Genomic DNA, 51,419 nt, shown 5'->3' with positions numbered 1-51,419 from the left:
TGAAGCCGGTGATGACGCTCACCGCTCCCAGTCCGATCGTGAGGGCCGCGACGGCGGCCACCAGGATGCGCTGCAGAGTCGGCGGCTGGCCCGGCATTCGCGCCTACCTCAACGTCCTGGCGATCACGAGGCGCTGGATCTCGTTGGTGCCTTCATAGATCTGGGTGATCTTGGCGTCGCGCATCATCCGCTCCACCGGGTAGTCGCGGGTGTAGCCGTAGCCACCCAGCACCTGCACGGCGTTGGTGGTGACCTCCATGGCGACGTCGGAGGCGAAGCACTTGGCGGCGGCGCCGAAGAAGGCCAGGTCGGCCTCGCCCCGCTCGGAGCGGCCGGCCGCGGCGTAGGTCAGCTGCCGGGCCGCCTCGATCCTCATCCCCATGTCCGCGAGCAGGAACTGCATGCCCTGGAAGTCGCCGATCGCCCGGCCGAACTGCTGGCGCTCCCGGGCATAGCCCAACGCCTGGTCCAACGCACCCTGGGCCACCCCGACCGCTTGGGCGGCGATGGTGACCCTGGTGTGGTCGAGCGTCCTCATCGCGGTCTCGAACCCCGTCCCCTCCTCACCGATCATCCGACCGGCCGGGATCCGCACGTCGTCGAGGTAGACCTCGCGGGTGGGGCTGCCCTTGATCCCGAGCTTCTTCTCCGCGGCACCGAACGTCACGCCGTCGTCCGTGCGCTCGACGACGAAGGCCGAGATCCCCCGGGCCCGCTCGCGCGGCTCGAGGTCGGGATCGGTCGCGGCCATCACGGTGTAGAACTCGCTCTCGAACTCGCCCGGCCCGGCGTTGGTGATCCAGCGCTTCACGCCGTTGAGCACGTAGCTGTCGCCGTCGCGCACGGCCCGGGTCCTCATGGCCACGGCGTCGGAGCCGGCGTCCGGCTCGGACAGGCAGTAGGAGAAGCCTCCCTCGCCCGACGCGAGCCTGCCCAGGTAGTGCCTCTTGAGGTCCTCCGACCCCGCGATCAGCACCGGCATCGAGCCGAGCTTGTTCACCGCGGGGATCAGGCTGCTGGCCATGCAGACGCGCGCGATCTCCTCGATCACCAGCACCGTCGCCAGCGCGTCGGCCCCGGCACCGCCGTACTCCTCGGGGACGTGGGGGGCATGGAAGTCGGCCTGCTGGAGGGCCCTGGCGGCCTCCTCGGGATAGCGGCTCTCCTCGTCGACGGCCGCGGCGTACGGCGCCACCTTCGCCTCGCACAGCTCGCGCACCGCCGAGCGGATCGCGCGGTGCTCCTCCGAGAGCGCGAACAGTGGGAGGTCGTTGCTCATGGGTGGAACTCTAGGCGGGGCCTAGGCTGGCTCCGTGAGCGAGTGGCAGCGCCGGGAGTGGGTCGACCTGATGCTCGACGATCTCCGGACCTGGGCCGTGGTCGGCCTGTCGGGCGACCCCGCCCGCACGGCGTACTCCATCGCCGAGCTCCTCCAGCGTCGCGGCAAGCGCATCGTGCCGATCCACCCGAGGTTCGCCGACCAGCCCGGTGAGGTCCTCGGCGAGCGCGGCTACCCCTCGCTGGCCGACGTGCCGTTCGCGATCGACGTGGTCGACGTCTTCCGTCGCTCGGAGGCGGCCGGGGAGTTCGCGGACCAGGCCGTGGCCGTGGGCGCGAGAGCCGTGTGGCTCCAGCTCGGCGTCGTCGACCCCGACGCCTTCGAGCGCACGACGCGAGCCGGAGTGCCGATGGTGATGGACACCTGCCCGGCCATCCAGTGGCGGCGACGCGCGGGCAGCGCCTCGGCCTGACTCCGCACCTGCCGGGCCAGGGCCGGGCCAGAGCCGGGACCGGGCCCTCCGGGACGTCCCGGGGACCTAAGACCTAGGCAAGGTCCTCGTCGACGGTGTGCATGGCCGCCTCCTCGGCGGCGGCCGCCGTGCCGTCGACACCCCCCTCGACGTCTGCGCCGGCCTCGGGCTCCTCCTGCTCGATCCGCTCCGCCAGCGTCTCCCCCGCGGCGTCCTCGGCCGCGGTCGTCCCCCGGGTCATGGCTCGCGACGGGCGCTCCGGAGGTGACAGCCCCTCGTCCAGCACGTCGTCCACCCCGCGGTCGTCCAGGGTGTCGCCGGGCTGGAGCTGGTCGCGGTCGAAGCTGCTGCTCATGCAGGACCCGTACCCACATCGGGCCCGAAGGCACTCCAGGACGGGCGTCCGGTACCCGCGGACCACCTCCCTGCCCGCCTCTGTGACCACGTCCGAGTGGCGGCCCGACACCCTTGCCGGGCCGCCGTGCTCACCACCGGTCTCACGCTGGCCGCCGGCGGCCTCTCCCGCGACCGCGGGTGCGGGACCTGGGCATGCTCGCGGCCGGGATCGCCGTACTCTCGACGGTCTGGCTCGTCGGCCGCTCTCTGCGCGTCGAGGACGCCACCCCCGGAGGCCCTCGACGCTAGAAGCCGAGCCTGCGGCTGCCGGCCGAGGCGCGGACCTTCTTGCCCTTCTCGTGAGCCGTACGCCGCAGGTCGGCCTGGAAGTCCAGCATCCGCTGGCGCAGGTCGGCGTCGGAGACGGCGAGGATGCGCACGGCGAGCAGCCCGGCGTTGCGGGCGTTGCCGACCGCCACGGTGGCCACCGGGACACCCGCGGGCATCTGGACGATGGAGAGCAGGGAGTCCATGCCGTCGAGATGCTCGAGCGGCACGGGCACCCCGACCACCGGCAACGGCGTGACAGCGGCCAGCATGCCCGGGAGGTGGGCGGCACCGCCCGCACCGGCGACCAGCACCGACAGCCCGCGGTCAGCCGCCTCGCGGCCGTAGGCCAGCATCTCGTCGGGCATCCGGTGGGCCGAGACGACGTCGGCCTCGTAGCGGATCTCGAACTCCTTGAGCGCCTCCGCCGCCGCCTCCATCACCGGCCAGTCGGAGTCGGAGCCCATCACGATGCCGACCTGCGGGGTCTCAGCCATGGTGCCTCACTCGCTCTCGTCGCCCAGCTCGCCGGCGAACCACGCGGCGGCGTGGCGTGCCCGGTCCCGACACTCTTCCAGGTCGTCTCCGTAGGCGTTGACGTGTCCGACCTTGCGGCCCGGGCGAGGCTCCTTGCCGTACAGGTGCACCCGCAGCGCGGGGTCGCGCGCGAGCGCGTGCGGGTAGCCGTCGTACAGCCGCCCCGGCTCCGCGCCCGGACCGCCCAGGATGTTGACCATCACGGTCCAGCGCGACCTGGCCCGCGGGGACCCGAGCGGCAGGTCGAGCACGGCTCGCAGGTGGTTCTCGAACTGGGAGGTGACCGCGCCGTCCTGGGTCCAGTGCCCGGTGTTGTGGGGACGCATCGCCAGCTCGTTGACCAGGAGGCCGCCCTCGGCGGTCTCGAAGAGCTCGACGGCCAAGATCCCGGTCACGTCGAGCTCGCGGGCGATCCGCAGCGCCAGCTCCTGGGCGCGGGCCGCGAGCGCGTCGGAGAGCCCCGGCGCCGGCGCCACCACCTCATGGCAGATCCCGTCGCGCTGCACGGACTCGACCACGGGGTACGCCGCGGCCTGGCCGCTCGGGCTCCGCGCAACCAGCGCCGACAGCTCACGACGGAAGTCGACCAGCTCCTCGGCCAGCACCGGCACCCCGCTGACCGCCGCGGCGCGCATCGCCGCCTCCGCCTCCTCGGCGGTCCGGACGAACCACACGCCCCGGCCGTCGTAGCCACCGCGGCTGGCCTTCAGGACGCACGGCAGGCCGAACGCCGTGACCTCGTCGAGGTCCGCGACGACCGCGAACCGCGGCACCGGGAGCCCGAGCGCGGACAGCGCCCGCCGCATCGCGACCTTGTCCTGGGCGTGCACCAGGGCCGCCGGCCCCGGCCGCACCGACGTGCCTTCGCTCTCCAGCGTGCGCAGATGCTCACTCGGTACGTGCTCGTGGTCGAAGGTCACCACCGAGCAGCCCTCGACCAGCCGGCGCAGCGCGGCCAGGTCGGTGTGGTCGCCGACCAGATGGTCACCGATGACCTGGGCCGCGGAGACCCCCGGCGTCTCGGCGAGGAGCCGCAGCGGGATCGCCAGGGCGGCGGCCGCCTCGGCCATCATCCGGGCCAGCTGACCTCCACCGACCACGGCGACGACCGGTGCGGTCTGCGAGGCCGGGCTGGAGTCTGCGGGGCTCACCCACGCAAGCGTAGGGGCCGAGCGCGAGCGGTGCTCAGGCGGTGCGGACGGTCCGCTCGTCGGTGGCCTCGACGGCGCACGGGTCCTCGACCTCGAAGCGCAGTCCGTGGCCACGGACGGTGGTGATCAGGCTCGGCCGCATCGGGTCGTCACCGAGCTTGCGTCGGACCCAGCCCAGGTGGACGTCGATGGTCTTGGAGGACGTCCAGAACGTCGTGTTCCAGACCGACAGCATCAGGTCGTCGCGCGAGACGACAGAACCCGCCCTCTGCATGAGGTAATGCAGCAGGTCGAACTCCTTGCGCGAGAAGACGATCTCGCGGTCATCTCGCCAGACCCGGCGAGTGACCGGGTCGACGGCAACGTCTTGAACCTTCAGCACGTGATGAAAATAGGTAAGAGACACCCGTTCGCGCCGGGGAATGGGTCAACTGACCCGTGAGCGAAGGTAAAATTCAGCGTGTCAGGCGGGGATCTAGGCCTTCTGGACCAGTCCCTGTGGTGCCGCTCGACCCCCCTCAGGGGCCATCCGGCGGGTGTCCCTAGTGCCGGCGTACGGCGACGGGCTCGACCAGGCCGAATCCCCGCACCGGCCGCGCGGGGAGCGGCCGCACCTCGAACTGGTCCTCTGGCAGGAGCCCGGCCGTGGTGCCGTCGACGATGATCCGGTTGCGCCGGGCGACCCCGGTGAGGCGCGCGGCCATGTTCACCGCGGGCCCGAAGACGTCGCCGAGGCGCGTCACGACGGCCCCGGTGGAGAGCCCGACGCGCACGTCCGGCATCCGCGGGTCACGCCCGATCACCGAGATGATCCCCTCGGCGGTGTCGTAGGCCCGGATCGGGTCCTCGTTCACGAACAGCACCGCGTCGCCCAGGCTCTTGATCACGCGGCCTCGCTGGCCGGCCACGACGTCGGCGCAGCGGGACTCGAAGATCTCCACCAGGTCGCCGATCCGGTCGTGGTCGAGGCGGTTGGTCAGGGCGGTGAACGCCACGATGTCGGCGAAGCCGACCGTCACCTGGGTGGTGTGCAGGTCGGCATCGTCGGCGCCGAGCGCCTCGACCCGGGCCACCGCCGCGGCGAGGTGGCGGCGCCAGACGTAGACCAGCAGCTCCTCGAAGGGACCGTTCAGGGCGTCCAGCAGCTGGAGGGCCGCGGTGGCTCGCGAGCCGGTGGCGTCGTCCCCGGACTCCAGCTCCTGGACCCGGTGGACCAGGGTGCCGACCTCCCAGTCGGCGAGTCGCGCCATCGTCTGACCGACCGCACGGGTCAGGTCGACGGCCGTGTCGAAGTCGATCGAGCCGTCGCCCACGAGCGAGAGGAGCGTGGAGACGGCGTCCGCGTCGGCCCGGGTGAACGCGCGCTCGCTCCCGCGGTCGGGGAACCCGAGCGCGCGCCACAGTCGCTGTGCCTGGTCCAGGCTCGCCCCGGTCTCGGTGGCGACGTCTTGGGCGTTGAAGACGGCGTCCTCGCCCAAGATCGCCTGCTCGAGCTGCTGGGCCGGGGTGGGGTCAGGTTCCGTCATCGTCCTGTCTGTCGGACGACGTGCCGGCCGCTCCGCTCGAGGTCGACCCGCCCGAGCTGCCGCTGAGGAGGTCGGTCAGCTTCCGCTGGACCTCCTCGACGTGCGGGATGTCGTGGAGGCGGACCGAGCCGTGGGTGCTGGCGTCGCTGATCACCAAGGTGCCGCAGCCCAGCATCCGGTCGACGATGCCCTGGTCGAAGGCGACGTCGCTGATCCGCATCAGGGGGATGTCGTGGCCCTTGCGGGAGATCAGGCCCTCCCGGGTGATCAGCCGCTTGGTCGTCACCGTGTACGTCGCGGTGAGCCAGTCCAGGAACGGCCGGAGCACCCACCACACGACCACGACCAGCGCCAGGACCCACACCACGAGGCTGACGACCCCGTTGCCGATCTTCCGGTCCAGGAAGATCGCCAGCGCCAGCGCGACCACGAGCACGAGCCCGGGCAGGATCAGCGCCTTGGGATGGGTCCGGGTGTCCACGACGACCGACTCTCCGTCGGTCAGCAGCTTCTCAGAGATGCCCACGGCGGGAGTCTCTCACCCAGCGGGTCTGACGTGCACCACGTCACCCGCACTGAGGGCCAGGAGTCCCTCGGCGGTCTGCAGGAGCAGCCGTCCGTGCTCGTCGAAGTCGCACACCCGTCCGGTCACGGCCCGGTCGCCGGGCAGCTCCACGCGCACGTCCCGGCCCAGGGTGGCGCTGTGGGCGCGGTACTGGTCGACGAACGTCCTCGGGGAGCGGGCCAGCTCGCCCAGGCAGGCGGCCAACCGGCGCACGACCCGCCCGAACAGCTCGGTGCGGTCCACGGCCCTGCCCTCCAGCGCCAGCGAGGTGGCGGTCGGCACGGGGAGCTCCTCGGTGGTCTGGTCGACGTTGATCCCGATGCCGATCACGAGCAGGGGCGGCTTGGTGCCCACCCTCTCCACGAGGATGCCGGCGACCTTCTGCTCGCCGATCAGGACGTCGTTGGGCCACTTCAGCGTCGCGTCCCCGACGGCGCTCGCCACGGCGTACCCGGCGACGAGCGGGACCAGGGTCCACCACGCGGTGTCGACGGCGGGGTCCACGACGGCCGAGAAGGTCAGCGCGGCGCCCCGAGGGGTCACCCAGACCCGGTCGAGTCGCCCTCGTCCAGCCTGCTGATGCTCCGCGACGACGATCCGGTCGCGCACCGGGTCGGCCGCCGCGACCTGGTTGGTCGAGCCCGCCTCGGCGAGGAGCCGGACCTCCCAGGGGGGGCCGGCAGCCTCTCGGAGGGCACGCTCGTCGAGGGCTGCCCGTGGAGAGCCTGCGTTCATGAGCACTAGTGTCGGGCACGTGACCGCACAGCCGACCGCGCAGCCCGGCGAGGGTACCGAGATCCCCCCGGAGGACTCCGGCATCGACATCCACACCACGGCGGGGAAGCTGGCCGATCTGCACCGACGGCTGGACGAGGCGGTGCACGCCGCGTCGCGGAAGGCTGTCGAGAAGCAGCACGCGAAGGGCCGCGGGACCGCCCGCGAGCGGATCGAGATGCTCTTCGACGAGGGCTCGTTCGTGGAGCTGGACGAGCTGGCCCGACACCGGTCGACGGCGTTCGGCCAGGCGAAGCGCCGTCCCTACGGCGACGGCGTGGTCACCGGGTACGGCACGGTGGACGGCCGGCAGGTGTGCGTCTTCAGCCAGGACTTCACGATCTTCGGCGGCTCCCTCGGCGAGGTGTACGGCGAGAAGATCACCAAGGTCATGGACCTCGCGATGAAGACCGGCTGCCCCATCATCGGCATCAACGAGGGCGCCGGGGCCCGGATCCAGGAGGGCGTGGTCTCGCTCGGGCTGTACGGCGAGATCTTCCGGCGCAACGTGCACGCCTCCGGCGTGATCCCGCAGATCAGCCTGATCATGGGCTCCTGCGCCGGCGGCCACGTCTACTCCCCCGCGGTCACCGACTTCACCGTGATGGTCGACGGCACCTCGAACATGTTCATCACCGGGCCCGACGTCATCAAGACGGTCACCGGCGAGGACGTGACCATGGAGGAGCTGGGCGGCGCTCGCACGCACAACACCAAGTCGGGCAACGCCCACTACCTGGGCTCCGACGAGGAGGACGCGATCGAGTACGTCAAGGCGCTGCTCTCCTACCTCCCGCAGAACAACCTCGACCCCGTCCCGTCGTACGACGCGCCGGCCGACGCCGAGGTGACCGACCTCGACCGCGGGCTCGACACGCTGATCCCGGACGGGGCCAACCAGCCCTACGACATGCACCAGGCGATCACCGCCGTCCTCGACGACGAGGAGTTCTTGGAGGTCCAGCCGCTGTTCGCGCCCAACATCCTGGTCGGCTTCGGCCGGGTCGAGGGACGCTCGGTCGGCATCGTCGCCAACCAGCCGATGCAGCTGGCCGGCACGCTCGACATCGACGCCTCCGAGAAGGCCGCGCGCTTCGTGCGCACCTGCGACGCGTTCAACGTCCCGGTGCTGACCTTCGTCGACGTCCCCGGCTTCCTGCCGGGCACCGACCAGGAGTGGAACGGCATCATCCGCCGCGGCGCCAAGCTGATCTACGCCTACGCCGAGGCGACCGTCCCGCTGGTCACCATCATCACCCGCAAGGCCTACGGCGGCGCCTACGACGTGATGGGCTCCAAGCACCTGGGCGCCGACCTCAACCTCGCCTGGCCCACCGCGCAGATCGCGGTGATGGGTGCCCAGGGCGCGGTCAACATCCTCTACCGCCACGAGCTGCGGGCGGCCGCCGACCCCGAGACCCTGCGGGCCGAGCTGGTCACCGAGTACGACGACACCCTGGCCAACCCCTACGTCGCCGCCGAGCGTGGCTACGTCGACGGGGTGATCGCGCCCCACGAGACCCGGCTCGAGGTCGTGAAGGCCCTGCGTCTCCTCGCCTCGAAGCGCGAGCTCCTGCCCAGCAAGAAGCACGGGAACATCCCCCTCTGATGGCCGCTGTGAGCGGCGACGAGCCCCTCCTGCGCGTGGTCCGGGGCGACCCCACCCCGGAGGAGCTGGCCGCCCTGGTGGCGGTGCTCGCCGCGCTCTCCGGCCCGGCCGCGCCGCCGACCCGCCCGGTCGCGGTCTGGAGCGCCCCACGCCGGCTGCAGCGCGTCGTACACCCGCACGGCCCCGCCGGATGGCGCGCCTCCGGCCTGCCCCGCTGACCCTCAGCCCGCCGCCCGCGCGGGGGCGGCGCGGCCGCGACCGTCGCGGCCGCGGCGGCCGCGGCGGACCGTGGCCGTGAGCGACCACGCGGCCCCGCCGAGCAGGGCCGCGGCCAGGGCCGCGAGCTCGGCCAGCCAGCCGGGCGGGTGGAAGCCGACGTCGACAGTCTCGCCCGCGGCCGACGCGGGCAGGCGCAGCGTCACGAGGTAGCCGTCGACCGGGTCGGCCAGGGAGCCGACCGAGGTGGCGTAGCCGGGCCAGTCGAGCAGGCGCAGCACGACGGTGCCGCCGTGCGGCCCGATCCGGTCGACCCGGAACGTCGTGGCCGTCGCGTCCGCACGCACGTGCGAGAGCGTCGTCCCTCCCGAGGTCCATGCCACCGAGCCCGCGCCGGCCACCGGGGTACGCCGCGTCCACAGCACGGCGTAGCGGTTGCTCGCGGCGACCCGCCACCCGGGCGGCGGGCTCGCGATCGACCCTGAGGGCACCTGGCCGCGCACGAGGAGCAGCGAGCCGACCCCGAGCAGGTCGACCCGCTCGCGGCCGGTGGTCGGTTCGATGCCGAAGAGCCGGTGCAGCAGGCCGGGGCAGCTGCTGCCCTGGTAGTAGACGCAGTAGCGGTCCTTGTAGGCGGCCTCGCTGATCGCCGTGTAGGTGCTCTGCGAGGCGAGGCCGGTCAGGTACCACGCGGAGCCGACCGGCAGCTCGCGGGCCGCCGCAGGGCCGGACTGCACCGCCGACTCGCTGTCACCGACCTGGAGGACGTCGCCGACCGCGTGGGGGTACATGCCGCGGTACGCCGCGAGCTCGGTCGGCGCGTTGCGCTGGGGCGACGGAGGCGTGGGGAAGAACGCGTGCTGCACACCCAGCCCGGCCAGGGTCACCGCGCCCGCGACCGGGGCCAGCAACCCGCGCCGGCCGGTGCGCAGCAGCCACCACAGCAGCCCCAGCGAGGCACCCACGAGCAGCACGGAGCACACCGGGGCGACCACCTCGGAGGAGGCCCGGGTCACCGACTCGACCCCCGCCAGCACGACCCACGCCCACGACAGCGCCAGGCGCCGTGCGGACGGCCGAGCCAGGCCGAACCGGCTCCACGCGGCCATGGCCAGGACCGCCAGGCCGAGCACCAGGAACGGCGCCAGGCGCAAGGGGTAGCGCAGCGGGCCGAGCTGGTCCGGTCCGTCGACCATGACGGCCGTCACCACGACGAAGACCAGCAGCCCGCTCAGCGGCCGCCAGCCGCGGCGTACCCGCCCCCAGTCCAGCCAGAGCAGCGCCGGCAGCAGCCAGGACAGGTAGACGTAGGGCAGGAGGGGCAGTCCCGACCCCGGAACGACGCCGGCCGGCAGCACCGCGCCGAGCAGGGCCAGCGGGTCGGTCGTGAACTTGTCCGGGGCGATCGTGTAGGCGGGCTGGAGCCGATCGGTCACCGAGGCGGTCAGCACCGCCGGCAGGTAGACCGTGAGCGAGACCAGGCCCAGCAGGGCCCCCGCGCCGAGCACGCGCAGGGCGGCGGCCCGGTCACGGACGACGGCGCAGTCGACCAGGCAGGCGACCAGCGCCACCACCAGCATCATCGTGCCGAAGACGTAGCCGACGGTGACCAGGAGGTAGCCCGCCACCAGGGCCGGCAGCGGGTTGGCACCGCGCAGCATGGTCCGCCGCAGGGCCCACCAGGCCCACGGCAGCAGCGCCCAGATCATCTCCCCGGCCGCCCACGAGGGGAGGTCGAGGTACTGCGTCATCCCACCCATCGGGGCCAGCACCCCGGCGACGTACGCCGCAGCCGGGGGCGCGTCGTAGGACCTGGCGAGGAGGAAGACGCCGACCACGCCGGCCGCGAGGAGCCCGAGCTTGACCAGGACGGTCGTCAGCAGGAGGTCGGGAACCGCGGTGGCCAGCAGGCCGATCCCGATGGTCAACGGCGACCAGAGTCCCCACTGGCCCTCGGCCGCGAGGTTGCCCGCACGCCAGGCCGACGGGTCGAGGGTCGTCCAGTGACCGTGCCGGACCAGCTCGCCGAGGTGGTACCACCAGCCGTAGTACGCGGCCGGCGTGTCGCCGTACCAGAGGTAGTGGTGGTCTCCGACCAGCAGCGCGGCCATCCCCGCCCAGACCGTCAGGACCGCGGCGGCCGCCCAGGCCGCACCGGTCCGGCGGGACGGGGCGGGCTCGGGCTCGGGCACCGTGGCCGTCACCGTCGCGCCGCCGCGAGGAACACCGACGAGCCGAAGGGCAGGTCGCGGCTGGCCAGCGCACGGTCGTCCAGGCGGCTCAGGCCGACCAGGACCCGCTCGACCCCGCGGCTGACCCTCGGCAGGTCCACCACGTCGGCGGGCTCCCTCGGGCCGGCCCCGACCCGGTGCCGCACCGCCTGCCAGGCGCGCTCCGCGGCGAACGCCGGGAAGACCGCGCTGAAGGCGTAGGTGGCGCGCAGCACCTCGAATCCCGCCTCCGTGAGCGAGCGCGTCGCGCGCTCGCGCGTGTAGCGGCGGTGGTGACCGTTGGCCACGTCGTGCCCCGACCACGCCCACTGGTAGGCCGGCACCGAGAGCAGCAGGCGGCCGCCGGGCTGGAGCACCCGGCGCAGCTCGGCGAGCGCCAGGGCCTCGGGCTCGCAGTGCTCCAGGACGTCGAACGCACCCACCACCTCGAAGCTCGCGTCGGCGAAGGGCAGGGCCAGCAGGGAGCCGCAGATGCCGTGCGGTGGCCGCAGCCCGCGCGGGTCGAGGTCCAGCGACACCTTCTCGGCGGCGGTCAGCCAGCGCACGCTGGGTCCGTCGGCACTGCCGACGTCGAGCAGCCGCACCGGATCGCCGACGTAGGGCCCCATGACCGTGCGCAGCATCTCGGAGCGAACGCGGTACCACCAGTAGTCGGGCCGGTGGATCGACGGGGATCCCCCACGCGGGGTCGGGGGGAGTGAGCCGGGCACCCCACCGAGGCTACCGAGCAGGGGGAGCGTCGCCGATCCCGCCGGTGCTGGGTCGCCAGCGCCAGACTCGCCAGTGCCAGTATCGCCGGGTGACCCCTCTCGTGCTCGCCTCCGCCTCGCCCGCCCGCCTCGCGACCCTCCGGGCCGCCGGGGTCGAGCCGTCGGTCGTCGTCTCCGGCGTCGACGAGTCACAGGTGACCGGCCTGTCGCCCGCGGAGCTGGCCCAGAGCCTGGCCCAGCTCAAGTGCGCGGCGGTGGCCGCCGAGGTGTCGCCGGGGCCGCTCGTGCTCGGCTGCGACTCGGTCCTGGAGCTGGACGGCGAGGCGCACGGCAAGCCCGCCGACCCGGAGGAGGCCGTGCGCCGCTGGCGGGCCATGCGCGGTCGCACCGGCGTTCTCCACACCGGGCACTGCCTGCGCGACACCGCTACCGCCCAGGAGGCCTCCGGGACCGGGTCGACCGTCGTGCACTTCGCCGAGGTCAGCGACGACGAGATCGCGGCGTACGTCGCCACCGGGGAGCCGCTGGAGGTCGCGGGGGCCTTCACGATCGACGGGCTGGGCGGCGCCTTCGTGAGCGGGATCGAAGGAGACCACCACAACGTCGTGGGGCTCAGCCTTCCGCTGCTGCGCGAGCTCCTGACCGAGCTCGGGCACTCGTGGACCGACCTGTGGAGCCGTCCCCGCTAGGGCGTCGGAAGACGTAGCGGCGGAAGAGGTAGAACCGCACGGCCTGACCCAGGAGCTGGCCGACGACCGTGCCTGCGAGGTTGTCCGAGACCGGGTCGCTCAGGTGCAGCACGTGCCGGCTCAGCCACAGGCAGGTGATCGCCACCGGCATCGTGACGACGTTGATCACGAAGAACGCCGTGCGGCCGCCGTCCGCGTGGTGGGGCGGGCGGTGGCGGAAGGCCCAGTGCCGGCTGAGGCGGTAGCTGACGAGCATCCCGCAGACGGTCGCGACCAGGAACGCCAGGATCGGCTGCCGGAGGAGCCACGGATGCCCGGTGAGGTAGAGCCCGTGGGCGAGGAAGTTGAAGACCAGGAAGGAGACCAGCGTCGCGAGGCCGCCGGTGACCATGAAGCGCCCGATCTCGGCCGCCGGATGCGGCAGGTCGGCAGGACGCTTCACCCCGCCAGTCTAAGGAGTCCGGGGCCGGGCGGCCCTCAGCGCGCGCGTACGGGGTGCCAGGTGCGGCCACCGTCGGTCGACGACAGCACGCCGTCCTCGGCCGGGGCCCGGGCGTAGAGCGTCACCGCGTCGGTCGTCGCCGTCACGTCGAGAAGGTCCAGATAGAAGCTGTCCGGGTCCTCGACGGCGAACGGCCCGGTCAGCGGCACCGGGGTCAGCCGGTCCCAGCGGGGACCGGAGTAGAGGTTGATCGGCCGGGGGGCGGGTCGCCCGGCGCGCTGGTCGCTCCAGGCGTCCACGTCCATCAGCAGCCGACCGTCGGGAAGCACGGCGGTCATCGACCCGTAGGCGTGCGGCGTCCCGGGCCCGGCGTACGACGTCCAGCTGCTGCCGTCGGTGCTGCGCAGGACGTAGTCCCACGGGAGGAGCGTCGCGCCGTCGCCCCCCAGCTGGACGGCCTGGAGGCTCGCCGACGTCGTGGGGACCAAGCCGATCATCAGACCGCGACCGGGAGCGGGCATCGGGATCTGCTGCCAGGTCGCGCCTCCGTCGCCCGACCAGGCGTAGCGCCAGTGCACCGTCGCGACGCGGAGCTGCCCACCCGGTGCCGCGAGCAGCTCGACGGTGCCGGCGGGCGTCGACAGGGGATGAGCCACGCCCGTGGCGGGGTCCACCGCCTCGTAGCCGGTCCGCGCCGATCTCAGCGGCACCTCCCGGCCGCTGAGAGGGCCGGCCCGACCTGACACGTCCACGGGCCTCACGTGACCACTCAGGCCGACCAGCCGACGGCGCCCGCAGTTCGCCGAGATCGCGAAGTGGTCGGGGCCCGCAGGCTCCAGGCACCAGCCGTTCGCGACCCGCGAGGTCCCGACCCCGACCAGGTGCGAGGTCGCGAACCCGTCGCCGGTCACGACCAGCGCGTAGGTCGGCCGGTGGCAGGCCTGGTCCGGGCAGACGGCCCACTCCGCGATCCGGCGCTCGGGGTGGCCCGGGACGGCCACGAAGCCCTCGAGCCTTGCTCTCGGGTCACGCACGACCCGCCTGACGCCGGCGAGGTCGACCGCGTGGGCGACCGCCGGCCGGGCGGAGGTGCTGGGAGTGATGCCGGGCGTGGTGTGGTGGGCGGGAGGCGGCCCCGAGACAGGCTCCGACGTGTCGGATCCGCAGCCCGCCAGCCCCCCGGCCATGACGAGCGCGCCGACCCAGCGCAGTGATCTTCGCCGCCTCGCCGCCACCACGGACGGTGGGACGTGTCCGGGGGTCGGAAGGTTGCGCCCGAGGGTCGCGATCGGCTCAGGTCGCGTCCGTCGCGGCGTCCCGCGCCGCGCCTTCGGCGACGGCCGGGGCGCGCGGTACGTGCGCTCGCAGCGTCTCCGGCGCGGCCAGGACCGCGAAGATCGGCACGGCACACACCACGGCGCAGACGACGAAGGCCGGGGAGTACCCCGCGGCGTCGGCGATCCAGCCGGTCACGATCGGGCCGAGGACGGCGCCCAGGTCACCGGCCATCTGGAACACCGCGACCACCGTGCCCCCGCGCCCCGCGACGACGTCGCCCATGACGGCACCGGGCGCCACGGAGTCCGAGGCCGCGGCCACGCCGATCAGCACCGTCGCGATCAGCAGGCCCGCGGCACCCGGGGCAGCGGGGAGCACCAGGAAGGCCGCGGCGCCCACCGCGAGCCCGACGACGATGACCGGTCGCCGGCCGATGGTGTCGGCGACCTTCCCCGTCGGCAGGAGCAGCACACCGCTGACGACGCTGACGATGAGGAACGCGGCGTACACCCAGCCGGAGGACAGGTGCAGCGAGTCGCGCACGTAGAGCGGCAGCATCGCCGAGCGGGCGCCGACCAGTGCGAAGTCACCGGCGAAGCCGGCACCCAGGGCGGCCAGGTAGGCCCGCTGCCGCAGCGCGGCGCGCAGCGCCATCGGCTCGGACCTGACGGACTGGCGGGCTGCCAGCTCGCTGTGGCGCAGGGCGCCCAGGCCGACCAGCCCGGCGACGACCAGGGTTCCGGCGTACAGGAAGAACGGCAGGCGCAGCGAGAACGTCGCCACGGTGCCCACCGCGGGGCCCGCGACGAGACCGATCAGGAACGACCCGGCCCAGACGCCCTGGGCACGTCCGCGCAGATGGCTCGGCGTGACCCGGACCAGCAGGCTGGCGGCGCTGACGCTGAACATGATCGAGCCGATCCCGCCGGCGCCGCGCAGCACCAGCAGCTGCCAGTAGGACTGCGCGAGGCCGGCCAGGAGACTGCTCACCGCCACGACGCCGATGCCGACGGCGAGCAGGACGCGCTCCCCGGCGAGGTTCACCAGGCGTCCGACGAACGGGGCCATCACCAGCCGCATCAGGGCGAAGACGCTCACCACCGCACCGGCCGCCGCCCGGCCCACGCCGAACTCCTGGGCGAACAGCGGGAGCGCCGGTGCCACGAGGCCGAAGCCGAGGGCGACCATGAAGGCGACCCCGGTCAGCGCGCGGACCTCGGCAGGGAGGTCGCGCAGGAGGGGCACCGCTCGACGCTACTGCACCGGTCAGGGCCGGGCCGGCGCGCCTGCTACTCGACCGGCAGGCCGAGGCCGCGCGCGATCAGCATCCGCTGCACCTCGGAGGTGCCCTCACCGATCTCCAGCACCTTGGCGTCGCGGTAGAGCCGCGCGACGGGGTACTCCTCCATGAAGCCGTAGCCGCCGAAGACCTGGGTCGCGATCCGGGTCGCGCTGACCGCCGACTCGGTGGCGTAGAGCTTCGCCACGGCCGCGGTCTGCTTGAGCTCCCGGGCCGTCGGCCCGCCGGACTCGCGCATCGCGTCCTTGGTCGCGGCGGCGCTGTAGACCAGCAGGCGGCTCGCCCGCAGCATCACCTCGAGGTCGGCGATCTGGAACGCCACGCCCTGCTTGCGCCCGATCGGCACCCCGAAGGTCTGCCGCTCCCCGGCGTACTGGAGGCAGGCGTCGAGACAGGCCCGGATGCAGCCGACGGCCAGTGCGCCGATGGCGATCCGGCCGTCGTCCAGGGTCGCGAGGAACTGCGCGTAGCCGCGACCGCGCTCCCCGAGCATGCTGTCCTCGGGCACGTGGACGTCAGCGAGGGTGAGCGGGTGGGTGTCCGAGGCGTGCCAGCCGAGCTTGTCGTAGGCCGGCTCCGCGGTGAAGCCCGGGGTGTCGGTCGGGACGACGAACGCCGAGATCTCGGCTCGCTCCGCACCGGTCCTGTCGGTGGTGACTCCGGTGCGCGCCGTGACGGTGACGCACGAGGTGAGGTCGGAGCCGGAGTTGGTGATGAACTGCTTGGCGCCGTTGATCACCCACGCTCCGTCGACGAGCTCGGCGCGGGTCAGGGTGGCACCGGCGTCGGACCCGGCACCGGGCTCGGTCAGACCGAAGCCGGCGAGCGCCTGACCGGAGACGAGGTCGGGCAGCCAGCGCTCCTTCTGAGCCTGGTCGCCGTAGCTGAGGATGGGGTTGATGCCGAGCCCGACCGCGGCCTCCAGGGTGATCCCCATCGACTGGTCGACCCGGCCGATCTCCTCGATCGCCACGCACAGGCTGGTGAAGTCGCCGTCGGCGCCCGCGCCGCCGTACTCCTCCGGGGCGGTGAGGCCCATCAGCCCGAGCTTGCCCATCTGCTGGACCACGTCGGTCGGGAAGTGGTGGTCGCGGTCCCACCGGGATGCGTGCGGCGCGATCTGGCTCTCCGCGAACTCGCGGACGACCCGCCGGAACTCCTCGTGCTCGCGCGACAGCTCGAACGTCATGGCGGCATCGTAGCGGTCGAGGTTAACGATCCCTAACCATCGATTCGCCGCGGATCGACCGCTGACCGGACTGCAAACGGTATGGCCATCCTCTCCTGCGGCCCCCGCCGGCGTCGCCGGGCCCGGGCGAGCTCCTGGCCGGGCTGGCCGCCGGGTCGACGGCTGCGTCCGACTGACCGGCTCCACCGACGACCCGACGGCGAATGGACCTGCCACCGACGCAGATGACCGGTGTCGCTAGGTTCGAGGGGTGTTCAAGCTCCTCCTCTTCCTGCACCTGCTCGCGGCGATCTTCGCCGTGGGGCCCCTGGTGGGCGCCGCGACGACGGCGTCTCGCGCGCTCCGCACCCCGGACGCCGGCGCGGCCACCGCTGCCGCGCGGACGATCCGCCTCTACAGCTACGTCTCGATCGTGGTCGTGGTCCTCGGGATGGGCCTGATGTCCCAGAAGGCGCCCTGGGACAAGTCGCAGACGGTCGCCGACCTCGGCGACACCTGGATCTGGCTGTCGGTGCTGCTGTGGCTCGCGGCGATGGCGGTCTCTCTCGGGGTGCTCGTGCCGTCGCTGACCAAGGCCGCAGCCGAGATCGCCTCGGGCAACAAGGTCGCGACCCTCACGGGCCGGGTCGCCGCGTCCGGAGGCACGATCGGCCTGATCTTCGCCGTGATCGTCGTCCTGATGGTCTACCAGCCCGGCGGCTAGGCAGATGCGTGCCGAAGCACGTGCACGGCGTAGGTGCTCCGGTCGGTGAACGGGCGCAGGTCGTAGGTCGCGAAGCGCGACGCCACCTCGAGGCCGGCGCTCGCCGCGTCCTGGACGAACTCCTCGGCGGGATACCGACGCGAGGTGGCGGCCGGAGCACCGGTCAGCGAGAAGCCGACCAGCAGGCGGCCCTCGGGCGCCACCACGGCGGCCAGGTTGGCCAGCACGAGGCGCTCGGTCTCCGGCGCGAGCAGGATCATCACGTTGCCGACGCAGACCACCAGGTCGTACGCCGCCGGGAACCCCGCGCCGGACAGCAGCTCCGGGGTGAGGTGGTCGAGCCGGGAGTCGACCAGGGGCAGCTCGGGGAAGGTACGTCGCGACTGCTCGAGAACCTCGGGGTCGAAGTCGACGCCGACCACGGCGTGGCCGCGCCGGCGCAGGGCGCCGCCGACCCGGCCCATGCCCGACCCCGCATCGAGGATCCGGGCGCCCCGCGGCGCGAGCGCGTCGGCGAGGCGCGCCTCGCCCTCGATGTCGGCTCCTTGGTCGATCAGCCGTGCGAAGTGCGCGCCGTACCCGCCCTGCCCGGCCGCTCGCTCCTGGCCGCGGGCCTGCTCCCACCGCGTCTGCCGGGCCCGGGTCATGACCTCAGCCGCCGAGGACGGCGCCCGGGTTGAGGATGCCGTCGGGATCGAGGGCGTCCTTGATCCGGCGGGTCAGCGCCATCACGTCGGGCCCGAGCTGGTCGGGAAGCGCCGCGGCCTTGGCCCGGCCCACGCCGTGCTCGCCGGTGATCGTGCCGCCGAGGGCGATCGCGGCGGCCATCACCTGGGCGAACGCCGTGCGCGCGCGGCGCTCGGCATCGACGTCGTGGGAGTCGTAGACGATCACCGGGTGGGTGTTCCCGTCACCGGCGTGGGCCACGGTCGGGATCTCGACGTCGTGCTCTGCGGAGATCGCGACGATCTCGCCGAGGAGGTCGGGCAGCAGGGGGATCGGGACCCCGACGTCCTCCAGGAGCAGGGAGCCGCGGACCTCGAGGGCGTTGAAGGCGACCCGTCGCGCCTGGACGAACAGCTCGCCGTCCTCGGCGTCGTCGGTGACGAAGCACTCCGCGGCTCCCGCGGCCTCACAGGCGGCCCGGATGGCGGCGATCTCGCCGGAGCGCACCTCGCCCGGCGCGTCGGACTGGCCGATCAGCAGCGCACCGGCCGTCCGGTCCAGACCGCTCGGGCGGAAGTCCTCGACCGCGTTGACCGTCGCCTGGTCCATCAGCTCCAGCAGGCACGGACGCATCGTCGTGCGGATGGCCACGACGGCCTCGGCGGCCGCGCGCACCGTGGGGAAGGTCGCCACCATCGTCGAGCGCGCCCCCTGGGCCGGGACCAGGCGCAGGATGGCCCGGGTCACGATCCCGAGGGTGCCCTCGCTGCCGACGAAGAGCTTGGTCAGCGACAGCCCGGCGACGTCCTTGATCCGCTTCCCCCCCAGGCTCACCAGGGTGCCGTCGGCGAGGACCACGTCGAGCCCCAGCACGTAGTCGGTGGTCACGCCGTACTTCACGCAGCACAGCCCACCGGCGTTGGTCGCGACGTTGCCCCCGATCGAGCAGATCTCGAACGACGACGGGTCCGGCGGGTACCAGAGGCCCTCGGCCGCGGCGGCGACCTTCACGTCCTTGTTGAAGGCACCGGGCTCCACCACCGCCACCTGGCACAGCGAGTCGATCTCGACCGCGCGCATCCGCTCCAGGCTGACCACGATGCCGCCGTCGACCGCACTCGAGCCACCCGACAGCCCGCTGCCGGCACCTCGCGGCACCACCGGCACCCGATGGGCCGCGGCCCAGCGCACCGCTGCCTGCACCTGCTCGGCGTTCTCCGCCCGGACCACCGCGGCCGGCGTCCCGGCGGAGGAGTCGCGAGACCAGTCGTGCCGGTACTTCTCGACGGCCTCGGCGCCGGTGACGACCACGCCGTCGGGCAGCGCCGCCAGCAGCTCGTCCAGCACGCCTGCGGTGGTCTCGCTCACGACCTGCATGAGCCCATGCAACCACGGGGAGCCGGACGATAGTGTGCTCGGCGGAGTCTCGACACCCAGGAGCGCGCCTTGCCCGACGTCACCCCCTTGAAGAAGGTGCTGGTCGCCAACCGCGGCGAGATCGCCGTGCGCGTGATCCGTGCCTGTAGGGACGCCGGCATCGGCAGCGTGGCGGTCTACGCCGATCCTGACCGCGACGCCCTGTTCGTCCGCCTGGCCGACGAGGCGCACAGCCTCGGTGGCGCGACCCCGGCGGACTCCTACCTCGACATCGCCAAGCTCATCGCCGTCGCCGAGCTGTCCGGTGCCGACTCGGTGCATCCGGGCTACGGGTTCCTCGCCGAGAACGCGACGTTCGCCCAGGCCGTCCTCGACGCCGGCCTGGTCTGGATCGGCCCGCCACCGGCCGCGATCGACGCGCTGGGCGACAAGGCGAAGGCCAAGCAGATCGCGGCGAAGGCCGACGCCCCGCTCGCACCGGGGACCAAGGACCCGGTCGCGGACGCCGACGAGGTCGTCGCGTTCGCGAAGGCCAACGGGCTGCCGGTGGCGATCAAGGCGGTCTTCGGCGGAGGCGGCCGCGGGCTCAAGGTCGCACGAACGCTCGAGGAGATCCCGGAGGCCTACGAGTCGGCCGTGCGCGAGGCGGTGACGGCGTTCGGACGGGGTGAGTGCCTGGTCGAGAAGTTCCTGGACCGGCCGCGCCACGTCGAGACCCAGTGCCTGGCCGACCAGCACGGCAACGTCGTGGTCGTCTCGACCCGCGACTGCTCACTCCAGCGCCGCCACCAGAAGCTCGTGGAGGAGGCGCCCGCGCCGTTCCTGACCGACGAGCAGCTGAGGCGGCTCTACGAGTCGTCCAAGGCGATCCTGCGCGAGGCCGACTACGTCGGGGCCGGCACCTGCGAGTTCCTCGTCGGCCAGGACGGCACGATCTCCTTCCTGGAGGTCAACACCCGGCTCCAGGTCGAGCACTGCGTGTCGGAGGAGGTCACCGGCATCGACCTGGTCCGCGAGATGTTCCGGATCGCGGCCGGTGAGCCGCTGGGGTACGACGACCCCGAGGTGCGCGGCCACTCCATCGAGTTCCGCATCAACGCCGAGGACGGCGGCCGCAACTTCATGCCCGCTCCCGGCACCCTCTCGCGGTGGAGCCCCCCGCAGGGTCCCGGCGTCCGCCTCGACGGCGGCTACGAGAACGGCGAGACCGTGCCCGGGGCCTTCGACTCCCTGATCGCCAAGCTCGTCGTCACCGGCCGCGACCGGCAGCAGGCGCTGGAGCGCTCGCGCCGCGCGCTGGCCGAGTTCGTCGTCGACGGCATGCCGACGGTCATCCCCTTCCACCGCGCGGTGGTCGACGACCCGGCGTACGTCGGGGCCTCGAACCCCGGCGGCACGGGCTCCTTCGACGTCTACACGACCTGGATCGAGACCGACTTCGACAACCGCATCGAGCCTTACGGCGGCGACCAGGCCGAGGGCCAGGAGGCCTCCGAGCGACAGACGGTCGTCGTCGAGGTCGGCGGACGACGGCTCGAGGTGAGCCTGCCCGGCGGACTGGGGGCCGGGGTCGCGGCCGGTGCGGGCCCCGGGGCCGCCAAGCCGAAGCGCTCGACCGGCAAGAAGGCGGCCGCGGCCGCGAGCGGCGACGCCGTGACCAGCCCGATGCAGGGCACGATCGTCAAGGTGAGCGTCGAGGAGGGGCACCAGGTCGCCGAGGGCGACGTGATCGTCGTGCTCGAGGCGATGAAGATGGAGCAGCCGCTCAAGGCCCACAAGGCCGGCACCGTCACCGGGCTCCGGGCCGAGGCCGGCGCCACGGTCGCCAACGGCGCGGTCATCTGCGAGCTCAAGGACTGATGGACGCAACGGCGCTCCGCCCGCCCTCGCACCGGGTCAGCCCCAAGGCCCGACTGATGTGGACCTGCACGGACCTGCTGCGCTGCGTGCCGCCGATGGTCCTGCTCCTGCTCGCCACCGGTCCGTGGAACTGGTTCGACCTGCCCACCTGGTGCCTGGTGGGCATCGGCCTGATCTTCGTGCTGTACGGCGTGCTGGTCCCGCAGTGGCGCTACCTCGTCCATCGCTGGGAGGTCACCGAGACCGCGGTCTACACCCAGACCGGCTGGTGGGCGCGCGAGCGCCGGATCGCGCCGATGTCGCGGGTGCAGACCGTGGACCACCGCGAGGGCGCGATCGCCCGGCTGTTCGGGCTGGCCACCGTGCGGGTCACGACCGCCTCGTCGGCGGGCGCCCTGACCATCGAGGGTCTCGACCAGCGCCGAGCCCTCGACATCGTCGCCGAGCTGACCCGGATGGCGGACTCCGTCCCCGGCGACGCCACCTGAGGGCCCCGATGGACCCCGCCGACAGCATCTCGAGCTGGCAGCGCCTCGACCGGCGCATGCTGCTGGTCCACCCCGTCCGCGACCTCGTCCGCTTCCTGCCGGCGGTGATCGGCATCGTGGTGTTCGGCCGGTCCTCCGAGGGCGGTGGCTGGTGGGGCGTGGCCGGCATCGGCATCCCGATCGTGCTGGGACTCGCCCGCTACCTGACCACCAGCTACCGCATCGCCGGCGGACGCATCGAGGTGCGGCACGGCCTGCTCAGCAAGCGGGTGTTGGCGGCGCCCCTCGACCGGGTGCGCACGGTCGAGGTGACCGCGTCCCCGATCCATCGCGCGCTCGGCCTGGTCACGCTCCGGATCGGGACCGGCCAGAGCGGCGGCCGGGGCGAGGAGCGTCTCGCGCTCGACGGCATCGCCGCCCCCGCCGCCTCCGCGCTCCGCGAGCGCCTCCTGCACGCCTCGCCGGAGTCCTCCCCCGACAACGCCGCGACCGAGGGCGTCCGCCGCGTCGTCCTCACCCTCGACCCGTCCTGGGTGCGCTTCGCCCCCCTGACGTCGTCCGGGATCGTGATCGCCGGTGCGGCCGTCGGACTGGCTCTGCAGAGCCTGCACGCCTTGGAGTTCGCGCCGTCCATCGACCTCGACCGGGTGGCCCGGCTCGGCCTGGCGCTGCTGCTCGTGGTCGGGCTGGTCGGCTTCCTGCTGACGATCTGCGTCCTGGCGGTGATCGGGTACCTCCTCACCAACTTCGGCTTCCAGCTCTCCCACTCCGGGACCGACGGCGCGTGGCACCTGCGCAGGGGCCTGTTCACGACCCGCGAGACGACCCTGGACGACGCCCGGGTGAGCGGGGTGAGCATCGGAGAGCCGCTCGGGCTGCGGCTGGTGCACGGCGCTCGGCTGTCGGCCATCGTCACCGGTCTGGACAAGAAGCAGAAGGGCAGCTCGATCCTGGTGCCGCCCGCCCCGCGCACCGAGGTCGACCGGGTCGCCGAGGAGGTGCTCCGCGACCCGACTCCCGTCCGGGCTCGGCTGACCGGCCACGGCCGGCGCGCGCACCGGCGCCGCTGGACCCGCGCGCTGGTCCCGGCGGCCATCCTGACGGCCCTGGCTCTGGTCGCGGCATATGTCGTGTCGTGGACGTTCGTCGCGCTCGCGGTCGTCGTGCTCGCCGGTGGCGCCTACCTCGCCCACGACCGGTGGGCCGGGCTCGGGCACACCCTGGTCGACGGCTACCTCGTCGCACGGTCGGGGAGCCTGGACCGGCGCCGGGAGGCCCTGCGGACCGAGTCGGTGATCGGGTGGAACCTGCGCTCGACGTGGTTCCAGCGGCGCGCGGGCCTGACCGATCTGGTGGCGACCACGGCCGGCGGTCGCCAGCGGGTCCGCGTGCTCGACCTCGAGGAGGGCACCGCAGCCGGGCTCGCGGCCCGGGCCACCCCGGGCCTGCTCGACCAGTTCCTGGCCTGAGGTGATAGCCGCGCTACGCGAGGACGACGTCCAGGCCGAGCATCAGCAGGCCGGCACTCGCGGCCCCGAAGACCAGGCCGGGCACCACGTCACGCCGAGACCGGGCCAGCAGCAGGGCGAGCCCCACGCCGAGCACGAGGTAGCTCTCGCCCACCATCGTGCTCGGCAGGACGTGCCGGCCGATGGTGAGGCAGCCGACGATGACGCGGATCCCGTCGGCCAGGAACGGCGAGCAGGCGACGCCGATGTTGAGCTGGCGCAGCCGGGCGCTCGGGTTCCTCAGGCCGGCGCCGGCGAGTCCGTAGGCCGGGCCGGCGAGCACCGCGAGCACGCCGTAGACGGTCGCGGACCGGGTGTCGAGGCCCTGCCCCGTGACGCCCGCCTGGGTCGCGTAGTAGCCGGCGACGAGGCCCAGCTGGGTGAGGATCCCGCAGGCCGCGGCGGCTGCGGGTCGGCCGCGTAGCCGCACCCCCATCACGACGGTCGCCGCGGCCCAGGGGGCCAGCCGGTGGAAGATGCTGATCCACACCGGCGAGTCGACCAGGCTCTCGGCCAGCAGACCCGCGGCACCCACCGCCAGGCCCAGCAGCGTGGCCAGCAGGAACGTCGTGGCGACCGGCGACACCTCGGACGACACCGGGGACGACACCGGGGACGACACCGGGGACGACACCAGCTGCGTCATCGGCCTCCTCCGTCCGTTCGGTGGGGCGCCTGGACCGGGTGGACCAGGTGTGGGCCAGAGCCTCCCCCGAGCCGGGCTAGACCGTCTGTCACCCGTGTGACAGCCGATCGGTCAGACCTGCCGCGTTCGTCTTCGCCGCCCTCAAATCCGACTTAAGGTCCTGCGCATGAGTCAACTCGGGGCCCCTCCTACGCCGCCGCCGTACAGCCCGCCGACCCTGCCGCCGCCGAGCCGGCCGCAGTCCTCGGACATCCCCGGCTGGGTGGTGGTCACCGCAGCCGCCCTGGCCTTCGCCGTGGCCGGCATGCTCGCCTTCGTCGTGGTCAACGGCAGGGCCGGCACCCCCGCGGCCGCGCCTGCGCGGGCGCAGCACCACTACCCGAGGCACTGGAACCACAAGATCGCGCCGTTGGCCCGGATCGCGCAGAAGCAGCGCGGACTGACGTTCAAGCATCCGATCGCGGTGCGCTTCCTGTCACCGACGGCCTACCGCAAGAGCATGCGCAAGGACGACGGTGACGGTGGTAGCTCAACTCGCAAGGACCGGCGCCAGATTGCGGAGGAGACCGGGTTCCTGCGAGCTCTGGGACTCATCGGCGGGAACGTCGACCTGCGTCGTGCCTTCGACGACACCGAGGCTGCCGGCACGGCCGCGTACTACTCGTTCAAGACCAGGTCGATCACCATCCGTGGTCGCCGGCTCACTCCCGAGGTCAAGGACACGATCGTCCACGAGCTGACTCACGGCCTTCAGGACCAGAACTTCCAGGTGGGGGCCAGGATGGCCGCCCTCGACAAGCAGACCGGGCGGGACTCCAGCGCCGGCGAGATCCTCGATGCCGTGGTCGAGGGTGACGCCGTGCGCATGCAGGACGCCTACCGCGACTCCTTGCCTGTCAGGCAGCGGAGGGCGCTGGACAGGGAGGCCAATCGCGAGTCCGCCCAGGCCGACCACGGGCTGGCGCACGTCCCGGCGATCGTGGTGAGCATGTTCACCTCGCCGTACGCCCTGGGCCCGGGACTCGTGGGTGCGGCTGCACAGCTGGGCGGCAACGCCGGCGTGGACCGGCTGCTGCGCCACACCCCGGCCCACGAGATCGCGCTGCTTGACCCGTTCCAGGCCCTTTCCGGGCGGACGGGCGCCACCCTGGCCTTCCCCGCGGTCCCGTCGGGCGACAAGAGGTTCGACCGTGGTGAGTTCGGTGCCCTGGGCTGGGACTGGCTGCTCTCCGAGCGCCTGCCCCTGCGGCAGGCGCTCTCCGCCGCTGACGGGTGGGGTGCGGACTCCTATGTCGCCTACGACCGCGGCGGTAGGTCCTGCACCCGCATCGACTTCCGGGGTCGGACGGCCAGCGACACCGCGACGATGGACACCGCCCTGCACCAGTGGGCCGCGGCCGCGCCCGGTGCCCCGGCGCTGGTGACGCGCCGCGGCGGCGTCCTCCAGCTTCAGTCCTGCGACCCTGGAGGCGACTTCCGCACTGGACCGGACCATTCGATGGCCGCTCTTCACCTCGCCGCCACCAGGACCGGGCTCGGCATCGGGCTGGTCCGCCTCGGCCTCCAGAGCGGGGTCGCGACCTGCCTGGCCGGCAGGCTCGTCGACGACTATCCGGCCTCGGACCTCAACGACCCGTCGTACGGCGTCGACAACCCCGCCTTCCAGGAGCACGTCCACGAGCTGGAGCTCTCCTGCGAGTAGGCGGCACTCCGCTCAGGCGCGGGCGGACCGGTCGCCTAGGATCCGCATCGCGGCGTTCTTGCCGGGGCCACCGGTGACGCAGCCGCCGGGGTGGGTGCCGGAGCCGCACTGGTAGTAGCCCTCGATCGGGGTGTTGTAGCGCGCATAGCCCGGCGCCGGCCGCATGAAGTACATCTGCGGGGCCAGGAACTCGCCGTGGAAGATGTTGCCCTCGGTCAGCCCGGCGACCCTCTCGATGTCCAGCGGGGTCACCACCTCGCGGTGCAGCACGAGCTCTCCGAAGCCCGGGAAGTGCGACTCCAGGACGTCCTGGACGGTGTCGCCGAAGGCGTGGCGCTCGGCGTCCCAGTCGCTGCCCTTCAGCTCGTACGGCGCGTACTGGATGAAGCAGCTCATGACGTGCTTGCCCGGGGGCGCCATGTCGGGGTCGACCACCGACTGGATCGCTCCGTCGATGTAGGGACGCTGGGAGTACCAGCCGTACTTCGCGTCGTCGTAGGCACGCTCGAGGTACTCGATGGAGGGTCCGACGTTGATGAACCCGCCGTAGTGGTCGATGCGGCCCTTGAGCGCCGGGTAGACCGGCAGGTCGTCGAGGGCGAAGTTGACCTTGGCCGAGGTCCCCTGGAACCGGTAGCGGCGGATCGCCTCGTTGAGGTCGCTGGGCAGCTCGGCCGGGTCGACGATCTCGGTGAAGGTACGACGCGGGTCGAGCGCGCTGACCACGATCGGGGCGCTGAACTCCGTGCCGTCGCTGAGCGCGACGCCGGTCGCCCGGCCGTCCTTGGTGATCACGTGGTCGACGTGGGAGTCCAGGCGCACCGTGGCGCCGTACGCCTGGGCCGCGCGCTGGAGCACCTGGGTGAAGCCGCCGTTGCCGCCCTTGTGGAAGCCCCAGACGCCGCTCTGGCCGTCCTGCTCGCCCATCATGTGGTAGAGCAGCACCAGTCCGGAGCCCTGCGACATCGGGCCGATCTTGGTGCCGATGATGCCGGACGAGGCGATGTGCGCCTTGACGATGTCGGTCTCGAAGTAGTCGTCGAGCAGGTCCGAGGCACTGCCGGTCAGGAAGCGGACCAGGTCGTGCAGGGTCTTCCGGTCGGCGCCCTTGAGCTGCTTCATCATCCAGGCGACGTCCGCCTGGTCGGCCGGGTCGTCGCTGAAGATGTCGGGCGGGGCGTTGTCGAACAGCGGCTTGGCGAGCTGGATGATCCTCTCGGTGTCGTGGCTCCAGCGGTGGTAGCCGTCGACGTCCTTCCTGCTGTGCCGGCCGATCTCCTGGTCGTTGAACTGCTGGTCCTCGGTGGACAGCAGGTAGTCGCCGTTCTCCATCGGGGCGAACGACGTGGGCATCAGCAGCGGCATGAAGCCGTGCTGGACCAGGTCGAGCTCCTGGATGATCTCGGGCCGCAGCAGGCTGAGCGCGTAGGAGAACGTCGTGAAGGAGAACCCGGGGTGGAGCTCCTCGGTGATGGCCGCGCCACCCACGAACGAACGGCGCTCCAGGACGAGCACGCTCAGCCCGGACTTCGCCAGATAGCAGGCGTTGACCAGGCCGTTGTGCCCTCCGCCGACGATGATGGCGTCGTAGCTGTTGGCCTGCGAACCCGGCGTCATCTAGGGCTCCGTTCGGTACGAGATCGGGGACAGCTCGCGCGCGGTCGCGCTGGTCTTGCGGGCGGGGTTGAACAACGGCATCCGGTCGGTGCTGGCCGGCACGGAGAGGTACTCGTGGTCCACGGTCAGCTCGAGGTGCACCGTCGAGCCCTTCGCGGCGTACTCCGGCAGGACGCGGGCGATCGCGATGTGGCGCTGGAGCATCGGGGAGTACATCAGGCTGGTGGCGTAGCCCGCGCGCTGGTCGCGGTCGGGACCGGCGTACAGCATCGACTCCCAGGGCACCGGCCGCTCGTCCTTCGGCACGACCAGCCCGCGCTCGGTGTGGAGCCGGGCGTACTCCTGCCAGTCGACCCACAGGCCGACGGTCGCCCACCGGGAGGTACCGTCGCGCAGCTCGCGCTCGATGGCGCGGCGGCCGATGAACGGCCGGTCCTCCCCCAGCGCCGACCCGCCCTTGCCGAGCATCCAGCCGAACCCGAGCTCCTTGGGCGTGAACCGCTCCGCATCGGTGAAGGCGAAGCGCGCGGACGAGAACTCGACGTTGATCAGCGACAGTCCGGCCTCGATCCGCAGGCTCATCAGGGCGTCCTCGCCGAAGGGGCGCAAGCCGTTGCCCTCGCCGGCCTGGATGATCTTGTCGAGCACGCCCAGCGCGTCGTCGGCCTCGACGAGGACCTCGAAGCCGAGGTCGCCGGTGTAGCCGGTGCGGGAGATGGTGACCGGTGCCGCGCCGATCTTCGCCGGGGTGAGCCCGAAGAAGGCGAGATCCTCGACCTCGGGGGCGACCTTGGCCAGGATCTCGCGCGACCGCGGACCCTGCACCGCGAGCATGCCGTAGGCGTCGCTGACGTCCTCGATGGCGACCCGCTGCCGGCCGACCAGGCTCTCGAGGTAGCCCAGGTTGGGGTCGGCGGCCGTGAGCAGCCAGTCGTCGTCGGAGTGCCGGAAGACGACGCCGTCCTCGAGGGTGTACCCCGCGTCGTCGCACCACACGGTGTACATCGCCTGACCGGGGCGGCACCGGCGTACGTCGCGGGTCATCATCGCGGCCAGGAAGCGCTCGGCGTCGGGCCCGGTGACCCGGTACTTGTACAACGGCGAGGTGTCGAAGTACCCCGCGGAGTTGCGCACCGCGAAGTACTCGTGCTTGGAGGACAGGTCGTAGCGCGGCGCCGAGAGATAGCCCGCCCAGTGACCGTAGAGACCGGTCTGGTTGAGCTCGCTGAGCCGGGGATGGAACGGCGTGGTCTTCATCAACATGGCGCCGTCACCCTAACCTGAACCACCATTCAGCCGCTAGGGCCGCACGGACCCCTACGTCGTGATGGTGAACCACGTCGAGCGCAGGCCGAGGGTGGAGGTGAAGATGCCGACGGTCCGGGTCGGGGTGGCGGGGTCCCCGAACGCGACGTCGCCCGCGGACCCGTGCAGGGTCAGCTCGAGGACGCGGCCGCGCCACTGCCCGTTCCCGTCACGACTGTCGATCGAGATCGACCTGAGCCTGCCCAGGGAGGGCCAGGCCTTCTCGATCTTGGAGACCCGGATCTTGAACCTCCAGTTGTGGAACGGGTTCCCCGACCTCTTCTCGTAGGGGTCCTTCTTGGCCGGGAGGAACGGGTCGCCGGCGAGGCTCGCGGTCCAGCCACCGTCACTGGAGCCGAACTGGGTGAAGGCCGGCGCGCGCCTGTACAGCAGGATGCGGCCCCTGGTGTCGGCGACGGCGGCGTTCGACATCGGGGTCTCGGCCGACCTGCCGCCGTAGACCTGGCAGCTGGACGTGTCGCACACGCCCCACATCTTGTTGGGAGAGTGCCGGGCCTCGAACGCCGCGTAGGTGCGGGCCGCGACGGCCTGGGCCTGGAGCGCGGCCTTCGGCCACAGGGCCGGCATCTCGCGCGGGACGACGCCCTGGATGTAGCCCTCCAGCGGGAGCACGTTGATCGTCACCCGGCCCAGGGTCGAGGTGCCCGGCGGCGGGACCCGCGACTGGAGCACGCCGCGGTAGGCCACGTCCGGGCCCGGGAGCACGAGCTTGATCGGCTTCTTGGCGTAGAACTCCGCGTCGCTGGGCATCGTCTTCCAGGTGTGCCACGACTTCGTGCGGTAGCGGATGCGGACCGACCTGCCGCTGCCGCCCGACAGCCGCCACTGCCCGGCCTTGCCGAACCTGCCCTTGGTGGGCAGCGTGAACTTCTCGGTGCCGTGGACCTGTCGCACCTTCAGGCCGGAGCGGTTGACCACCGTGGTGTTCTCGTCGGTGTCCTCGGTGATGAGCACCCCGATCTTGCGGAGCTTGTGCCCGACGGTGGTGTGCGGGTAGTAGAAGCGCAGGATCTGCCTGGTGTTCAGGCCCTGCTCGGCCGCGCCCCGCGCGCCGTACTGGCTCAGGCCGCGGCCGTGGCCGAAGCCGTGACCCTTGACGGTCACCTTCGCATGGCCGGAGACCTGGATGCCGCGGGCGACGGACGGGCCGGGGCCGGTCGCCCGGGACGGCGGATCCGTCAGCGCCAGCGCGCCGGCAGTGAGGGCCGCGAGCAGCACGAGGCCGCTGCGGAAGGGAGCTGGGTTCATGGCGTTGGTCCTCGAGACGGGCCTAGGGGAAGGTCGTGAAGGACCCTAGGTGAGCACAGATCCGCGTGGTCGCGCACCCTCAGAATTGGTGCAACCGGCGTGCGGCCTCGGCGACCGATCCGCTCATCGACGGATAGACGGTGAACGCCTGGGCGAGCTGGTCGGCGGTCATCGACTGCGCGACCGCGATGGAGACCGGATGGATCAGCTCGCTGGCCCGCGGAGCCACCACCACTCCGCCCACCACGATGCCGGTGCCGGGGCGGCAGAAGAGCTTCACGAAGCCCTCGTGGACCCCCTGCATCTTCGCCCGGGCGTTGCCCGCGAGCGGCAGCATCAGCTGGTTGGCCTCGATCTCTCCGCGGTCGACGGCCTGCTGGGACCAGCCGACGGTGGCGATCTCCGGTGCCGTGAAGACGTTGGAGGAGACCTTCTTCAGGTCCAGCGGAGACACCGCGTCGCCCAGGAAGTGCCACATCGCGATCCGGCCCTGCATCGCCGCGACGCTGGCGAGCATCAGGACGCCGGTGCAGTCGCCCGCGGCGTACACCCCGCGGGCGCTGGTCCGCGAGACCCGGTCGACGGACACGAAGCCCCGCTCGTCGGTCTCGACGCCGGCGGTCTCCAGGCCGAGGTCGGGGGTCCTCGGCACGGAGCCGACGGCGAGGATGCAGTGCGAGCCCTCGATCGTGCGGCCGTCGGTGAGGGTGACGGTGACGGTGTCGCCGGCGCGGGCCACCGAGGCCATCCGGGATTGCGCGAGCACGTGCATGCCACGCCGGGTCAGCGCGTCCTCGAGGACCGCGGCCGCATCGGCGTCCTCGCCGGGCAGCACGCGCTCGCGGCTGGAGACCAGCGAGACCTCGGCGCCGAGCGCGAGGTAGGCGCTGGCGAACTCCGCGCCGGTGACGCCGGAGCCGACGACGACGAGGTGCTCGGGAAGCTCGGTGAGGCCGTAGACCTGCTCCCAGGTCAAGATCCGCTCGCCGTCCGGCTGGGCCTGCGGCGTGGTGCGCGGAGCGGCACCGGTGGCCAGCAGGACGGCGTCGGCGGGCAGGGACTCCTCGTGCTCGCCGGTGACGACGACGCGGTCGGGGCCGTCGAGCCGCCCGCGGCCACGCAGGAGCCGGACGCCTTCGTGCTCGAGCCGGTCAGCGATGTCGTCGCTCTGGTCGCGGGCCAGCCGCAGCACGCGGGCGTTGACCCGGGCGAGGTCCACGCGCACCGCCGCCCGGGCGTCGTGGGAGACCTCCACGCCGAGCTCGGCAGCCCCCTCGACCTCGGTCATCAGCTCGGCGGTCGCGATCAGGGTCTTGCTCGGCACGCAGTCGGTGAGCACCGCCGAGCCCCCGAGCCCGTCGGAGTCGACGAGGGTGACCTCGGCGCCGAGCTGGGCGGCCACCAGCGCCGCCTCGTAGCCGCCCGGCCCGCCCCCGACGATGACGACCCGGGAGACCGGAGGCATCACAGGTTGATCATGTGGCCGGCGATGCCGTGCACGGTCTCCTTGATCGCCTCCGACAGCGTCGGATGGGCGAACACGTTGCGGGCGACCTCGTCCGCGGTCAGGTCCCACCTCTGGGCCAAGGTGAGCACGGGCAGGAGCTCCGTGACGTCGGGGCCGATCATGTGGGCACCGAGGATCTCGTTGTACTCCGCGTCGGCGACGACCTTGACGAAGCCGACCGCCTCCCCGAGGCCCTGGGCCTTGCCGTTGGCCGAGAACGGGAACGACGCGGTCTTCACGTCGTACCCGCGCTCGCGGGCCTGCTCCTCGCTCCAGCCGAACGAGCCGATCTGGGGCTGGCAGTACGTCGCGCGCGGCGCGAAGTCGTAGTCGACCGGCATGGTCTCCGCGCCGCCGATCGTCTCGGCGGCGACCACGCCCATCGCCTCGGCGACGTGGGCGAGCATCAGCTTGCCGGTGACGTCGCCGATGGCGTAGACGTGCTCGACGTTGGTGCGGCAGTGGTCGTCGACCACGATCGCGCCACGCTCGGTCGCCACGCCCAGGGACTCCAGGCCGTAGCCCTCGAGGCGCGGCGCGAAGCCGATGGCCTGGAGGACCTTGTCGGCCTCGAGCACCTCCGAGGCGCCGCCCCGGGAGACGGTCACCCTCACCTTCTGGCCGGACTCGGCGCCCTCGTCGGAGATGGACTCCACCTTGGTGCCCAGGAGGACCTTCACGCCGAGCTTCTTGTAGTGCCTCAGCAGCTCCTTGGAGACGTCGGCGTCCTCGGTCGGGACCATCCGGTCGAGGAACTCCACGATCGTCACCTCGACGCCGAAGTTGGCCATCACGTAGGCGAACTCCACGCCGATCGCACCCGAGCCGGCGATGATCACCGAGCCGGGCAGCTCGGGGTCGAGGATCTGCTCCTCGTAGGTGACCACGCGCTCCGAGAGCGTCGTGCCCGGGATCAGCCTGGTGGTGGCGCCGGTGCCGATGATCAGGTCGTCGTAGGTGTACGACGTGCTGCTGCCGTCGTTCAGCGCGACGTCGACCCGGCCGACGCCGCTCAGGGTGCCCCACCCGTCGACCTCGGTGATCTTGTTCTTCTTCATCAGGTAGTGGACGCCGCGCACGATCTGGGCGCTGACCTTCCGGGACCGCTCGTGGGTCGGCCCGAAGCCCATGCTGGCGTCGCCCTGGATGCCGAACACGTCCTTCTCGCGGGTCAGCACGTGTGCCAGCTCGGCGTTGCGCAGCAGCGCCTTGGACGGGATGCAGCCGACGTTGAGACACACCCCGCCCCAGTACTTCTTCTCCACCACCGCGACGGACCTGCCCAGCTGGGCCGCGCGGATCGCCGCGACGTACCCGCCGGGGCCGGCTCCGAGGACGAGGACGTCGACGTGGTTGGCCTGCGTGGGTTGCTCGGTCACGCGGTCCAGCGTAGTGATCGTCTCCACTACCCTGACCCCCGTGCCCCTGTACGCCGCCTACGCGTCGAACCTCGACCCGCGGCGGATGGGCGAGCGGTGTCCGCACTCCCCGCTCCAGACCACGGGCTGGCTGACCGGCTGGCGGCTGACCTTCGGCGGGGAGGACCTCGGGTGGGACGGCAGCCTGTCGACCATCGTCGAGGACCCCATCGACCAGGTCTTCGTGGCGGTCTACGACGTCTCGCGCAAGGACGAGGCGAACCTCGACGGCTGGGAGTCCACCGACACCGGCCTGTACCGCAAGATGAAGGTGCGGGTGCTGACGCTGACCGGCGAGCTCCTGGCCTGGACCTACGTCCTGGACGCCTTCGAGGGCGGCCTGCCCAGCGCGTCGTACCTCGGCATCGTCGCCGACGCGGCCGAGGCCGCCGACGCGCCGGTCGACTACGTGACCGCCCTGCGGCTGCGACCCTGCCGCTCCACCGGGCTCTGAGGCCTCAGCCGGCCCGCACCCGCACCGGGAAGGTCATGGTGGTGACCTGGGCACCCTCCGCCTGCACGTGCACCGTGAGCAGCTGCGTGCCGGACAGCTGTCCGTGGGCGTCGTCGCAGGTCAGGGTGTAGGGGCCGGCGCCCTCGGCGCTGGTGCAGGCGACCTCGACGCCGTCGCTGCCGATCTCCGCCCACGCCCCGTTGGGCGAGGCGTCCGTCTTCTGCGCGGGCGCACCCGCGACGTCGACCGAGAAGCTCGGCGACACGACCGACCAGGAGAACGGCGCGCTGACCGTGACCCCCGGGCCCGAGGCGGTGGCGGGGGTGACCGCGACGCTCACCGGCGACCAGCCCTCCTGGTTGAGCGCCTTGACGGTGAACGTCGGCGGCGAGGAGGCGTCCTTGGCGGGCGGGATGACCACGGAGGTGTGGTAGCCGGCCGGGCTCCTGACGAAGGTCGAGGTGCCGGTCGGCGTCTGGCTGTCGGCCCAGGAGGTCACGCGGTAGCCGAGCACGATCTGGCCGTTGTCGGTCGGGGCGGTCCAGCTGACGCGGTACCCGCTGCCGGTCTGGGTCACCGCCACCGCCGGGGCGTCCGGCGCCGACGCCCGCTCGTGGAACCCCACCTCGACCTTGGCCCGGCGCCCGGTCGAGACCGTGGTGAACCGGATCCCCTGCGGCGTCGTCAGGCTGCTGCCGACCGGGAGAGCGGGGTTGGTGAGGTCGGCGTCGGGAAAGGCGATGCCGGTGGGGTTGCCCGGCGAGGCGTCGACGATCTCGACCGGGCCGTGGCCGACCTGCCTCCGGATCATCACCCCGGGGATGGTCCGGCCGACGACCGGGCTGTGCTGGCGCTGGTACTCCACCCAGTACGTCGTTCGGCCGGCGCGGATGCGCAGGCCCTGGTCGCCGGCCTTCGGGTGCTCGATGTCGGCCAGGGTGTAGGTGCCGTCTCGGGTGACGTGGGCGACGCGACCGGCCCAGCCGAGCCGCACCAGCGTCGGCACGGAGAAGGAGCCGCGCGAGTGGCCCATGGCGTCCCAGCTGTCGCCGTACTCCACGGCGCGACAGTGCCCGCCGAGCGCGACCCGGCGGGCGCCTTCGCGACAGACCACGCCGTAGGCGTGGTCGAGGCCCATGTTGTGACCGAGCTCGTGGACCAGGGTCGACATCCCCGGGTCGCGGAACCGGATCCAGGTCACCCGGCCCGGAAGCTGGGCCACCGACGCCGCGGACTCGCACTGCTCGGTGAAGATCATCAGCCGGTCGAACGCCGCCGGATGGTAGCCCGCGCGCCGCAGCGCGGCCGTCGCGGCCCGCAGCGACCTGCGCTGCGAGTTGCACATCAGGTCGCCCGGGATGCCGACGTGGACCCAGCGCGTGACCCGGACGTGGATGTGCTGGCGACCGCGCGAGACCCGGCGGTAGAACCGAGCGGTCTGCCGGAGGTCCTGGTGCATCCGATGCGTCGAGGGGAACGACGGGGGCCGCCGGCCCCAGTAGAGGCGCGCCGCCAGCAGGTGGACCCGCCGGGGCGCGTGCACGCGGTCGCGCCCGTGGTGCCTGGTGTCGCCCCGGTCGGCCGACGCGCCGGCGGCTCGGCCGTGGTGGCTCACCGGGCTGCCGGCACCACTGCTGGCACCACTGTCGGCACCGCTGCCGGCACCGCTGCCGGCGTACGACGGGGCCAGGCTCGCGGGGACGACGAAGAGCGGCGCGAGCAGCGCCAGCGTGACCCTGTGCGTCACCCCCACGGTCAACCCCCCAGTCGGACCTCAGTTGCAGCGTGCGGCAAAAGCGCCCCCGGATCAACCTCATCCACCGATCGGGGGCCCGCGCGTCGTCGCTAGAGTCACGCGCGTGACACATCAGGAGCAGGCCCAGGAGGCCGCGGCCGAGCTCGCCCGCCTCACCGGGGTCGAGCGCCACGACGTCGCGCTGGTCCTCGGCTCGGGCTGGCTTCCAGCAGCCGCGGCGCTGGCCGGTTCGGGCCCGGACGGCGGGTCGGACGCCGGGTCGGACGCGGGGTCGGACGCGGGGTCGGACGCCGGGTCGGACGCCGGGACCACGGTGGAGATCTCGACCACCGACCTGCCGGGGTTCTCCGCCGCCGCCGTGGCCGGCCATTCCGGGACCATCCGCAGCATCCGCTCCGGCGACCAGCGGCTCCTGGTCTTCGGCAGTCGGACCCACTACTACGAGGGCAAGGGCGTCGCCGCGGTGGTCCATCCCGTCCGTACCGCCGCCGCGGCCGGCTGCCGGACGATCGTGCTCACCAACGGCTGCGGGGGGCTCGACCCGCGCTGGGCCCCCGGGACGCCGGTGCTGATCCGGGACCACATCAACCTCACCGCGCGGTCGCCGATCGAGGGTGCGAACTTCGTCGACCTGACCGACCTGTACTCCGCCCGCCTGCGGTCGCTGTGCCGCGAGGTGGAGCCGAGCCTGGACGAGGGGGTCTACGTACAGTTCCCGGGGCCCCACTACGAGACGCCTGCCGAGATCGAGATGGTGCGCCGGATCGGCGGCGACCTCGTCGGCATGAGCACCACGCTGGAGGCGATCGCCGCACGGGAGGCCGGGATGGAGGTGCTGGGCATCTCCCTGGTCACCAACCAGGCCGCCGGCATGTCGGGCGAGCCGCTGAGCCATGCCGAGGTGCTGGAGGCCGGCCGGGCCGCCGCCGCCCGGATGGGGGACCTGCTGTCCAGGATCGTCCCCCGCCTCTGACCCCGTCGACCCCGGTCGACCTCCGGTCAACCGTCGCTCGAGCCGGTCGGGACCAGCGCACCCCGCAGGCCGGTGACGCAGCCCGTCATCATCCGCGCGTGGTTCCAGCGCAGGACCGGGGCCGCGACCAGCGAGGCGACCGCCAGCCAGCCGCCGACCGTGACGTGCTGCTCGAGGTCGAGCCGGGTCTGTCCGCCCAGGTCCGTCAGCCGCCACGCGACGGTGCCCTCGAGGTCGCCTCGCAGCGAGACCTCGAGCAGCTCCGGGGTCCGGAGTACGGCGTGCAGCCGGAGGTCGAGGGTGTAGGGCAGCGACGAGCGACACAGCACCCGCGCGTCGTCCGGCCCCAGCGACGCCACGGCCACGACCTGCGGCCACCACTCGGGGTAGCGCTCGAGGTCGACCAGCACCTCATGGACCCGCGCGGGGGGTGCGGCGACCGTCCAGGTCCCGGAGAAGGCGAACCCGCGCCTCACAGGCCGAGCCGGCGCGTCAGGGCGAGGTGGGCACGGGCCGCGGCCGACCGCACGCCTGGGTCGACGTCGACCTCCAGCCGCTCGACCACCGCGACGTGCTCGGTGTCCCCGACGACGCCCAGCGCACGCGCCGCCGCCGCCCGCACCCGCGGCAGCTCGTGGGCCGCGAGCGCTGCCGCCCCGGGTCCGGCCCCGGCGACGTCGTAGCCCGCCGAGACCTTCAGGCACATCTCGGCCGGCCGGTAGTGCGGGTCGCCCAGTCCCGCCAGGACCGCGGGCGTCGCGGCGTCGTCCCAGCAGTGCAACAGCCCGCGCGCGCCCCAGGTACGGACCCAGTAGTCCTTCCACACGGCGGGGTCGAGGATCGGGTCGTCGTCCTCCCAGTCGTGGCCGGTGAGGTAGCGCAGCTCGGGGACGTACGACGTGCGGTCGGCACCCGCGAGCAGGTCGCAGCAGACCGCCACGAAGCGAGTCCGGCCGACCAGGGCGTCCAGCTCGGCGATGCGCTCGGCGACGGGACGACCGGTGCCGGCCGGACGCGGGAGGGCAGTCACAGCGGCTAGTGTCCCAGCGTGAGCGACCTCCTCGCGCGGGCCCGGGCCTGGGCCGCGGACGACCCCGATCCCCAGACCCGCGCCGAGCTGGAGGCGCTGATCGCCCAGGGCGAGTCCCCCGAGCTGGCGGATCGCTTCGCGGGCACCCTCGAGTTCGGGACGGCGGGACTGCGCGGCGAGCTCGGCGCCGGCCCGAACCGGATGAACCGCGTGGTCGTGACCCGCGCGGCCGCGGGGCTCGCGGCGTACCTCGTCGAGCAGCTGCTCCTCGAGCACGGTCACCCCGAGCGCGCCTCGGTCGTCATCGGCTACGACGCCCGTCACAGCTCCGACCTCTTCGCCCGCGACACCGCCGAGGTGATCGCCGGCGCGGGCCTGCACGCCCTGGTGCTGCCGCGACCGCTGCCGACGCCGCTGCTCGCCTTCGCGATCCGCGAGCTGGGGTGCGTCGCGGGGGTGATGGTGACCGCGAGCCACAACCCGCCTCGTGACAACGGGTACAAGGTCTACCTGGGCGACGGAAGCCAGATCGTGCCGCCCGCGGACGGCGCGATCGCCGCCCGGATCGCGGAGGTCGGTCCGGTCGCGGAGGTGCCGCGCGGCGAGGGCTGGCGGGTGCTCGGGGAGGACGTCGTGGACGGGTACCTCGACACCGTCGCGGGGCTCGCCGGCGACGGGCCGCGCGACCTCCGGCTGGTCTACACGCCGTTGCACGGGGTCGGTGGGACCTCGGTGGCGCAGGTGCTCGAGACGGCCGGCTTCGACGCGCCGTACGTCGTGGCGCAGCAGGAGCAGCCCGACGCCGACTTCCCGACGGTGGCCTTCCCCAACCCCGAGGAGCCGGGGGCGATGGACCTCGCGCTGGCCCTGGCGGCCGAGCGGCAGGTCGACCTCGTCGTGGCCAACGACCCGGACGCCGACCGGTGCGCCGCCGCCGTACCCGACGCGCACGGGTGGCGGATGCTGCGCGGCGACGAGGTCGGCGCCCTGCTCGCCCACCACCGGCTGACCACCGGCCACCACGGCACCTACGCCTGCTCGATCGTCTCCTCCAGCCTGCTCGGCAAGCTGGCGGCGGCGGCCGGCCAGCCGTTCGCCGAGACCCTCACCGGCTTCAAGTGGATCAGCAAGGTCGAGGACCTCGCGTTCGGCTACGAGGAGGCGCTGGGCTACTGCGTCGACCCCGAGCACGTGAAGGACAAGGACGGCATCTCCGCGCTGCTCCTGCTGTGCGAGCTTGCGGCCGAGGAGAAGGCACGCGGGCGCACGCTGGTCGACGTCCTCGACGACATCGCGCTCACGCACGGTCTGCACGCCACCGAGCAGGTCTCGGTGCGCGTCACCGACCTCGCCGACATCGGCGCGGCGATGGACCGCCTGCGGGCGACCCCGCCGACCAGCCTGGGCGGCCTGCCCGTCGAGACGGTCGACGACCTGGCCCTGGGCGAGGGCGGCCTGCCGCCCACCGACGGCCTCCGCTACCGGCTCGGCAGCGGGGCCCGGGTCATCGTGCGCCCCAGCGGCACCGAGCCGAAGCTCAAGTGCTACCTCGAGGTCGTCGTACCCGTCGACGCCGAGGCCGGCGTCGACGCCGCCCGGATCTCCGCCGCAGCGCGCCTCGACGCCCTCCGCGACGACATCAGAACCGCAACCTTCGGCTAACCCCACCCCAACCCCCTCGGCCTGCCGCCCCTTGTCGAATCCCCCGCTTACGCGGGGGAGTTGGCACTTATTGGGGGTTGCAGCGGCCAGGAAGTGCCAAGTCCCCCGCCTCAGCGGGGGATTTGACGTCAAGAGCAGCCCACCACGGTTAGGGGAGGGCCAGGGCGAGCACGAAGGCGATGGCGAGGGCGGCCAGGAGGGCGAGCTCGGGCCAGGCCACCCGGCGTACGACGTGCGAGCCGAGCTCGTACTCCTCCTCGGAGCGCTCCTCGATGCCGCGGCGGGCTCGATCGCCGGCGGCCAGGTGGGCGATGCGCTGCTCGACGAAGTCGGCGTAGGCGAGCTCCTGGTCGCGGCCCGTTGCGAGCGCTGCACCTCCACCGAGCGGGGCCTTGCCGCGGCCGGTGGACCGACCGTCGCCGGCATCGCCGCTCGACCCGTCGTCGAGGCGGTCCATGATCGCCGAGGCGCCGAAGAGCTGCTGGGAGCCGCGCCACTTCATCTCGGCCCGCACGGTCTTGCGCAGGGAGCGGCCGATCGCGGGGCAGATGTACCGACGGCCTCCGGAGCGGACCAGCAGGTAGCGCCGGACCACGACCGTCTCGATCGAGGCCATCGGGACCGTCACGGTCTCGAAGACCGAGCGGAGCCGGAGCTCGGAGTCCGTGGCCGAGACGCTCGGCCTGAGCATGGCCAGCCAGACGACGACCGCAGCGAAGGCACACGCGATGACACCCGCAACGGCGGCGTGCGCCGGCTCGGAGATCACGATCGCGGCGGCGACGACGGGGCACGCGACCAGCCCGACGATGCCCGTGACCTTGCCGTTGGTGGCCCGGAAGCGCTGGGCCTGCTCGGGCGCCTGCTCGGGCATGGCGGCCTCCTCGCGCGAGTTACAGGTGTACGACCGTCAACTCTATGCTGGGTGGGTGACGAGCACTGCTGCCCGGACTGCCGCTTCGCGTAACGATTCGGCAGCGCCCGACGCGACGTACGACGCGGCAGCGCAGGAGTGGGCCGACGTCACGGCCTCCGAATCCTCGCTGCGGCGCTTCCTGCACGGTCTGCCCGGCGTCGACCAGGTGGGCGCCGAGCAGCGGGCGGCGAGCCTCGGCACGCGCTCGATCAAGACCACGGCCAAGGCGTTCGCCATCGACCTCGCCATCACGATGGTCGACCTGACGACCCTCGAGGGACAAGACACCCCCGGCAAGGTCCGGGCCCTCTCGGCCAAGGCGATGCGCCCCGACCCGGGCGACCCCGGCTGCCCGTCGGTCGCGGCGGTGTGCGTCTACCCCGACATGGTCGCCACGGCCAAGCAGGCGCTGGGCTCCAGCGGCGTCCACGTCGCCTCGGTCGCGACGGCCTTCCCCAGCGGACGTGCGGCTCTCGACGTCAAGCTCGCCGACACCCGCGACGCGGTGCACGCTGGTGCCGACGAGATCGACATGGTGATCGACCGGGGGGCGTTCCTCGCCGGTCACCACCTCCAGGTCTTCGAGGAGATCGTCGCGGTGCGCGCGGCCTGTGCGCGAGCCGACGGCGGGAGCGCCCACCTCAAGGTCATCTTCGAGACCGGCGAGCTCCAGACCTACGACAACGTACGGCGGGCCAGCTGGCTGGCGATGATGGCCGGCGCACACTTCATCAAGACCTCGACCGGCAAGGTCCAGCCGGCCGCCACCCCGCCGGTCACCCTGGTGATGCTCGAGGCGGTGCGCGACTTCCGCGAGCAGACGGGCCGGATGGTGGGCGTGAAGCCGGCCGGCGGCATCCGCACGAGCAAGGACGCGATCAAGTACCTCGTGATGGTCAACGAGGTCGCTGGGCCCGCCTGGCTCGACCCCGACTGGTTCCGCTTCGGAGCATCGACCCTGCTCAACGACCTGCTGATGCAGCGCACCAGGCTCGCGACCGGCCGCTACTCCGGCCCCGACTACTTCACGCTGGACTGACGAAGGACTGACGAAGGACTGACGAGGGAGCTGATCGACGTGGCCAACAACGTGTTCGAGTACGCCCCGGCGCCCGAGTCCCGCTCGATCGTCGACATCAAGCCGTCGTACGGCTTGTTCGTGGGCGGTGAGTTCGTGGACGGACACGGTCGCAGCTTCAAGACGATCAGCCCCGCCACCGAGGAGGTCCTCGCCGAGATCGCCGAGGCCGACGAGTCCGACGTCGACCTGGCCGTGCGGGCCGCACGTCGCGCCCACAGCCGCGTCTGGGGCCGGATGCCGGGCAAGGAGCGCGCCAAGTACCTCTTCCGGATCGCCCGGATCATCCAGGAGCGCAGCCGCGAGCTGGCGGTGCTGGAGTCGATCGACAACGGCAAGCCGATCAAGGAGACCCGCGACGTCGACGTGCCGATCGCGGCCGCACACTTCTTCTACTACGCCGGCTGGGCCGACAAGCTGGAGTACGCCCTGCCGGGCCTCGGCCCGAGCGGTGCGCGGAGCCTTGGCGTCGCCGGCCAGGTGATCCCCTGGAACTTCCCGCTGCTGATGCTGTCGTGGAAGATCGCGCCGGCCCTCGCCTGCGGCAACACCGTGGTCCTCAAGCCGGCCGAGACGACTCCATTGACCGCGTTGCTGTTCGCCGAGATCTGCCAGCAGGCCGACCTCCCGCCCGGCGTGGTCAACATCGTCACCGGCGCCGGCGACACCGGACGGGCCCTGGTCTCGCACCCGGACGTCGACAAGGTCGCCTTCACCGGGTCCACCGAGGTCGGCCGCGCGATCGCGGCGGCGGTGGCCGGCAGCGACAAGCGGGTGACGCTCGAGCTCGGCGGCAAGGCCGCCAACATCGTCTTCGACGACGCCCCGATCGACCAGGCGGTCGAGGGGATCGTCAACGGCATCTTCTTCAACCAGGGCCACGTGTGCTGCGCCGGCTCGCGGCTGCTGGTGCAGGAGAGCGTCGCCGACGACGTGCTCGCGCGGCTCAAGCGCCGGATGCGCACACTGCGGGTGGGCGACCCGCTGGACAAGAACACCGACGTCGGGGCGATCAACTCCGCCGAGCAGCTGGCCAAGATCCGCGAGCTGTCCGAGATCGGCGAGCAGGAGGGCGCCGAGCGCTGGTCGGCCCCCTGCGAGCTGCCCGACCACGGCTTCTGGTTCCCCCCGACAGTCTTCACCGGCGTGACCCAGGCTCACCGGATCGCCCGCGAGGAGATCTTCGGGCCGGTCCTGTCGGTGCTGACCTTCCGGACGCCGGGCGAGGCCATCGAGAAGGCCAACAACACGCCGTACGGGCTGTCGGCTGGTGTCTGGACCGACAAGGGGTCCCGCATCCTGAAGATGGCCAACGCCCTGCGCGCCGGGGTCGTGTGGGCCAACACGTTCAACAAGTTCGACCCCACGAGCCCGTTCGGCGGCTACCAGGAGTCGGGCTACGGTCGCGAGGGCGGGCGCCACGGGCTGGCCGCGTATCTCCAGGATCCCGGAGCAAAGGGGGGCGACGCCTGATGGCGCGCGCCGAGACGCGACAGAGCGTCCGCAAGACCTACAAGCTCTTCGTGGGCGGGGAGTTCCCGCGCTCGGAGTCCGGGCACTCCTACGCCGTCGGCGACGTGCGTGGCCGGTTCGTCGCCAACGCGGCCCTGGCCTCGCGCAAGGACGCCCGCGACGCCGTCGGCGCGGCCCGCAAGGCGTTCCCCGGCTGGTCCGCGCGCACGGCGTACAACCGCGGGCAGGTGCTCTACCGCGTCGCCGAGGTGATGGAGGACCGCCGGCCCCAGTTCGTCGAGGCGCTCCGCCAGGGGGAGGGCCGGACCTCGGCGGTTGCCGGACGCCTCGTCGACGACTCCATCGACCGCCTCGTGTGGTACGCCGGGTGGGCCGACAAGCTCGCGCAGGTGGTCGGCAACGCCAACCCGGTGGCGGGGCCGTTCTTCAACCTCTCGACGCCGGAGCCCACCGGGGTCGTGGCAGTCCTGGCCCCGCAGGGGTCCAGCCTGCTCGGCCTGGTCAGCGTGATCGCGCCGGTGGTCGTCTCCGGCAACACCGCGGTCGTCGCCGCCTCGGTCGACCGACCGCTGCCCGCGGTCACCTTCGCCGAGGTGCTCGCCACCTCCGACGTCCCCGGCGGGGTCGTCAACATCCTGACCGGCTCGCTGGACCGCACCGCCGCGACGCTGGCGTCGCACATGGACGTGAACGCGCTCGACCTGACCGGCTTGGCGGGCGACCCCGAGCAGGCCACGGCGCTGGAGGTCGAGGCGTCGGCGAACCTCAAGCGCGTACGCCGCGCGCCGGCCGTCGAGCCCGACTGGAGCCTGGAGCCCGGGCTCGACCGGATGACCCAGGTGCTGGAGACCAAGACCGTGTGGCACCCGATCGGTGTCTGAGCAGCCACGGGCCGTTCGGACCCGTGGTCTCGACGAGTTCCGGCGACGGCTTCAGCGGGTGACCATCACCGGCCGCCAGCCGACTCTCAGGGACGTCCCCGCGGTGACCGGGCGATGGCCGCCGAGGACGCCGTGGAGCGCGCGGGCGTTGCCCCGGAGCGTGACCCGCGCGTGCCGGAACGGGTTCCAGTAGATCCGGCGCGTGCCGGTGGAGTCGTGGACGACGCAGGTGTAGGTGCCGTGCCTGTCGCGGGCACACGGCCGACGTCCCCTCGCGCCGACCAGCGTGCCGTGCATCCACTGCTGGACCAGCGCGTAGGCCTGGCCGGCCGGGGTCAGCTCGGCGGGCTGGTAGGCCACCGCGAGCCGGGTGTTGGCGATGGAGCCACCGCCGGCGTAGGTCCCCATGTCGTAGGTGTACCAGAAGACGCGGCGGACGCCGGCGGCGGCGTTGAGCAGGTAGGTGCGGACGACGTTGGCCGCCTGGCGGGCGTCCGACACGGTCGTGGCCGGGGTGTCGGCCTGTGCCCCGCTGTTCAGGCCGTAGTTGATCTCGGTGTCCCAGATCGGCAGTGACCGGGGCACCCCGGCGGCCCTGAGCTTGCCGCGCACCTGCCGCAGCAGCTGCATGCTGTCCTCGGGGACCCCGATCCGGCCGCCGTACCTCGGCATCGGGTAGAGGTCGACGGAGACCGCGTCGACGTACCTCCACACGGGGACGCCGCCGATCCGCTGGTGGTAGTAGGCATGGATCCCGTCGAGCTCGAACGCCATCCGCGCAACCATCGCGGGCGCTACCACCTTCGCGCTCGGGTCGACGTGGTCGCGCACCCGCGCCAGGGCTCGGGTCAGCTGCGCGATCTGGTGCATCGAGCCGCTCCAGAAGGTGGAGATGTTGACCTCGTCCCAGGCCTGGTACGCCGCGATGCCGCGACTGCCGTCGAAGCTGCGGTAGCGCTTCATGAGCGCCCGCACGAAGCGCCGGTAGGCCGCGACGTTGCGCGGCGGGTCGGTGGGCTTCGCGGCGTAGAAGCTCGGGGTCATCGCCACGACCATCGTCACCTCGGCACGGGCCGCCTGAGCCGCGGCGACGAGCTGGTCGAGCCGGGTCCAGTCGTAGGTGTTGCGACTGGTCTCGACCTGGTTCCAGCGGACCCCGACGTCCCAGAGGCGGACCGAGCCCTCGGCGATGGTGGCGAAGGAGGAGGAGGCGGCCGAGCTGTCGTGGGCGCCGAACAGGCGGTGGTTGACCCGGACGTCCGCCGCCGCGGCGGGCGCGGCCAGCGACAGAGCCGTGGACATCACCACGGCCGCGGTCAGCAACGCCGGCAGCGCAGCCCGCGTCGCGCGCGCCACTCCCCCCACCTGGTGACTCCCCCCGGTCAGATCGACGGGAGGGATGCTAGCAAGCGACCCGAGGTGGGTCGTCGCTCACTTCGAGGACTTGACCAGCACGGGCTCGTAGCTCACCTTCAGCTTCGAGCCGCCCTTGGCCTTGCTGCTGGTGCCGAGCTCGTCGACCTTGGTCCTCGCGGAGTGCACGAGCTTGACCTTCGCGCTCCGGTAGGGGTTCCAGTAGACCCGGCCGACACCGTGGCGGTACTTCACCTCGCACGTGTAGGTCCCGTTGCGGTCGGCGATGCAGGGCTGCTTGGTGCGGGTGCCGATCAGGGTGCCCTTCATCCACGACTCGACCCGAGCGAACGCCCGGCCAGCCGGGGTGAGGACGCCGCCGGCTCGGTCGGCCGGGTCGGTGAGCAGGGTGTTCCCGAGCGTTCCGCCGCCCGGCAGCTGGCCCATGTCCCAGGCGTACCAGTCGACGCGCTTGACGCCCGCGGCGGCGTTGAGCAAGTAGGTGCGGATGACGTTGGCGACCTGCCGGGAGTCGGAGATCGGGGTCGCGGCGACGCCGGAGCCGATCCCGTAGTTGACCTCGGTGTTCCAGATCGGCAGCGACGACGGGACCTTGGCCTTGGCCAGGAGCCGGCGCACGGTCTTGAGCAGGACCATGGTGTCCTCGGGCGTCGAGAACCGGGTTCCGCCGCCCTTGAGCGCGACCGTCTGCGGGGGGTAGAGGTTGAGCGAGATCGCGTCGACGTACCTCCACACCGGCTTGTGCGTGCTCGAGACCTTGCTGGAGTAGAAGGTGCCGATGCCCTTCTGCTCGAACCCGAGACGCGTGACCATGGCCGGCGCGACGAGCAGCGCACCCTTGTCGACCTGGTTGCGGACGTCGTAGGCGGCCTTGGTGAGGTCGTCGAGCTGGGCGGTCGTGCCGCTCCAGAACGTCTTGATGTTCACCTCGTTCCACACCTGGTACGCCGCGATCCCGCGGTAGCCCCAGTTCTTGGCGCTGTAGCGCTGCATCACCGCCTTCAGGTACGCCTTGTACATCGCGATGTTCGGTGCGTCGATGGTCGACGCCGCGGCGTAGGACGGCGAGACGCCGAGCACGAGGGTGACCTGCGTGTGGTTGGCGTGGGCGGCGGTGACGGCGTCGTCGAGAGGCTGCCAGTCGAAGGTCCCCTGCGTGGGCTCGATGTCGGGCCACGTGGTGCCGGCGTCCCACAGCCGGATCGAGCCGGTGCTGGAATGCGTGAGCGAGGTCAGGTAGCGGTCGTGGACCCCGAACAGCGTGCGCGCGACCTTGACCTTCCGGACCTTCTTCTTGTGCACCTGCTTGGCCGACCTCTCCGACGCCATGGAGTGCGCGGACGGGTCCGCCGAGGCCGAGGACGATGCCGTGGACGCGCCCAGCACACTCAGGGTCACCGCCAGGACCGAGGCAGCCAGGACGCGGGAGCGGGCCAGCGGGTGTCGTGGAGACGACGCGTGCATGAGGTTGATCTCCATCATGGGAACAGGGTCCGAGGGACAGGGTGGGCCGGGGCGCCACCGTCAGTCTCAGCGCCTTTACTCGCGGATGGAGGCGATTCGTAGAATCCCGACCGATCGACATCGCCAAGGGGCCGAACGGGCCAGACGACGACGCCCGCAGCCGGTCCGGCACAATGTCGCGGTGCGTGCCGTTGCCCGGGTCCTGGTGCTGGCCGGCCCCTCCGGGGTCGGCAAGTCCCGCCTGGCCGCCCACTCCGGTCTGCCGGTGCTCCGCCTCGACGACTTCTACCGCAGCGGCGAGGACCCCGACCTGCCGCGGATCGGACACGGCGCCAACGCGCGGCTGGTCGACTGGGACGACCCGCGCTCGTGGCACCTCGACGAGGCCGTGGACGCCATCTGCCGGCTCGCCGCGACCGGTCGGACCGTCGCCCCGATCTACGACATCGCCCGCAACGGCCCCTCGGGCAGCCACGAGGTCGCCCTGGACGGTGCGAGGGTGTTCGTCGCCGAGGGCATCTTCGCCCAGGAGGTGGTCTCCGCCTGCCGCGACCGCGACGTGCTCGCCGCCGCGCTGTGCCTGCGCCAGCACCCCCTGGTGACGTTCTGGCGGCGACTCACCCGTGACCTGCGCGAGCACCGCAAGCCGCCCCTGGTGCTGCTGCGGCGGGGGTGGGCCTTGAAGCGCGCCCAGCGTCGCGTGGTCGCACACGCCGTGTCGTGCGGGTGCGAGGCCCTCTCCGTGGCCGAGGCCGGCGCGCGGATCAGGCAGCTCGTGGCCGCCGGACGATCCACGGTCGGCCGCCGCGGGACCCTCTGAGGCGCGCTCCGCGCCAGACCTCGAACCACTCACCGGGCCGCTCCAGGCGGAACCGGTTCGAGCCGTCGTCCCCCACCGTGAGCCCCAGCAGGTCGGCACCCACCACGACGAAGCCGTCGAGTGTCGCCACCCAGGGCAGCCGGCCGCCGGCCGACACCGACACGTCGAGCAGGGCCACGGTCATCGCGGGCATCCTCGGCACCCGGTCGAGTCGATCGACCACATCGGCCCACGGCCTGGTGAGGTCGGGAGGATCTGCCCGCGGCAGACGGGCGATGTAGGCACCCGCCGGACACGCCGCCTGCTGGGCCGACTCGTCGAGCCAGGGCCGATCCGCGAGAGCCCGGACGGCGTCGCGATCGAAGTAGAGGCCGGTGTCGGTGATCACTCCCGACCCTGCCAGCCCACTGCGCAGCAACGACCGGGCCTGCGCCTCACCCGTGATCCCGCCTCGCCTCCGCAGGATGCGGACGGCCTCACGTCCGGACACCAGCATGCGCCGACGCTAGAGCGTCGGCCGCCGGCGCCGTGCCCGACCCTCCACAGGTGCCCGCTTCACAGCGGGGACCCCGAGCGCCCGCATCCGAGCACATGCCCGAGCACTGGCTCAGTGAGCACACTCGTGCTCATTGAGCCAGTACTCGGGTAGTCGTCCACGTGGCCAGCGGCGGGCTCAGCCAGCCCCGAGTGCGGCGTACCCGGGCTTGACGACCTCCTCGATGATGGCGAGTCGCTCGTCGAAGGGCAGGAAGGCGGACTTCATGGCGTTGACGGTGAACCAGCGCAGCCGCGCCAGGTCGTAGCCGAACGCGTCGACCAGGGCCGCCATCTCGTCGGTCATCGAGGTCTGGCTCATCAGGCGGTTGTCGGTGTTCACCGTCACCCGGAACCTCAGGTCGGTCAGCAGACCGATCGGGTGCCCGGAGATCGACGTGGCGGCGCCCGTCTGGACGTTGGAGGCGGGGGCGAGCTCGAGCGGGATGCGCTTGTCGCGGACGTACGCCGCGAGCCGGCCGAGGTGAGCCCGGCCGTCGTCGTCAACCGTGATGTCGTCGACGATCCGGACGCCGTGCCCCAGCCGGTCGGCGCCGCACCACTGGATCGCCTCCCAGATCGACGGCAGCCCGAAGGCCTCGCCGGCGTGGATGGTGAAGTGGGAGTTCTGGCGCTGGAGGTACTCGAAGGCGTCGAGGTGCCGGGTCGGCGGGAAGCCGGCCTCGGCCCCCGCGATGTCGAAGCCGACGACTCCCCGGTCGCGCCAGGCCACGGAGAGCTCGGCGATCTCCCGCGAGCGTGCCTGGTGACGCATCGCCGTCAGCAGCTGGCGCACGACGATCCCGGAGCCCGGGGACGGCGACCCGGCGGAGCTCGCGGCCCGGGCGGCCCCCGCCATCCCGGCCTCGAACCCCGACCGGACGGCGCCGACCACCTCGTCGAGCGTGAGCCCGCCGCCGACGTGTTGCTCGGGGGCGTAGCGCACCTCGGCGTAGACGACACCGTCGGCAGCCAGGTCCGCGACGCACTCGCGGGCGACGCGCTCGAGCGCGTCGGGAGTCTGCATGACCGCGACGGTGTGGTCGAACGTCTCGAGGTAGCGCACCAGCGACCCCGAGTCGGCGGACTCGGCGAACCACCGGCCCAGCGACTCCGCGTCGTCGGCCGGCAGCCGGTGTCCCACCGGGTCGGCCAGCTCCAGGACGGTCTGGGGCCGGAGCCCGCCGTCGAGGTGGTCGTGTAGCAGCACCTTCGGGGCCTGCCGGATCTGCTCGCGGCTAGGTTGGACCATGGCGAGATCCTCGCAGACCGTCACGACGACCCGGAGGCCACATGCGCGTCCTCGACGACCTCGACTCCCTTGCCGAGCACAGCGGCGAGGAGCTCGGCACGAGTGACTGGCTGGAGGTCGACCAGGAGCGCGTCAACCGCTTCGCCGACGCGACCGGGGACCACCAGTGGATCCACGTCGACCAGGAGCGGGCCGCCACCGGCCCGTTCGGCGGCACGATCGCGCACGGCTATCTCACGCTCTCCCTGGTGCCCTACCTGGGCGGCCAGGTGTTCTCCCTCGAGACGCCGGGGGCCAAGCTCAACTACGGCGTGAACAAGGTGCGCTTCCCCAGCCCGCTCCGGGTCGGCTCGCGGATCCGCAGCCGCGTGGTGCTGGGCGAGGTCACCGATCTCCCGGCCGGCAAGCAGCTGACCCTGCGGCACACCATCGAGGTCGAGGGTCAGGACAAGCCGGCCTGCGTCGCCGAGACGGTCGTCCTGCTGCTCCCCTGACACCCCCGCACGTGGGCGCGGCCCCTCAGGCACCGATCCGGTCGATCACCAGGGCTGAGAACGAGGACGGCGAGGTGCTGTCGCCCCGCCGGATCTCGCTCTGCTGGATCTCGAAGCTGCCCTCGAGCGACTCCATGGCCCGCGCGAAGCGCTCGGGCTCGTCGGTGTGCAAGGTGAGCAGTGGCTGCCCCTCGCTCACCGGGTCGCCCGGGCGGGCGTGCCAGACGACGCCCGCACCCGCCTGGACGGCGTCCTCCTTGCGCGCGCGCCCGGCGCCGAGCCGCCAGGCCGCCATGCCGACCGCCATGGCGTCGAGCCGGGCCAGAGTGCCGGACGCCGGTGCCGTCACCACCTGGGTCTCACGCGAGGTCGGCAGCGACGCGTCGGGGTCGCCTCCCTGGGCGGAGATCATCGCCCGCCACACGTCCATCGCCGAGCCGTCGGCCAGGCGGTCGGCGGGGTCGACGTCGTCGTGTCCGGCTCCCGCGAGCATCTCGCGGGCCAGCGCCAAGGTGAGCTCGACGACGTCGTCCGGCCCACCCCCGGCGAGCACCTCGACCGACTCGCGGACCTCGAGGGCGTTGCCCGCGGTGAGCCCGAGCGGCGTCGACATGTCGGTCAGCAGGGCCACGGTGTGTACCCCGGCGTCGAGCCCGAGACCCACCATCGTGGTGGCCAGCTCGCGCGCCTCCTCGACGGTGCGCATGAAGGCGCCGGTGCCGACCTTGACGTCCAGCACCAGCGCGCCGGTGCCCTCCGCGATCTTCTTGGACATGATCGACGAGGCGATCAGGGGGATCGCGGGCACGGTCGCGGTGACGTCACGCAGCGCGTAGAGCTTCTTGTCGGCCGGGGCCAGCCCGTCACCGGCCGCGCAGATCACGGCGCCGACGGACTCCAGCTGGGCCAGCATCTCGTCGTTCGACAGGGCGGCCCGCCACCCGCGGATCGACTCGAGCTTGTCGAGCGTGCCGCCGGTGTGCCCGAGACCGCGCCCGCTCAGCTGCGGGACGGCGACCCCGCACGCGGCGACGAGCGGGGCCAGCGGCAGGGTGATCTTGTCGCCCACGCCACCCGTGGAGTGCTTGTCGGCGGTCGGACGCGAGAGCGAGGAGAAGTCCATCCGCTCCCCCGACGCGATCATCGCGGTGGTCCAGCGGGCGACCTCGCGGCGCCCCATGCCGTTGAGCAGGATGGCCATCGCGAGCGCGGACATCTGCTCGTCGGCGACCTCGCCTCGGGTGTAGGCGTCGACCACCCAGTCGATCTGGCTGTCGGTCAGCTCGTGGCGGTCGCGCTTGGCGCTGATCACCTCGACGGCGTCGTGCCTCGGATCAGGCGTCACGGACAGCCTCCAGGTCGGCCGGGCCGAAGGCGTCGGGCAGCACCTCGGCCATGGTCCGCACGCCGTGCGGTGTCAGCACCTCCAGCGCCGCGCCGCCGTTCTCCCAGAGCAGCTGACGGCAGCGGCCACAGGGCATGATCACCGCGCCCTCGCCGTTGACGCACACGACGTGCGTCAGCCGCCCGCCCCCGGTCGCGTGCAGCGAGCTCACCACCCCGCACTCGGCGCACAGCACGACGCCGTACGCCGCGTTCTCGACGTTGCAGCCGACCAGCACGCGGCCGTCGTCGACGGTCGCCGCCGCGCCCACCGGGTAGTGGGAGTACGGCGCATAGGCGCGCCGCGACACGGCGACGGCCTCGGCGCGCAGCGCCTCCCAGTCGAAGGAGTCCGGCACGGTCAGCTCTTCACGTAGGGCTGGCCGTCGGCCTCCGGGGCGCGGACCTTCCCGACGAGCCCGGCCACGGCCAGGATCGTGGCCAGGTAGGGCAGCATCGCCACGACGTTGGACGGGATCGAGGTCGCGTTGATCGACAGCGTCACCTGGAGCGCCGAGGCGAAGCCGAAGAGCAGTGCCGCCCCCACCGCGCCGCGAGGGCTCCAGCGGCCGAAGACCACCGCCGCCAAGGCGATGAACCCCTGACCCGAGGTGATGTTCTTCTGGAACTGGCCCACCTGGAAGACGAAGTAGGAGCCACCCAGCCCGGCGATCGCCCCGCCGATGATGACGTTGCGGTAGCGCATCGCGAGCACCTTGATGCCGACCGTGTCGGCCGCCTTCGGGTGCTCCCCGACCGCCCGGGTGCGCAGTCCCCACCGGGTGCGGAAGAGCCAGATGTCCACCAGCAGGATCAGCACGTAGGTGATGTAGACCAGCACGATGTTGTCGAACAGCAACGGCCCGATCACCGGGATGTCGCCCAGCAGGGGGATCTTCACCGGGTCCATCAGCGGCGGCTGGTTGAGCGACTCGGCGTGCGGCTGCATGAAGGCGTCGTAGGCGAACCCGGTCAGGCCCGCCGCGAAGACGTTGAGCACGACGCCGAGCACGACCTGGTTGACGAGGTAGCGAATGGCGAAGACGGCCAGGATCGCGCCCATCAGTGCGCCGGCGAGCGCCCCGGACAGCAGGCCGGCGGTGGTCCCGACCAGCGTGCCCAGCAGGGCGGCCGCCCAGGCACCGGCCAGCATCTGCCCCTCGATCGCGACGTTGATG

50 protein-coding genes (1 of these 50 only partly in view) are annotated in these 51,419 nt (G+C 72.4%); 17 read left to right on the top strand and 33 right to left on the bottom strand.

The features are described 5' to 3' along the window. Positions 1-103 precede the first annotated feature (103 nt). Positions 104-1,279 carry an acyl-CoA dehydrogenase family protein gene (locus tag VHW64_RS18005; RefSeq protein WP_329651955.1) on the bottom strand — a complete coding sequence of 392 codons (1,176 nt, stop codon included), beginning with the start codon at positions 1,277-1,279 and terminating at the stop codon, positions 104-106. Positions 1,280-1,313: 34 nt separating this feature from the next. Between VHW64_RS18005 and VHW64_RS18000 the strand changes: the two genes are divergently transcribed. Continuing rightward, complete coding sequence (locus tag VHW64_RS18000) at positions 1,314-1,751, top strand: CoA-binding protein (protein ID WP_329651954.1); 438 nt, start codon at positions 1,314-1,316, stop codon at positions 1,749-1,751. 73 nt (positions 1,752-1,824) lie between these two features. On the opposite strand, the gene VHW64_RS17995 is transcribed toward VHW64_RS18000, so the two are convergent. The 7 genes from VHW64_RS17995 to VHW64_RS17965 form a co-directional block, all read right to left on the bottom strand. Beyond that, positions 1,825-2,106 carry a hypothetical protein gene (locus VHW64_RS17995; protein WP_329651953.1) on the bottom strand — a complete coding sequence of 94 codons (282 nt, stop codon included), beginning with the start codon at positions 2,104-2,106 and terminating at the stop codon, positions 1,825-1,827. Positions 2,107-2,392: 286 nt separating this feature from the next. Next, positions 2,393-2,911, bottom strand: a complete 519-nt coding sequence (gene purE / locus VHW64_RS17990; RefSeq protein ID WP_329651952.1) for a 5-(carboxyamino)imidazole ribonucleotide mutase — start codon at positions 2,909-2,911, stop codon at positions 2,393-2,395. Between the two features lie 6 nt (positions 2,912-2,917). After that, positions 2,918-4,102 carry a 5-(carboxyamino)imidazole ribonucleotide synthase gene (locus tag VHW64_RS17985; protein WP_329651951.1) on the bottom strand — a complete coding sequence of 395 codons (1,185 nt, stop codon included), beginning with the start codon at positions 4,100-4,102 and terminating at the stop codon, positions 2,918-2,920. A gap of 34 nt (positions 4,103-4,136) precedes the next feature. Next, positions 4,137-4,484: a winged helix-turn-helix domain-containing protein gene (locus VHW64_RS17980; RefSeq protein ID WP_329651950.1), complete on the bottom strand. Its 348-nt coding sequence runs from the start codon at positions 4,482-4,484 to the stop codon at positions 4,137-4,139. Positions 4,485-4,644: 160 nt separating this feature from the next. Beyond that, positions 4,645-5,628 (bottom strand): adenylate/guanylate cyclase domain-containing protein, encoded by a 984-nt coding sequence (locus VHW64_RS17975; protein ID WP_329651949.1) that lies wholly within the window; start codon positions 5,626-5,628, stop codon positions 4,645-4,647. Continuing rightward, complete coding sequence (locus tag VHW64_RS17970) at positions 5,615-6,154, bottom strand: PH domain-containing protein (protein ID WP_329651948.1); 540 nt, start codon at positions 6,152-6,154, stop codon at positions 5,615-5,617. The genes VHW64_RS17975 and VHW64_RS17970 overlap by 14 nt, the downstream gene beginning before the upstream one ends. A gap of 12 nt (positions 6,155-6,166) precedes the next feature. Further along, positions 6,167-6,928 carry a biotin--[acetyl-CoA-carboxylase] ligase gene (locus VHW64_RS17965; RefSeq protein WP_329651947.1) on the bottom strand — a complete coding sequence of 254 codons (762 nt, stop codon included), beginning with the start codon at positions 6,926-6,928 and terminating at the stop codon, positions 6,167-6,169. On the opposite strand from VHW64_RS17965, the gene VHW64_RS17960 reads away from it, so the two are divergent. Continuing rightward, positions 6,927-8,576, top strand: coding sequence for an acyl-CoA carboxylase subunit beta (locus VHW64_RS17960; protein ID WP_329651946.1), 1,650 nt, complete (start codon positions 6,927-6,929; stop codon positions 8,574-8,576). The two genes, VHW64_RS17965 and VHW64_RS17960, sit on opposite strands and share 2 nt — an antisense overlap. Continuing rightward, positions 8,576-8,794 carry an acyl-CoA carboxylase subunit epsilon gene (locus VHW64_RS17955; RefSeq protein WP_329651945.1) on the top strand — a complete coding sequence of 73 codons (219 nt, stop codon included), beginning with the start codon at positions 8,576-8,578 and terminating at the stop codon, positions 8,792-8,794. Before VHW64_RS17960 ends, VHW64_RS17955 begins: the two co-directional genes overlap by 1 nt. A 3-nt stretch (positions 8,795-8,797) precedes the next feature. Here VHW64_RS17955 and VHW64_RS17950 read toward each other — a convergent pair whose 3' ends face one another. After that, complete coding sequence (locus VHW64_RS17950; RefSeq protein WP_329651944.1) at positions 8,798-10,996, bottom strand: hypothetical protein; 2,199 nt, start codon at positions 10,994-10,996, stop codon at positions 8,798-8,800. After that, positions 10,993-11,733: a class I SAM-dependent methyltransferase gene (locus tag VHW64_RS17945; protein WP_329651943.1), complete on the bottom strand. Its 741-nt coding sequence runs from the start codon at positions 11,731-11,733 to the stop codon at positions 10,993-10,995. Before VHW64_RS17945 ends, VHW64_RS17950 begins: the two co-directional genes overlap by 4 nt. An 89-nt stretch (positions 11,734-11,822) precedes the next feature. Here VHW64_RS17945 and VHW64_RS17940 point away from each other — a divergent pair, with 89 nt between their 5' ends. Then, positions 11,823-12,422: a nucleoside triphosphate pyrophosphatase gene (locus VHW64_RS17940; RefSeq protein ID WP_329651942.1), complete on the top strand. Its 600-nt coding sequence runs from the start codon at positions 11,823-11,825 to the stop codon at positions 12,420-12,422. On the opposite strand, the gene VHW64_RS17935 is transcribed toward VHW64_RS17940, so the two are convergent. The 4 genes from VHW64_RS17935 to VHW64_RS17920 all read right to left on the bottom strand — a co-directional run bounded on the left by VHW64_RS17935 (position 12,346) and on the right by VHW64_RS17920 (position 16,631). After that, entirely contained in the window at positions 12,346-12,864 is a 519-nt protein-coding gene (locus tag VHW64_RS17935; RefSeq protein WP_329651941.1) for a GtrA family protein, read from the bottom strand. The two genes, VHW64_RS17940 and VHW64_RS17935, sit on opposite strands and share 77 nt — an antisense overlap. A gap of 35 nt (positions 12,865-12,899) precedes the next feature. Continuing rightward, positions 12,900-14,051: a hypothetical protein gene (locus VHW64_RS17930; protein ID WP_329651940.1), complete on the bottom strand. Its 1,152-nt coding sequence runs from the start codon at positions 14,049-14,051 to the stop codon at positions 12,900-12,902. A gap of 106 nt (positions 14,052-14,157) precedes the next feature. Then, entirely contained in the window at positions 14,158-15,387 is a 1,230-nt protein-coding gene (locus VHW64_RS17925) for an MFS transporter (RefSeq protein ID WP_329651939.1), read from the bottom strand. A 44-nt stretch (positions 15,388-15,431) separates the two neighbouring features. Then, complete coding sequence (locus tag VHW64_RS17920; RefSeq protein ID WP_329651938.1) at positions 15,432-16,631, bottom strand: acyl-CoA dehydrogenase family protein; 1,200 nt, start codon at positions 16,629-16,631, stop codon at positions 15,432-15,434. Positions 16,632-16,881: 250 nt separating this feature from the next. Between VHW64_RS17920 and VHW64_RS17915 the strand changes: the two genes are divergently transcribed. Continuing rightward, the gene (locus tag VHW64_RS17915; RefSeq protein ID WP_329651937.1) at positions 16,882-17,334 is read left to right on the top strand and encodes a DUF2269 family protein; all 453 of its coding nucleotides are present in this window, start codon (positions 16,882-16,884) and stop codon (positions 17,332-17,334) included. Here the strand turns inward: VHW64_RS17915 and VHW64_RS17910 are convergent. Then, complete coding sequence (locus VHW64_RS17910) at positions 17,331-17,981, bottom strand: class I SAM-dependent methyltransferase (protein ID WP_329651936.1); 651 nt, start codon at positions 17,979-17,981, stop codon at positions 17,331-17,333. The genes VHW64_RS17915 and VHW64_RS17910 overlap by 4 nt on opposite strands. A gap of 4 nt (positions 17,982-17,985) precedes the next feature. Beyond that, positions 17,986-19,377, bottom strand: a complete 1,392-nt coding sequence (locus tag VHW64_RS17905; RefSeq protein WP_329651935.1) for an FAD-binding oxidoreductase — start codon at positions 19,375-19,377, stop codon at positions 17,986-17,988. 87 nt (positions 19,378-19,464) lie between these two features. Between VHW64_RS17905 and VHW64_RS17900 the strand changes: the two genes are divergently transcribed. Genes VHW64_RS17900 through VHW64_RS17890 form a run of 3 tightly spaced genes read left to right on the top strand, consistent with a single transcriptional unit; the run spans position 19,465 to position 23,194 of the window. Continuing rightward, positions 19,465-21,237, top strand: a complete 1,773-nt coding sequence (locus tag VHW64_RS17900) for an acetyl/propionyl/methylcrotonyl-CoA carboxylase subunit alpha (protein ID WP_414690532.1) — start codon at positions 19,465-19,467, stop codon at positions 21,235-21,237. A gap of 56 nt (positions 21,238-21,293) precedes the next feature. Beyond that, on the top strand, positions 21,294-21,725 hold the full coding sequence (locus tag VHW64_RS17895; RefSeq protein WP_329651933.1) for a PH domain-containing protein: 432 nt from the start codon (positions 21,294-21,296) through the stop codon (positions 21,723-21,725). An 8-nt stretch (positions 21,726-21,733) separates the two neighbouring features. Then, positions 21,734-23,194: a PH domain-containing protein gene (locus VHW64_RS17890; protein ID WP_329651932.1), complete on the top strand. Its 1,461-nt coding sequence runs from the start codon at positions 21,734-21,736 to the stop codon at positions 23,192-23,194. Positions 23,195-23,207: 13 nt separating this feature from the next. Here VHW64_RS17890 and VHW64_RS17885 read toward each other — a convergent pair whose 3' ends face one another. Next, the gene (locus VHW64_RS17885) at positions 23,208-23,879 is read right to left on the bottom strand and encodes a DUF6518 family protein (RefSeq protein WP_329651931.1); all 672 of its coding nucleotides are present in this window, start codon (positions 23,877-23,879) and stop codon (positions 23,208-23,210) included. A 166-nt stretch (positions 23,880-24,045) separates the two neighbouring features. Here VHW64_RS17885 and VHW64_RS17880 point away from each other — a divergent pair, with 166 nt between their 5' ends. Continuing rightward, on the top strand, positions 24,046-25,581 hold the full coding sequence (locus tag VHW64_RS17880; RefSeq protein WP_329651930.1) for a hypothetical protein: 1,536 nt from the start codon (positions 24,046-24,048) through the stop codon (positions 25,579-25,581). 12 nt (positions 25,582-25,593) lie between these two features. On the opposite strand, the gene VHW64_RS17875 is transcribed toward VHW64_RS17880, so the two are convergent. The 5 genes from VHW64_RS17875 to lpdA form a co-directional block, all read right to left on the bottom strand. Continuing rightward, on the bottom strand, positions 25,594-27,198 hold the full coding sequence (locus VHW64_RS17875) for an NAD(P)/FAD-dependent oxidoreductase (RefSeq protein WP_329651929.1): 1,605 nt from the start codon (positions 27,196-27,198) through the stop codon (positions 25,594-25,596). After that, complete coding sequence (locus VHW64_RS17870) at positions 27,199-28,461, bottom strand: aminomethyltransferase family protein (protein ID WP_329651928.1); 1,263 nt, start codon at positions 28,459-28,461, stop codon at positions 27,199-27,201. Between the two features lie 54 nt (positions 28,462-28,515). Next, positions 28,516-29,772 carry a SpoIID/LytB domain-containing protein gene (locus tag VHW64_RS17865; protein ID WP_329651927.1) on the bottom strand — a complete coding sequence of 419 codons (1,257 nt, stop codon included), beginning with the start codon at positions 29,770-29,772 and terminating at the stop codon, positions 28,516-28,518. Between the two features lie 79 nt (positions 29,773-29,851). After that, positions 29,852-31,237 carry an NAD(P)H-quinone dehydrogenase gene (locus VHW64_RS17860; protein WP_329651926.1) on the bottom strand — a complete coding sequence of 462 codons (1,386 nt, stop codon included), beginning with the start codon at positions 31,235-31,237 and terminating at the stop codon, positions 29,852-29,854. Beyond that, positions 31,237-32,658 carry a dihydrolipoyl dehydrogenase gene (lpdA, locus tag VHW64_RS17855; RefSeq protein WP_329651925.1) on the bottom strand — a complete coding sequence of 474 codons (1,422 nt, stop codon included), beginning with the start codon at positions 32,656-32,658 and terminating at the stop codon, positions 31,237-31,239. The genes VHW64_RS17860 and lpdA overlap by 1 nt, the downstream gene beginning before the upstream one ends. 40 nt (positions 32,659-32,698) lie before the next feature. Here lpdA and VHW64_RS17850 point away from each other — a divergent pair, with 40 nt between their 5' ends. Beyond that, the gene (locus tag VHW64_RS17850; protein WP_329651924.1) at positions 32,699-33,151 is read left to right on the top strand and encodes a gamma-glutamylcyclotransferase; all 453 of its coding nucleotides are present in this window, start codon (positions 32,699-32,701) and stop codon (positions 33,149-33,151) included. 4 nt (positions 33,152-33,155) lie between these two features. Here VHW64_RS17850 and VHW64_RS17845 read toward each other — a convergent pair whose 3' ends face one another. After that, the gene (locus VHW64_RS17845; protein WP_329651923.1) at positions 33,156-34,898 is read right to left on the bottom strand and encodes a hypothetical protein; all 1,743 of its coding nucleotides are present in this window, start codon (positions 34,896-34,898) and stop codon (positions 33,156-33,158) included. A gap of 112 nt (positions 34,899-35,010) precedes the next feature. On the opposite strand from VHW64_RS17845, the gene VHW64_RS17840 reads away from it, so the two are divergent. Further along, positions 35,011-35,880: a purine-nucleoside phosphorylase gene (locus tag VHW64_RS17840; protein ID WP_329651922.1), complete on the top strand. Its 870-nt coding sequence runs from the start codon at positions 35,011-35,013 to the stop codon at positions 35,878-35,880. 26 nt (positions 35,881-35,906) lie between these two features. Here the strand turns inward: VHW64_RS17840 and VHW64_RS17835 are convergent, their stop codons facing one another. Beyond that, positions 35,907-36,356, bottom strand: a complete 450-nt coding sequence (locus VHW64_RS17835) for an SRPBCC family protein (RefSeq protein WP_329651921.1) — start codon at positions 36,354-36,356, stop codon at positions 35,907-35,909. Further along, entirely contained in the window at positions 36,353-36,910 is a 558-nt protein-coding gene (locus VHW64_RS17830; protein WP_329651920.1) for a HEAT repeat domain-containing protein, read from the bottom strand. The genes VHW64_RS17835 and VHW64_RS17830 overlap by 4 nt, the downstream gene beginning before the upstream one ends. Before the next feature lie 18 nt (positions 36,911-36,928). On the opposite strand from VHW64_RS17830, the gene VHW64_RS17825 reads away from it, so the two are divergent. After that, positions 36,929-38,572 carry a phospho-sugar mutase gene (locus tag VHW64_RS17825; protein WP_329651919.1) on the top strand — a complete coding sequence of 548 codons (1,644 nt, stop codon included), beginning with the start codon at positions 36,929-36,931 and terminating at the stop codon, positions 38,570-38,572. A 148-nt stretch (positions 38,573-38,720) separates the two neighbouring features. Here VHW64_RS17825 and VHW64_RS17820 read toward each other — a convergent pair whose 3' ends face one another. After that, positions 38,721-39,446, bottom strand: coding sequence for a hypothetical protein (locus tag VHW64_RS17820; protein ID WP_329651918.1), 726 nt, complete (start codon positions 39,444-39,446; stop codon positions 38,721-38,723). 55 nt (positions 39,447-39,501) lie between these two features. Between VHW64_RS17820 and deoC the strand changes: the two genes are divergently transcribed. The 3 genes from deoC to VHW64_RS17805 are packed head-to-tail and all read left to right on the top strand — an operon-like array spanning position 39,502 to position 42,920. Next, on the top strand, positions 39,502-40,527 hold the full coding sequence (gene deoC, locus VHW64_RS17815) for a deoxyribose-phosphate aldolase (RefSeq protein ID WP_414690530.1): 1,026 nt from the start codon (positions 39,502-39,504) through the stop codon (positions 40,525-40,527). 39 nt (positions 40,528-40,566) lie between these two features. After that, positions 40,567-42,039 carry an aldehyde dehydrogenase family protein gene (locus tag VHW64_RS17810; RefSeq protein ID WP_329651917.1) on the top strand — a complete coding sequence of 491 codons (1,473 nt, stop codon included), beginning with the start codon at positions 40,567-40,569 and terminating at the stop codon, positions 42,037-42,039. Next, on the top strand, positions 42,039-42,920 hold the full coding sequence (locus VHW64_RS17805; protein WP_329651916.1) for an aldehyde dehydrogenase family protein: 882 nt from the start codon (positions 42,039-42,041) through the stop codon (positions 42,918-42,920). Before VHW64_RS17810 ends, VHW64_RS17805 begins: the two co-directional genes overlap by 1 nt. 51 nt (positions 42,921-42,971) lie before the next feature. Here VHW64_RS17805 and VHW64_RS17800 read toward each other — a convergent pair whose 3' ends face one another. Both VHW64_RS17800 and VHW64_RS17795 read right to left on the bottom strand, forming a co-directional pair. After that, positions 42,972-44,276 (bottom strand): hypothetical protein, encoded by a 1,305-nt coding sequence (locus VHW64_RS17800; protein ID WP_329651915.1) that lies wholly within the window; start codon positions 44,274-44,276, stop codon positions 42,972-42,974. Positions 44,277-44,351: 75 nt separating this feature from the next. Further along, positions 44,352-45,776 carry a hypothetical protein gene (locus VHW64_RS17795; protein WP_329651914.1) on the bottom strand — a complete coding sequence of 475 codons (1,425 nt, stop codon included), beginning with the start codon at positions 45,774-45,776 and terminating at the stop codon, positions 44,352-44,354. A gap of 163 nt (positions 45,777-45,939) precedes the next feature. On the opposite strand from VHW64_RS17795, the gene VHW64_RS17790 reads away from it, so the two are divergent. After that, complete coding sequence (locus tag VHW64_RS17790) at positions 45,940-46,578, top strand: ATP-binding protein (RefSeq protein WP_329651913.1); 639 nt, start codon at positions 45,940-45,942, stop codon at positions 46,576-46,578. On the opposite strand, the gene VHW64_RS17785 is transcribed toward VHW64_RS17790, so the two are convergent. Together VHW64_RS17785 and VHW64_RS17780 are read right to left on the bottom strand one after the other, a co-directional pair. Continuing rightward, positions 46,523-47,074, bottom strand: a complete 552-nt coding sequence (locus tag VHW64_RS17785; RefSeq protein ID WP_329651912.1) for a hypothetical protein — start codon at positions 47,072-47,074, stop codon at positions 46,523-46,525. The two genes, VHW64_RS17790 and VHW64_RS17785, sit on opposite strands and share 56 nt — an antisense overlap. Positions 47,075-47,251: 177 nt before the next feature. Then, a complete protein-coding gene (locus VHW64_RS17780) occupies positions 47,252-48,364 on the bottom strand; it encodes an adenosine deaminase (RefSeq protein WP_329651911.1) in 1,113 nt (370 codons plus the stop codon). A gap of 41 nt (positions 48,365-48,405) precedes the next feature. On the opposite strand from VHW64_RS17780, the gene VHW64_RS17775 reads away from it, so the two are divergent. After that, the gene (locus VHW64_RS17775) at positions 48,406-48,858 is read left to right on the top strand and encodes a MaoC family dehydratase (protein WP_329651910.1); all 453 of its coding nucleotides are present in this window, start codon (positions 48,406-48,408) and stop codon (positions 48,856-48,858) included. 25 nt (positions 48,859-48,883) lie between these two features. Here VHW64_RS17775 and VHW64_RS17770 read toward each other — a convergent pair whose 3' ends face one another. The 3 genes in view from VHW64_RS17770 to VHW64_RS17760 are tightly spaced (at most 2 nt apart) and all read right to left on the bottom strand, a layout consistent with a single transcriptional unit that may run on beyond the window. Then, on the bottom strand, positions 48,884-50,203 hold the full coding sequence (locus tag VHW64_RS17770) for a thymidine phosphorylase (protein ID WP_329651909.1): 1,320 nt from the start codon (positions 50,201-50,203) through the stop codon (positions 48,884-48,886). Continuing rightward, positions 50,193-50,600, bottom strand: a complete 408-nt coding sequence (locus VHW64_RS17765; RefSeq protein ID WP_329651908.1) for a cytidine deaminase — start codon at positions 50,598-50,600, stop codon at positions 50,193-50,195. The genes VHW64_RS17770 and VHW64_RS17765 overlap by 11 nt, the downstream gene beginning before the upstream one ends. 2 nt (positions 50,601-50,602) lie before the next feature. Beyond that, on the bottom strand, positions 50,603-51,419 hold the 3' portion of the coding sequence (locus tag VHW64_RS17760; protein WP_329651907.1) for an ABC transporter permease. It continues 479 nt past the right edge of the window; 817 of the gene's 1,296 nt are visible here — the last part of the coding sequence; its start codon lies beyond the right edge, outside the window — the gene reads right to left on this strand; it ends in the stop codon at positions 50,603-50,605.

The organism is Nocardioides sp., from assembly GCF_036267815.1.
Taxonomy (GTDB): domain Bacteria; phylum Actinomycetota; class Actinomycetes; order Propionibacteriales; family Nocardioidaceae; genus Nocardioides.
The sequence above is the reverse complement of the archived record's forward strand: the minus strand, read 5'-3'. Positions and strand labels throughout refer to the sequence as shown.

Coding starts and splice junctions, on each gene's coding strand:
- VHW64_RS17975 (WP_329651949.1), bottom strand. CDS start 5,628: ATGACGGAACCTGACCCCACCCCGGCCCAGCAGCTCGAGCAGGCGATC.
- VHW64_RS17820 (WP_329651918.1), bottom strand. CDS start 39,446: ATGCCCGAGCAGGCGCCCGAGCAGGCCCAGCGCTTCCGGGCCACCAAC.
- VHW64_RS17775 (WP_329651910.1), top strand. CDS start 48,406: ATGCGCGTCCTCGACGACCTCGACTCCCTTGCCGAGCACAGCGGCGAG.
- VHW64_RS17805 (WP_329651916.1), top strand. CDS start 42,039: ATGGCGCGCGCCGAGACGCGACAGAGCGTCCGCAAGACCTACAAGCTC.
- VHW64_RS18005 (WP_329651955.1), bottom strand. CDS start 1,279: ATGAGCAACGACCTCCCACTGTTCGCGCTCTCGGAGGAGCACCGCGCG.
- VHW64_RS17965 (WP_329651947.1), bottom strand. CDS start 6,928: ATGAACGCAGGCTCTCCACGGGCAGCCCTCGACGAGCGTGCCCTCCGA.
- VHW64_RS17865 (WP_329651927.1), bottom strand. CDS start 29,772: ATGAACCCAGCTCCCTTCCGCAGCGGCCTCGTGCTGCTCGCGGCCCTC.
- VHW64_RS17795 (WP_329651914.1), bottom strand. CDS start 45,776: ATGATGGAGATCAACCTCATGCACGCGTCGTCTCCACGACACCCGCTG.
- VHW64_RS17870 (WP_329651928.1), bottom strand. CDS start 28,461: ATGTTGATGAAGACCACGCCGTTCCATCCCCGGCTCAGCGAGCTCAAC.
- VHW64_RS17780 (WP_329651911.1), bottom strand. CDS start 48,364: ATGGTCCAACCTAGCCGCGAGCAGATCCGGCAGGCCCCGAAGGTGCTG.
- VHW64_RS17920 (WP_329651938.1), bottom strand. CDS start 16,631: ATGACGTTCGAGCTGTCGCGCGAGCACGAGGAGTTCCGGCGGGTCGTC.
- VHW64_RS17895 (WP_329651933.1), top strand. CDS start 21,294: ATGTGGACCTGCACGGACCTGCTGCGCTGCGTGCCGCCGATGGTCCTG.
- VHW64_RS17875 (WP_329651929.1), bottom strand. CDS start 27,198: ATGACGCCGGGTTCGCAGGCCAACAGCTACGACGCCATCATCGTCGGC.
- VHW64_RS17860 (WP_329651926.1), bottom strand. CDS start 31,237: ATGCCTCCGGTCTCCCGGGTCGTCATCGTCGGGGGCGGGCCGGGCGGC.
- VHW64_RS17955 (WP_329651945.1), top strand. CDS start 8,576: ATGGCCGCTGTGAGCGGCGACGAGCCCCTCCTGCGCGTGGTCCGGGGC.
- VHW64_RS17880 (WP_329651930.1), top strand. CDS start 24,046: ATGAGTCAACTCGGGGCCCCTCCTACGCCGCCGCCGTACAGCCCGCCG.
- VHW64_RS17910 (WP_329651936.1), bottom strand. CDS start 17,981: ATGACCCGGGCCCGGCAGACGCGGTGGGAGCAGGCCCGCGGCCAGGAG.
- VHW64_RS17960 (WP_329651946.1), top strand. CDS start 6,927: ATGAGCACTAGTGTCGGGCACGTGACCGCACAGCCGACCGCGCAGCCC.
- VHW64_RS17885 (WP_329651931.1), bottom strand. CDS start 23,879: ATGACGCAGCTGGTGTCGTCCCCGGTGTCGTCCCCGGTGTCGTCCCCG.
- VHW64_RS17995 (WP_329651953.1), bottom strand. CDS start 2,106: ATGAGCAGCAGCTTCGACCGCGACCAGCTCCAGCCCGGCGACACCCTG.
- purE (WP_329651952.1), bottom strand. CDS start 2,911: ATGGCTGAGACCCCGCAGGTCGGCATCGTGATGGGCTCCGACTCCGAC.
- VHW64_RS17890 (WP_329651932.1), top strand. CDS start 21,734: ATGGACCCCGCCGACAGCATCTCGAGCTGGCAGCGCCTCGACCGGCGC.
- VHW64_RS17930 (WP_329651940.1), bottom strand. CDS start 14,051: ATGGCCGGGGGGCTGGCGGGCTGCGGATCCGACACGTCGGAGCCTGTC.
- VHW64_RS17905 (WP_329651935.1), bottom strand. CDS start 19,377: ATGCAGGTCGTGAGCGAGACCACCGCAGGCGTGCTGGACGAGCTGCTG.
- VHW64_RS17785 (WP_329651912.1), bottom strand. CDS start 47,074: ATGCTGGTGTCCGGACGTGAGGCCGTCCGCATCCTGCGGAGGCGAGGC.